General features: G+C 34.6%; 50 protein-coding genes and 1 pseudogene. 19 read left to right on the plus strand and 32 right to left on the minus strand.

The genetic code is table 11. The features are described from left to right. Nucleotides 1–48 precede the first annotated feature (48 nt). The 4 genes from HMPREF3239_RS03190 to HMPREF3239_RS03205 all read right to left on the minus strand — a co-directional run bounded on the left by HMPREF3239_RS03190 (nt 49) and on the right by HMPREF3239_RS03205 (nt 4,235). On the minus strand, nt 49–900 hold the full coding sequence (locus HMPREF3239_RS03190) for an NAD-dependent epimerase/dehydratase family protein (RefSeq protein ID WP_070854687.1): 852 nt from the start codon (nt 898–900) through the stop codon (nt 49–51). Between the two features lie 54 nt (nt 901–954). After that, on the minus strand, nt 955–1,428 hold the full coding sequence (locus tag HMPREF3239_RS03195; protein ID WP_070854688.1) for a DUF1440 domain-containing protein: 474 nt from the start codon (nt 1,426–1,428) through the stop codon (nt 955–957). A gap of 274 nt (nt 1,429–1,702) precedes the next feature. After that, complete coding sequence (locus HMPREF3239_RS03200; RefSeq protein WP_070854689.1) at nt 1,703–2,635, minus strand: 2-dehydropantoate 2-reductase; 933 nt, start codon at nt 2,633–2,635, stop codon at nt 1,703–1,705. Between the two features lie 205 nt (nt 2,636–2,840). Beyond that, nucleotides 2,841–4,235: an MFS transporter gene (locus tag HMPREF3239_RS03205; RefSeq protein WP_053028735.1), complete on the minus strand. Its 1,395-nt coding sequence runs from the start codon at nt 4,233–4,235 to the stop codon at nt 2,841–2,843. A 429-nt stretch (nt 4,236–4,664) separates the two neighbouring features. Between HMPREF3239_RS03205 and HMPREF3239_RS03210 the strand changes: the two genes are divergently transcribed. From HMPREF3239_RS03210 to lrgB, 4 genes are all read left to right on the plus strand, one after another. Continuing rightward, nucleotides 4,665–6,419 carry a sensor histidine kinase gene (locus tag HMPREF3239_RS03210; RefSeq protein ID WP_070854690.1) on the plus strand — a complete coding sequence of 585 codons (1,755 nt, stop codon included), beginning with the start codon at nt 4,665–4,667 and terminating at the stop codon, nt 6,417–6,419. Further along, complete coding sequence (locus HMPREF3239_RS03215) at nt 6,420–7,187, plus strand: response regulator transcription factor LytR (protein WP_070854691.1); 768 nt, start codon at nt 6,420–6,422, stop codon at nt 7,185–7,187. A gap of 275 nt (nt 7,188–7,462) precedes the next feature. Further along, nucleotides 7,463–7,918, plus strand: coding sequence for an antiholin-like murein hydrolase modulator LrgA (lrgA, locus tag HMPREF3239_RS03220; protein ID WP_053028738.1), 456 nt, complete (start codon nt 7,463–7,465; stop codon nt 7,916–7,918). Further along, a complete protein-coding gene (lrgB, locus tag HMPREF3239_RS03225) occupies nt 7,918–8,619 on the plus strand; it encodes an antiholin-like protein LrgB (protein WP_053028739.1) in 702 nt (233 codons plus the stop codon). The genes lrgA and lrgB overlap by 1 nt, the downstream gene beginning before the upstream one ends. A gap of 282 nt (nt 8,620–8,901) precedes the next feature. Here the strand turns inward: lrgB and HMPREF3239_RS03230 are convergent, their stop codons facing one another. The 4 genes from HMPREF3239_RS03230 to HMPREF3239_RS03245 are packed head-to-tail and all read right to left on the minus strand — an operon-like array spanning nt 8,902 to nt 12,502. Next, nucleotides 8,902–9,588 carry an ABC transporter permease gene (locus tag HMPREF3239_RS03230; protein WP_053028740.1) on the minus strand — a complete coding sequence of 229 codons (687 nt, stop codon included), beginning with the start codon at nt 9,586–9,588 and terminating at the stop codon, nt 8,902–8,904. Continuing rightward, the gene (locus tag HMPREF3239_RS03235; RefSeq protein WP_053028741.1) at nt 9,588–10,535 is read right to left on the minus strand and encodes an osmoprotectant ABC transporter substrate-binding protein; all 948 of its coding nucleotides are present in this window, start codon (nt 10,533–10,535) and stop codon (nt 9,588–9,590) included. Before HMPREF3239_RS03235 ends, HMPREF3239_RS03230 begins: the two co-directional genes overlap by 1 nt. 24 nt (nt 10,536–10,559) lie before the next feature. Further along, nucleotides 10,560–11,195 (minus strand): ABC transporter permease, encoded by a 636-nt coding sequence (locus HMPREF3239_RS03240; protein ID WP_037535693.1) that lies wholly within the window; start codon nt 11,193–11,195, stop codon nt 10,560–10,562. Then, on the minus strand, nt 11,195–12,502 hold the full coding sequence (locus HMPREF3239_RS03245; RefSeq protein WP_070854692.1) for a betaine/proline/choline family ABC transporter ATP-binding protein: 1,308 nt from the start codon (nt 12,500–12,502) through the stop codon (nt 11,195–11,197). The genes HMPREF3239_RS03240 and HMPREF3239_RS03245 overlap by 1 nt, the downstream gene beginning before the upstream one ends. Before the next feature lie 430 nt (nt 12,503–12,932). Here HMPREF3239_RS03245 and HMPREF3239_RS03250 point away from each other — a divergent pair, with 430 nt between their 5' ends. Next, nucleotides 12,933–13,976: a 2,3-butanediol dehydrogenase gene (locus HMPREF3239_RS03250; protein WP_053028744.1), complete on the plus strand. Its 1,044-nt coding sequence runs from the start codon at nt 12,933–12,935 to the stop codon at nt 13,974–13,976. A gap of 173 nt (nt 13,977–14,149) precedes the next feature. Here the strand turns inward: HMPREF3239_RS03250 and HMPREF3239_RS03255 are convergent, their stop codons facing one another. Next, nucleotides 14,150–14,749 carry a YdeI/OmpD-associated family protein gene (locus HMPREF3239_RS03255; RefSeq protein WP_070854693.1) on the minus strand — a complete coding sequence of 200 codons (600 nt, stop codon included), beginning with the start codon at nt 14,747–14,749 and terminating at the stop codon, nt 14,150–14,152. A 185-nt stretch (nt 14,750–14,934) separates the two neighbouring features. On the opposite strand from HMPREF3239_RS03255, the gene HMPREF3239_RS03260 reads away from it, so the two are divergent. After that, the gene (locus tag HMPREF3239_RS03260; protein ID WP_070854694.1) at nt 14,935–16,596 is read left to right on the plus strand and encodes an APC family permease; all 1,662 of its coding nucleotides are present in this window, start codon (nt 14,935–14,937) and stop codon (nt 16,594–16,596) included. Between the two features lie 145 nt (nt 16,597–16,741). Further along, on the plus strand, nt 16,742–18,094 hold the full coding sequence (locus HMPREF3239_RS03265) for a carboxylesterase family protein (RefSeq protein ID WP_070854695.1): 1,353 nt from the start codon (nt 16,742–16,744) through the stop codon (nt 18,092–18,094). 272 nt (nt 18,095–18,366) lie between these two features. On the opposite strand, the gene HMPREF3239_RS03270 is transcribed toward HMPREF3239_RS03265, so the two are convergent. Both HMPREF3239_RS03270 and HMPREF3239_RS03275 read right to left on the minus strand, forming a co-directional pair. Continuing rightward, complete coding sequence (locus HMPREF3239_RS03270) at nt 18,367–19,542, minus strand: MFS transporter (protein WP_053028747.1); 1,176 nt, start codon at nt 19,540–19,542, stop codon at nt 18,367–18,369. A 117-nt stretch (nt 19,543–19,659) separates the two neighbouring features. Further along, nucleotides 19,660–19,890 (minus strand): hypothetical protein, encoded by a 231-nt coding sequence (locus tag HMPREF3239_RS03275; RefSeq protein WP_070854696.1) that lies wholly within the window; start codon nt 19,888–19,890, stop codon nt 19,660–19,662. Between the two features lie 151 nt (nt 19,891–20,041). On the opposite strand from HMPREF3239_RS03275, the gene HMPREF3239_RS03280 reads away from it, so the two are divergent. Together HMPREF3239_RS03280 and HMPREF3239_RS03285 are read left to right on the plus strand one after the other, a co-directional pair. Beyond that, complete coding sequence (locus tag HMPREF3239_RS03280; protein ID WP_070854697.1) at nt 20,042–20,722, plus strand: response regulator transcription factor; 681 nt, start codon at nt 20,042–20,044, stop codon at nt 20,720–20,722. Next, entirely contained in the window at nt 20,712–22,178 is a 1,467-nt protein-coding gene (locus tag HMPREF3239_RS03285) for a sensor histidine kinase (protein WP_070854698.1), read from the plus strand. Before HMPREF3239_RS03280 ends, HMPREF3239_RS03285 begins: the two co-directional genes overlap by 11 nt. A 78-nt stretch (nt 22,179–22,256) precedes the next feature. Here the strand turns inward: HMPREF3239_RS03285 and fetB are convergent, their stop codons facing one another. The 4 genes from fetB to lnsB all read right to left on the minus strand — a co-directional run bounded on the left by fetB (nt 22,257) and on the right by lnsB (nt 25,696). Continuing rightward, on the minus strand, nt 22,257–23,042 hold the full coding sequence (fetB, locus tag HMPREF3239_RS03290; RefSeq protein WP_070854699.1) for an ABC transporter permease: 786 nt from the start codon (nt 23,040–23,042) through the stop codon (nt 22,257–22,259). Beyond that, entirely contained in the window at nt 23,035–23,697 is a 663-nt protein-coding gene (locus HMPREF3239_RS03295; protein ID WP_070854700.1) for an ABC transporter ATP-binding protein, read from the minus strand. The genes fetB and HMPREF3239_RS03295 overlap by 8 nt, the downstream gene beginning before the upstream one ends. A gap of 365 nt (nt 23,698–24,062) precedes the next feature. Next, the gene (locus HMPREF3239_RS03300; RefSeq protein ID WP_070854701.1) at nt 24,063–24,863 is read right to left on the minus strand and encodes a CPBP family intramembrane glutamic endopeptidase; all 801 of its coding nucleotides are present in this window, start codon (nt 24,861–24,863) and stop codon (nt 24,063–24,065) included. 50 nt (nt 24,864–24,913) lie between these two features. After that, entirely contained in the window at nt 24,914–25,696 is a 783-nt protein-coding gene (lnsB, locus tag HMPREF3239_RS03305; protein ID WP_070854702.1) for a CPBP family lipoprotein N-acylation protein LnsB, read from the minus strand. A 188-nt stretch (nt 25,697–25,884) separates the two neighbouring features. On the opposite strand from lnsB, the pseudogene HMPREF3239_RS03310 reads away from it, so the two are divergent. Both HMPREF3239_RS03310 and HMPREF3239_RS03315 read left to right on the plus strand, forming a co-directional pair. Then, a pseudogene (locus tag HMPREF3239_RS03310) lies at nt 25,885–27,462 on the plus strand (FMN-binding glutamate synthase family protein). A gap of 305 nt (nt 27,463–27,767) precedes the next feature. Beyond that, complete coding sequence (locus tag HMPREF3239_RS03315) at nt 27,768–29,054, plus strand: O-acetylhomoserine aminocarboxypropyltransferase/cysteine synthase family protein (RefSeq protein WP_070854703.1); 1,287 nt, start codon at nt 27,768–27,770, stop codon at nt 29,052–29,054. A gap of 60 nt (nt 29,055–29,114) precedes the next feature. Here HMPREF3239_RS03315 and HMPREF3239_RS03320 read toward each other — a convergent pair whose 3' ends face one another. Then, a complete protein-coding gene (locus HMPREF3239_RS03320) occupies nt 29,115–29,582 on the minus strand; it encodes a YehR family lipoprotein (RefSeq protein WP_256323733.1) in 468 nt (155 codons plus the stop codon). Nucleotides 29,583–29,742: 160 nt separating this feature from the next. On the opposite strand from HMPREF3239_RS03320, the gene HMPREF3239_RS03325 reads away from it, so the two are divergent. After that, nucleotides 29,743–30,819: a M42 family metallopeptidase gene (locus HMPREF3239_RS03325; RefSeq protein ID WP_053028757.1), complete on the plus strand. Its 1,077-nt coding sequence runs from the start codon at nt 29,743–29,745 to the stop codon at nt 30,817–30,819. Between the two features lie 78 nt (nt 30,820–30,897). Here HMPREF3239_RS03325 and HMPREF3239_RS03330 read toward each other — a convergent pair whose 3' ends face one another. Further along, the gene (locus tag HMPREF3239_RS03330; RefSeq protein WP_070854705.1) at nt 30,898–31,716 is read right to left on the minus strand and encodes an SDR family oxidoreductase; all 819 of its coding nucleotides are present in this window, start codon (nt 31,714–31,716) and stop codon (nt 30,898–30,900) included. A gap of 270 nt (nt 31,717–31,986) precedes the next feature. Between HMPREF3239_RS03330 and HMPREF3239_RS03335 the strand changes: the two genes are divergently transcribed. From HMPREF3239_RS03335 to HMPREF3239_RS03345, 3 genes are all read left to right on the plus strand, one after another. Further along, on the plus strand, nt 31,987–33,531 hold the full coding sequence (locus HMPREF3239_RS03335) for an AbgT family transporter (RefSeq protein ID WP_070854706.1): 1,545 nt from the start codon (nt 31,987–31,989) through the stop codon (nt 33,529–33,531). Between the two features lie 340 nt (nt 33,532–33,871). Continuing rightward, nucleotides 33,872–35,413 (plus strand): exopolyphosphatase, encoded by a 1,542-nt coding sequence (gene ppx / locus HMPREF3239_RS03340; protein WP_070854707.1) that lies wholly within the window; start codon nt 33,872–33,874, stop codon nt 35,411–35,413. A gap of 96 nt (nt 35,414–35,509) precedes the next feature. Beyond that, nucleotides 35,510–37,675: an RNA degradosome polyphosphate kinase gene (locus tag HMPREF3239_RS03345; protein WP_053028761.1), complete on the plus strand. Its 2,166-nt coding sequence runs from the start codon at nt 35,510–35,512 to the stop codon at nt 37,673–37,675. A 58-nt stretch (nt 37,676–37,733) separates the two neighbouring features. Here HMPREF3239_RS03345 and HMPREF3239_RS03350 read toward each other — a convergent pair whose 3' ends face one another. Beyond that, nucleotides 37,734–38,966, minus strand: coding sequence for an acetylornithine deacetylase (locus HMPREF3239_RS03350; RefSeq protein ID WP_070854708.1), 1,233 nt, complete (start codon nt 38,964–38,966; stop codon nt 37,734–37,736). A gap of 114 nt (nt 38,967–39,080) precedes the next feature. Then, nucleotides 39,081–39,776: an SDR family oxidoreductase gene (locus HMPREF3239_RS03355; protein ID WP_070854709.1), complete on the minus strand. Its 696-nt coding sequence runs from the start codon at nt 39,774–39,776 to the stop codon at nt 39,081–39,083. A gap of 189 nt (nt 39,777–39,965) precedes the next feature. Here HMPREF3239_RS03355 and HMPREF3239_RS03360 point away from each other — a divergent pair, with 189 nt between their 5' ends. Then, nucleotides 39,966–40,232, plus strand: coding sequence for a DUF1413 domain-containing protein (locus tag HMPREF3239_RS03360; protein ID WP_070854710.1), 267 nt, complete (start codon nt 39,966–39,968; stop codon nt 40,230–40,232). A gap of 151 nt (nt 40,233–40,383) precedes the next feature. Here HMPREF3239_RS03360 and HMPREF3239_RS03365 read toward each other — a convergent pair whose 3' ends face one another. Together HMPREF3239_RS03365 and HMPREF3239_RS03370 are read right to left on the minus strand one after the other, a co-directional pair. Then, entirely contained in the window at nt 40,384–40,575 is a 192-nt protein-coding gene (locus tag HMPREF3239_RS03365; protein ID WP_053028767.1) for a hypothetical protein, read from the minus strand. Nucleotides 40,576–40,784: 209 nt separating this feature from the next. After that, nucleotides 40,785–41,987 (minus strand): HNH endonuclease, encoded by a 1,203-nt coding sequence (locus tag HMPREF3239_RS03370; RefSeq protein ID WP_070854711.1) that lies wholly within the window; start codon nt 41,985–41,987, stop codon nt 40,785–40,787. 105 nt (nt 41,988–42,092) lie between these two features. Between HMPREF3239_RS03370 and dcm the strand changes: the two genes are divergently transcribed. Continuing rightward, on the plus strand, nt 42,093–43,892 hold the full coding sequence (gene dcm, locus HMPREF3239_RS03375; RefSeq protein ID WP_070854712.1) for a DNA cytosine methyltransferase: 1,800 nt from the start codon (nt 42,093–42,095) through the stop codon (nt 43,890–43,892). 166 nt (nt 43,893–44,058) lie between these two features. Here the strand turns inward: dcm and HMPREF3239_RS03380 are convergent, their stop codons facing one another. Both HMPREF3239_RS03380 and galU read right to left on the minus strand, forming a co-directional pair. Continuing rightward, nucleotides 44,059–44,484 (minus strand): YtxH domain-containing protein, encoded by a 426-nt coding sequence (locus tag HMPREF3239_RS03380; RefSeq protein WP_053030512.1) that lies wholly within the window; start codon nt 44,482–44,484, stop codon nt 44,059–44,061. 822 nt (nt 44,485–45,306) lie between these two features. Next, nucleotides 45,307–46,173 (minus strand): UTP--glucose-1-phosphate uridylyltransferase GalU, encoded by an 867-nt coding sequence (gene galU / locus HMPREF3239_RS03390; protein ID WP_053028771.1) that lies wholly within the window; start codon nt 46,171–46,173, stop codon nt 45,307–45,309. 184 nt (nt 46,174–46,357) lie between these two features. Here galU and HMPREF3239_RS12415 point away from each other — a divergent pair, with 184 nt between their 5' ends. After that, on the plus strand, nt 46,358–46,510 hold the full coding sequence (locus tag HMPREF3239_RS12415) for a hypothetical protein (RefSeq protein ID WP_176747939.1): 153 nt from the start codon (nt 46,358–46,360) through the stop codon (nt 46,508–46,510). Then, nucleotides 46,489–48,051 (plus strand): ATP-dependent nuclease, encoded by a 1,563-nt coding sequence (locus HMPREF3239_RS03395; RefSeq protein ID WP_070854714.1) that lies wholly within the window; start codon nt 46,489–46,491, stop codon nt 48,049–48,051. Before HMPREF3239_RS12415 ends, HMPREF3239_RS03395 begins: the two co-directional genes overlap by 22 nt. A gap of 61 nt (nt 48,052–48,112) precedes the next feature. Here the strand turns inward: HMPREF3239_RS03395 and HMPREF3239_RS03400 are convergent, their stop codons facing one another. From HMPREF3239_RS03400 to HMPREF3239_RS03440, 9 genes are all read right to left on the minus strand, one after another. Beyond that, on the minus strand, nt 48,113–49,471 hold the full coding sequence (locus tag HMPREF3239_RS03400; protein WP_053028772.1) for a gluconate:H+ symporter: 1,359 nt from the start codon (nt 49,469–49,471) through the stop codon (nt 48,113–48,115). 40 nt (nt 49,472–49,511) lie between these two features. After that, nucleotides 49,512–51,050 (minus strand): gluconokinase, encoded by a 1,539-nt coding sequence (gntK, locus tag HMPREF3239_RS03405; protein WP_070854715.1) that lies wholly within the window; start codon nt 51,048–51,050, stop codon nt 49,512–49,514. A 21-nt stretch (nt 51,051–51,071) separates the two neighbouring features. After that, nucleotides 51,072–51,716, minus strand: coding sequence for a GntR family transcriptional regulator (locus HMPREF3239_RS03410; protein WP_371106758.1), 645 nt, complete (start codon nt 51,714–51,716; stop codon nt 51,072–51,074). 173 nt (nt 51,717–51,889) lie between these two features. Then, a complete protein-coding gene (locus tag HMPREF3239_RS03415; RefSeq protein WP_070854717.1) occupies nt 51,890–52,612 on the minus strand; it encodes a MerR family transcriptional regulator in 723 nt (240 codons plus the stop codon). 92 nt (nt 52,613–52,704) lie between these two features. Then, nucleotides 52,705–53,580 (minus strand): alpha/beta fold hydrolase, encoded by an 876-nt coding sequence (locus tag HMPREF3239_RS03420; protein WP_070854718.1) that lies wholly within the window; start codon nt 53,578–53,580, stop codon nt 52,705–52,707. Nucleotides 53,581–53,721: 141 nt separating this feature from the next. Beyond that, nucleotides 53,722–54,423: a GTP pyrophosphokinase gene (locus HMPREF3239_RS03425; protein WP_070854719.1), complete on the minus strand. Its 702-nt coding sequence runs from the start codon at nt 54,421–54,423 to the stop codon at nt 53,722–53,724. A 168-nt stretch (nt 54,424–54,591) separates the two neighbouring features. Next, nucleotides 54,592–55,014 carry a DUF2188 domain-containing protein gene (locus HMPREF3239_RS03430; RefSeq protein WP_053028778.1) on the minus strand — a complete coding sequence of 141 codons (423 nt, stop codon included), beginning with the start codon at nt 55,012–55,014 and terminating at the stop codon, nt 54,592–54,594. 69 nt (nt 55,015–55,083) lie between these two features. Next, a complete protein-coding gene (locus tag HMPREF3239_RS03435; protein WP_070854720.1) occupies nt 55,084–57,021 on the minus strand; it encodes an FUSC family protein in 1,938 nt (645 codons plus the stop codon). Nucleotides 57,022–57,187: 166 nt separating this feature from the next. Then, nucleotides 57,188–57,472, minus strand: coding sequence for a putative quinol monooxygenase (locus HMPREF3239_RS03440; protein WP_053028780.1), 285 nt, complete (start codon nt 57,470–57,472; stop codon nt 57,188–57,190). Nucleotides 57,473–57,671: the final 199 nt, after the last annotated feature.

Consider the following 57,671-nt stretch of genomic DNA (forward strand, 5'->3'; position numbering starts at 1 on the left):
CGACGAATTCAAAAGAATTCTGTCCCACTCCCTTCTTTTACTCATCATTTATTTTAATGGGTGCATGCCATCTTTCCACGTATTATAGATTAATGTACCACCTTGTGCTTTAAACTTGTCATTTTTAATACCACGTTCAAATGATTGTGCTGGTTGGATAGTGACTTTAGGATCAACACCAACTTCTTTCGCATACCATTCTGCAAATTCTGATCCTTTTACTGGCGCGTCATCTGCAACGTTATAAATACCATTATCAAAATTCATCGCCTGAATAGATACTTCAACAGCATCATCTAAATGAATAAATGATGTAACACCATCTGATAATGTTACTTCACCGTTTTTAAATTGGTTATAAATCATACCGTCTTTACCGTACCATGTCCCTGGTCCGTATAACCATCCAAAGCGAAGTACAACATAGTGATCCATACGTGCCGTTTCTTTTTCTAGTCCAACCACACCGTCTACTGTAATTTTTCTATCTCCATCTGAATGATTATCTAGTGGTGTTTCTTCAGTCGCAAGACCTTCACCAGGTTCATACATAAAGCCGATACTTTGTGCCACCACTTTTTTGACATCATACTTCAACGCAGCGTCCGTTAGATTTTTACCACCTTCTACACGTACTTTCGTGTTTGCGGCCATGTCGACATTTTTTAAATCTGTAATTTGATTAATAATAATATCCGGTCGGAAGTCACCCACTGCTGCATCAATGGTATCTGCTTTTAAGATATCGCCAATATACGCTTTGGCACCTAATCCTTCTAATTTCGCTTTCCCCTTCTCAGATGTTGTAAATCCAGCTACTTCATAGCCTTCTTCAATCAAACGTTGTGTTAAACGTGTTCCAATTAATCCTGTGGCACCTGTAATAAATATTTTAGTCATTTTTATACGCACCTTTCTATTTCTCTTTTTTAAAAAATGAATAACTTAATGTTACTACTTACTTGAATCTCTAATCATATCGATTGTATTCATCCATACGATATGACCAAACAGCTCTGAAAGTCGTTCCTCATATGGTAAATCTTTAACCTGTGGCGTCAATGACAATTTAGGCAAAAGATATTCATGAAATGCAATATGAATCGCAATGCCAATTAACGAACCTTTTAAAGCTGTAATAGTTGGGAATCGTTCAGCTAATAAGCCATATGCAAACGCGTTTGCTACAGAGAAGCCATAATGAATCCCCATAACTGTTACTGGAATATCGTTGCCGTTATAATGATATGTTGCGTTCTTTATTGAGTCTGGTAATCCTAGCTGATTCAATAATGTCATTGGTGGCGTTTCTTGCTCACGTTCTGGTGTTCTAGGTGGGATAAGTGCTTCCCAACCAATTTTAACTGCACCACTGAGTAATCCACCTACAATCGTTGTAACGATAATACGTTGCGTTGAACGATTCATTCTAATAACAGCTCCTTCACATTCACTTAATCTTCTTCTACCCGTTTACGACTATTTTATAATCATTCATGTTTCAATAAGGGTTAAGCGTATCACTTTTTATGACAAAGATATAATGATTCGATTTAAAAAAGCGAGGTGTGGCACAGGACAATGCTTTAAATTTGTCGTCCTACGCTCGTAATCTCGCTTCAAAATATATCTATATTAAAATAACCTCATAACGTCGCCTTAATTGTTGACCTATTCATTATCAAACGTATATAACAACACACTATTCGGCATGGCGTTGTTGCTCTTTTGCATGGACCATATTGGCTACAAATTGGTTAACAGGAGCATCAATATGATGTTCTTTACCTAGTTGAGCTACCGCGCCGTTAATATAATCAATTTCTGTTAAACGATTATTATTAATCAAATCTTGATACATAGATGGATAATGAGGACCTACCTTCTCATTTAAATCGATAAGATAATGGTAAACTTCATCACCGTTTAAATGCACACCATCTACCGTTGCAACTTGTACAATTTCTTGCGTTATTTTATAAATAAGTTGTTTCGCATAATCACTCTCATTTAAATTAGATAAGCGACACTCTAAAATTGTACAAAGCGCATTCGCAGTTCCATTGACACAAATCTTCTTCCAAATAGATTGTTGTAAATGCTCACTTTTATGTGGGTTAAGACCTGATTGTGCTAAGAGGTCATATACCACGTCAACATTAGCTTGACCTTCAGGTACGAGTGCACCGATTTCAACTGGCCCTGCACCCATTAAATGTGTATGTCCTGGAGATTCTAGTCCGGCAGTCCATGTCGTAACGCCACGTACGATACGCGCTTCATTCACATATTGCTTAATTAAACGTTCGTGCTTCAAACCATTCATCGTACAAACCATAATCGTCTTGTCATGAATGTGTGCTTTAATGTGCGTCAACATATCTTGCAACTGCATCGCTTTAGTGAATAAAAAGATAACATCAAATTGTGCATCCTGTGGAATAGCATTATGTGGATACATCGTCATTTTAAGATGATGTGCTTCACCATTAATATCTATATGTAACCCATCTTGTTTGACTGCTGTCGCTTGTGGCTCCCATCCATCGATTAATGTTACATCATACCCTTGGCGATATAGCATCGCACCAAATCCGCTTCCTAATGCACCAGAACCTGCAATTGCTATTTTCATAAGTCATGACTCCTTTTTCTAATGATGTTTTTAAAATACTACTTTAGTGATTAAGCGTCAATATTATAAACACAATATTCATAATTTTTAGATAACTAATCGTGAATCACATTTCAATTAAAAAAAACATACCGAACTCAAATTGAGTTCGGTATCTTAATGAAGTATAAACGCTTTAATATATTGATAAAACGAACTGTCCCGATTAATTTGTACTAAGTTTCTTCGGTACTAATATCAAGATAACTATAAATGCGGTTAAGGCAATACCGGCATTAAATAACACACCAGCGGCGCCACCTAATTGTAAATTCATGAATGATGCGCCAAATCCAAAGATAGTACTAGACATCGCAACACCAAACGCGTTACCTAAAGATGATGCCATTTTATATAATCCCGATGCCACCCCTACTTTGTCGTCAGGTGCTTCCGCAACGGCAGTATCTGTAGAAGGTGTCGCATAAGTACCTAAACCAATACCAAATAATAAGTAACCTATAATACTTGAAATAATATAAGCAATATCTGGTAAGAATGTTAACGATAATAGTAATAGTCCTAAGAATGAGAAACCACTACCTACTAATAACGGCTTTTTAGCACCTAGTTTTTGTAATAATTTCTCACCGACACGAATCATGATAAGCACGGCTACAAGGTACGTGATTGAGATTAATCCTGCTTGTAATGAACTAAAACCTAATTGACTTTGATAATACGTATTAACAACAATAAGTGTACCACCAGCAACACCGTTTAACATGAAGTTTGATAATGTCGCACCACTATAGCCTTTATTTTTGAAAATATGAAAATCAACAAGTGGATTTTCCGTTTTCAATTCTCTTATGATAAATAGAATACCTGCAACAATAAATACAACGCCAAGTGATAAAATCATTGGTGAGAACAATCCACGATCTGCAGCTTGCGTAACCATTACGTTAACACTTAATAGTGTGATAACTAATAATATTAAACCAGTCACGTCAAATTTAGCTTTAGTTTCATTTTCACTAGGTTCAACTTTAGTCTCGGGTGTATGTTTAATTAAGAAAAAGGCTAAAATTGAAAGTGCAATTGAAACAATAAAAATCCACTGCCAACCAATGGTTGAGGCCATAAAACCACCAAATAATGAACAAATACCACTACCGCCCCAAGAACCTATAGACCAGTAACTTACAGCGCGTTGTCTTTCTTTTCCTATGTAATATTCATTAATGATCGCAAGTGTTGACGGCATAATTAAAGCACCAGATAAACCTTGTAACGCACGACCTACTAATAGTAACCATGCGACAGGTGCAATGATTAAACACAATGATCCAATAACATTTAATGCTAAGCCGATGTATGTCATTTTCACTCGACCTAATTTGTCTGCAATATCCCCTGCACCTACGATAAATAATCCAGAGAATAATGCTGTTAAACTAATGGCAATATTAATCGTACCCATGTCTGTATTAAATGATGATTGCAACGTTGGTACAACGTTAACTAATGATTGTGCAAATAACCAGAACGTAAGTACACCAATGATAATACCAATTAGTAATTTATTATCTCCCCTAAATTGTTTTGAAGACTCCATCTCGAAAAATTCCTCCTAAATTACCCTAAAACTAATCTACTCAAGTAGATTTACCTCATCGTAAATCATTTCTTTGAGTGTCATATATTTTATGTAGCACTATTTAATAAGTTCCCTATTTCTATAATTTATTAACATGCGTATCCTGCCTTACATCATCTGACGTTCGCTTATGAAAGATACAACACTCACTTAAGAAATTAGTTTATATTGAAAACCTTATCATAATTAAGAAGAAATGACTTAATAAAATACTCTAATTTTTTCAATAATTATTTTTCATAACATACTCAAAAGCGCAATAAACCAATTATTAGATACCTATAAATTATAACTTTTAATTTTAAACTATTAAGTTAAAATTATCCATATTATAATTAAAGAAAGAACAAGTATTTTAACTGAAACTACAATGAATAGGTGCTTACAATGTTTAATTTATTTATATTATTGCTTGAACGTGTAGGGTTAATTATTATTATTGCTTATATATTAATGAATATTAATCACTTTAAAACGATGATGGGCGAACGCGACAAATTACGTTCTCAATGGCAATTGACTATATTATTCGTCCTATTTGCTATCACTTCAAATTTCACTGGCATTGAAATTGAAAATGGACATATTGTATCTAGTAATATTTATTACCACCTTAACGACGATGCTTCTATGGCAAATACGCGTGTATTAACAATTGGGATGTCAGGTTTAATTGGTGGTCCTTTTGTAGCAATTATTGTCGGTATTGTATCAGGGCTATTTCGCCTTTATATCGGCGGTGCAAATGCGTATACTTACCTTATTTCATCTATAATTATCGCACTCATATCGGGATTTTATGGTTACCGTACGATGCGTCGTTATACTTATCCAACTGTTTTAATGGGTGCTTTAATTGGCGCATTAAACGAAGCCATTCAAATGGCATGTATTCTGATTTTTGCCAATGATACAACTGCTGCATGGTCACTTGTTCAATTTATTGCATTACCTATGATTTTGATTAACAGTATTGGGACAGCTATCTTCTTATCCATTATCCTTTCAACATTGAAACAAGAAGAGCAAACACGTGCGATTCAAACCCATGATGTCTTTGAAATAGCCAATAAAACTTTACCTTATTTCAGATCCGGTTTAACGGCACAGTCTGCACGTCCAGTTGCTGAAATTATTCTAAAGTTAATGAATGTATCGGCAGTCGCCATCACAAATAGAAAGGATATTTTAACACATGTTGGTGTCGCTAGTGACCATCACGTTGCTAAAAAGGCCATTATTACCGATTTATCTAAGGAAGTGATTCAAACGGGACAATTAAAAGAAGCCCATTCCAAAGAAGAAATCGGATGCCATAACCCGAATTGTGCTTTAGAATCTGCGATTGTTATCCCTTTAATGACCAACCAAGAAGTCGTTGGAACATTAAAATTTTATTTCACTAATGAATATGACAATACGACATCAACGAAACAACTGGCACGTGGTTTAGCTGACATCTTTTCAAGTCAATTAGAATTGGGACAAGCGGAAATGCAGAGTAAGCTATTAAAAGATGCTGAAATCAAGTCGCTACAAGCACAAGTTAATCCCCACTTCTTCTTTAATGCGATTAATACGATTTCAGCACTCGTACGTATTGATAGTGAAAAGGCTAGAAAGTTATTATTACAATTGAGTCAATTCTTTAGATCCAATCTACAAGGTGCTCGTAATAACACCATTACATTAGATAAAGAGTTACAACAAGTAGAGGCCTATTTAGCATTAGAACAAGCTCGATTCCCTGATCGCTTTACGATTAAATATCACATTGATGCCGCTTGTCATCATGTGCTCATCCCACCTTTCATTATTCAAATCTTGGTTGAAAATGCGATAAAGCATGCCTTTAAACATCGTCGAAAAGATAACATCATTGATGTGCATGCACACTATGATGACGACGTATTAACATTAATGGTTCGTGATAATGGAAATGGAATTGAGGATCATAAGTTACCATTAATCGGACAAATGAGTGTTGACTCAGAGACAGGAACAGGAAGTGCCTTAGAAAATTTAAACAGACGTTTAATTGGATTGTACGGTACAACAGCAGGATTACAGTTTGATTCAACCGAACTAGGAACGACGGTAAGTTGCCATATACCAACACATGTTATAAAGGAGGATATTTAAGTGAAGACGTTAATTGTTGATGATGAACCATTAGCTCGCAATGAGCTTCATTATTTACTCAATGAAATCTCAGGATTTAACGTTATTGATGAGGCAGAAAATATTGAAGAAACATTAGAAAAACTTTTATCTGAAACCTATGATTTAGTCTTTTTAGATATTAATCTTATGGATGAAAGTGGTATTGATTTAGCACAAAAAATCAAAAAAATGAAACATCCCCCACATATTATTTTCGCAACAGCACATGACACATTCGCAGTTAAAGCCTTTGAACTTGATGCAATAGATTATATCCTTAAACCGTTTGAACTCGAGCGTATCGAACAAGCAGTAAATAAAGTTAAGCAGGCGACGTCCAATAAGCAAGGATTTAGTCAAACAACGATTGAATCTCCAACGCCATCGTTGCAAACGGATGACAGTCATCATGGTGATCAGACGGTATTACCCATCGAAATGAACGAACGCATCTACGTGATTCGAATCGATGACATCACAGCCGTTTCTGTCAACAATGGTATCACAACCATTAATACAACACAGCGCACGTATCAAACAACTGAGCCACTAAATTACTATGAAAAGAAATTGCCAAGTCATCTATTTATTAAAATTCATCGTGCCACTATCATTAATAAAATGCATATTGATAGTGTTGAGCATTGGTTCAATTATACTTATCAAGTCACTATGTCATCAGGCGATAAATTTCAAGTCAGTCGTTCATTTATGAAGACCTTTAAACATGAAATTGGACTTGCCTAATATAAATTTAAAATATTCATTATTAAACATATTCATAGCATTAGTATTTAATCTGATGAAGTCAAGATGACGTTCTAGGTCTTACTTCATCCATGGTTAAATACTTTTTTATTGTTTGAATCACATACATTTATCGTTGATGCATTCTTTTGATTTTCAAGTTGAATATGATGCAACTCACATACGAATTTTTGCAAGTCACTGCCAAAAGACACAAAAGTAAACGTTTTCATAATATCCTGTTTGTAAGGGAAAGAGAAAGGGAGCGTTAAAATATGGCAAATGAACAATCACAAAGTAATGCACGCAAAAGTAATCATAAGTTGACGAAAACGTATAATTTCTTTCAGCAAGCATTAACCATTGCTATCGTATTATTTATTTCGAAAATCATTGAAAGTTTCATACCATTTCCAATGCCAGCATCAGTTATAGGACTTGTTTTACTATTCATCCTATTATGCACTGGTATTGTTAAACTAGGCCAAGTTGAAGATGTGGGTACAGCATTAACGAATAGCATTAGCTTCCTATTCGTGCCGGCTGGAATTTCTGTTATCAATTCTTTACCAATACTAAGCCAACATCCAATTTTAATATTATTATTAATCATTATTTCAACATTATTATTACTAATATGTATCGGATTTGTTTCACAATTATTCGTAACAAAAACATTGTTCCCATCTAAAGAACAAAACGAACAAACTAAACTTGGGGAGGGTAACTAATGGTAGAGCATTTAGGTATAACAACACCTTATTTTGGTATCTTAGTTTCATTAATACCATTTGTTATTGCACAATATTTTTATAAAAAAACGAATGGTTTCTTCTTATTAGCACCGCTATTCGTAGCTATGGTTGCGGGAATTGTATTCTTAAAAGTAACAGGCATTAGCTATGAACATTATAAAATTGGTGGGGATATTATTAACTTCTTCTTAGAACCAGCAACCATTAGTTTTGCTATCCCTTTATATAAAAAACGTGATGTCCTCAAAAAATATTGGTTACAAATTTTTGGTGGGATCGCAATTGGTACGTTAATCGCATTAATTTTAATATACTTAGTAGCTACTGTATTCCGTTTAGGAGATCAAATCAGTGCTTCAATGTTACCTCAGGCTGCTACAACAGCCATTGCCCTTCCAGTATCTGAAGGTATTGGTGGTGTCAAAGAGCTAACATCATTAGCAGTCATCCTTAATGCCGTTGTCATTTCTGCATTAGGTACTAAAATTGTTAAGTGGTTTAAAATATCAAATCCAATCGCACGTGGCTTAGCACTTGGTACAAGTGGTCACACATTGGGTGTAGCTGCAGCTAAAGAACTTGGTGAAACTGAAGAATCTATGGGCAGTATTGCCGTAGTTATCGTTGGTGTCATTATCGTTGTCATCGTTCCACCATTAGCGTCAATCTTATTCTAGATATAAAGAAAGCCTGGGACAAAAATTGATGTCTCAGGCTTTCTTTATATATTGGCAGTAGTTGACTGAATTAAAAATGCACTTGTAACAAGCTTTTTTTAATTCTAGTCAACCTTGCCGGGGTGGTACAACGAAATAAATTTTGAAAAATTTTATTTCTGTTCCACTCCCTTTTCTGTTTATTCCAAACTGCTATAGCCAAATCGTTCATTCCATTTCACACACTTACGTCAATACTTCTAATGATTGAAATCAAAGTATTACTGTATGTGGTGAGCATCATTAATTGATACTTTGTACTTGATTCTCGCGTTTTTTATTTTTATTCGTTGGATCAAGTTTCTTTTCTAAGAAACGTAATCCTAAATCGATAATAATCGCGATGAATGCTATTGGAATGGCACCTGCAAGGATATATACAGTACCGTCAGTAGAGTTCGTACCACGTATGATGATATCTCCTAATGTTGATGCCCCAATAAATGAGCCAATGGCCACAATACCTATCGCTACAACTAGCGCAATACGAATACCGCCGATAATAACGGATAAGGACAATGGCAACTCAATCATGCGCATAACCTGATTTTTAGTCATACCCATGCCTTTACCTGCATCTTTAATATTGTAGTCCACTTCAGTGATACCTGTGTACGTATTCTTAATAATCGGAAGTAACGCATATAAGAATACTGCAAACACTACAGTGTTAGGTCCTAATCCAAGCGCCAACATGAGTATTGCTAACATTGCAATTGCTGGTACGGTTTGAATAATATTCGCAATAGTAATGATAGGCCATGACAATTTCGTATATCTTGAAATTAAAATCCCTATCGGAATACCAATAATACAAGCAAATAAAACACCATAAATAGACATTAATAAATGCTTGAAAAAGAGTTCCATGAGATAGCCAAAGTTTAAGGTATAGTATTCATAAAGCGAGCTTAACAAGTTACCTTTCATTATTTTTGACCACCTTTCTTACTATCATCTTCAAAATAGTTATGTTTTTTCACATATTCTTCTGCAATAACGGCTGGTTCTTTCCCTTTGCCATCCGCTTCATAATTTAGTTTTTGCATTTCTTTCGTACTAATTTGTCCCTGTAATTTTTTCAATGCTTCATCAATTTCAGGATGATCTTTAATTAATTTTTCAGTTGCCAATGGACTTCCATCATAAGGTGGGAAGAATTTACGATCGTCTTTTAAAATTTTTAAATCATACGCAGCAATACGTCCATCAGTTGAATAACCAACTGCCACGTCTAATTTTTTATTTTTTAATGCATCGTACACTAAACCAATTTGCATTGGACGCGCACTCGCAAATTTGAATCCATATTCTTTTTGGAAAGCTGGGTAGCCATCACCTGCACGGTTCATCCATTGTGTATCCATACCTAGACGTAAGTCATCTTTATATTTTTCTAAGTCAGATACTTTTTCTAAATTGTATTTCTCAGCAACGTCTTTGGTCACCATAAATGCATACGTATTTTCAAATCCAAATGAGTCATAATATTTTTGATTGTATTTTTCTTTAAATAATCTTTGTGACTCTGACATTGCTTTTTTCGTATCTTTAGTTGGTGGTGCATCCAGTACACTTGTTAATTCAGTCCCTGTATATCGAACTGAAGACATATTCACATCTCCGCGTTGTAACGCATTATGTTGAATAATACTTGATCCTAAATTACCAACAATTGTAGGTTTAATTTTGCCGTTTGTATAATGTTCTATCATTAACTTTTCAATGTTTGCCATAATTTTCGTTTCACTTGTTTCTGTGGCAGTAATTTTCACACTATCTTTCCCGTCACCATCGCCTAATCCTGGTAAGCTACATCCAGATAATACGATGAGAGACATTGCAAGAAGTATGAAAGTCAATTTAAGCTTTTTCATAATTTTAAAATCCTCCCTTTGTATTTATCTAGATACTTTTAACCCTTTAGGCACAGCCCACTTTTCAATTAAAGAAAGTATGAAATCTACAAGTAATGCGAGACATGTTACTAGAATGGCAGCACTGATAATCATTGGCGGTTGATATAAATTCAAGCCGTTAAAGACTAAATCACCTAGTCCACCTGCACCAACATAACTTGCTAATGTTGCCCAACTAATAACGTAAACACTAGATAAACGTATTCCACTAATGATAAGTGGTAAGGCTAAAGGTAATTCAACATCTTTCATTAACTGCATCTTCGTCATACCCATACTTGTTCCAGCTTGTATGATATTCTTATCAATATTTTGTACACCTAGAACAGTGTTATTTAAAATGGGTAATAATACATAAATGAATAATGCGACAATCGCTGGCGTCTTACCTACACCAAAGATTGGAATCATAATGGCTAATACGGCTAACGTCGGTATCGTTTGAAGCACACCCGCAATCGTTAACACTACATTTGCAGTACGCTTAGTCTTAGATAATAGAATGCCTAGTGGTACCGCAACTACAATCGCAATTAACAGTGCGATAATAGATATGTAGAAGTGTTCAATCGTTTTTGATACGAGTTGGCTTCCATATTCTTGGAAAAATTGGCGCATTAGCGATCAACTCCTGATTGGTCAGAATCCTTTACATCTTGTGTGTCTAATCTGTCTGTGACATCTTGCTGTTTAGACGTCGCGTCATGAGGTCTTTCTTGTGCTTGTTCTTTTTTATTGATATGACCTAACTCATTTTCACGTTGAACGGCATTCATATGTGTATCAGATAAAATCATCTCATCATCTTGTTCACCCCAAATAGAGTCATAAACAATGTCAACAAGATTTGCACGTGTAATCAGACCAATGAGTGCATTATCATTATCTACAACCGGTACGTTTCTTACATTTCGTTTAAGTATCGTACGTACAGAGTCTTGTAATTTAGAATCAATATGTACTTTATAAACATCACGCTGCATCGTATCGATTAATTCTTTACGTTGGCGTAAACCTTGATTGATATCTTCAATATCTAAAAATCCGAGTAAATGTTGATGGTTATTTACAACAAAAATCGTATCTACACGTCTCTGTCTCATAATATTGACCGCGTCATTCAATGTGTCATTTGCGTTAACAGTGACCGGTTTAATCATTGCATCTTCAACAGTTCTCATATTTGGACGATCTTGAATTAATCTATTTTGACCAATAAATTCTTTTACGAAATCATTCGCTGGATTTCTAAGAATATTATCTGGTGTATCATACTGCACAACTTTCCCCTTAGACATAATACAAATTCGGTCTGCAAGTTTAATTGCTTCGTCCATATCATGTGTAACGAAGATAAATGTTTTGCCTAACTTTTTCTGAAGGTCTTTAACTAAATCTTGTAACGTATCTCTCGTAATCGGATCTAATGCACCAAAAGGCTCGTCCATTAAGATAATATCTTGTTCAGCCGCTAATGCACGCACAACACCAATACGTTGTTGTTGACCACCTGATAACTCAGATGGATAGCGATCTAAATAATCTTCAGGTAAATCTACAAGTTTAATTAACTCTTTCGCTTTAGCATCTTTCTTTTCTTTAGACCATTTAAGCAACTTTGGTACTAACACGATGTTTTCTCGTATAGTCATATGTGGCATCAATCCAATTTGTTGAATTACATACCCAATGCTACGGCGTAATTCAACTGGATTCATATTTCGAACATTCTTGCCATTCATTTCAATTGTCCCATCAGTAGCTTCAATCATTCTATTGATCATTCGTAAAGCAGTCGTTTTCCCACTACCACTTGTCCCAATAAACGCAATAAATTCACCTGATTCAATATCTAATGAAATATTATCTACAGCTTTTTTATTGCCAGCATAAATCTTTGTTAAGTTCTTAATACTTAGCGTCATTAGATTGCTCCTCCCTATTGTTGCAAGATAAAAAAGCTCAAAATACAAAAGGCCAGTAGTCCCATTGTTAAACAAATACGTAATAAGTTAAACAAGAGCCACACGGCCTTTGCTTCATAAAATTTTATTAAATTCAATTGGAATATCATTCGAGCGTTTTCCATCTTTAATTTTTATATACCCTATATAATTTTTTGAAACATTTTTTATATAAAATGATTAAAAATGTTCACAATTGCAATTTTTTAAGTTTTATTCAAGCATGATTGTGATAAAAAATATTTAAAAATAAAGTTGCCTACAATAAAATTCATCAAATTGTCATATTTATTCAAATAAATCATTTAAAGCTGGATTCAAAATTGCATTCTAATATCAATAGTATTAGTCTATAAGTGTAATAAGTATTTATTGAAGGGATGTTGTAATAATGAAAGCAGCAGTATGGTATGGTCAAAAAGATGTTCGCGTGGAAGATCGTGAACCTAAGCAATTAAAAGACAACGAAGTAAAAGTAAAAGTATCATGGGCCGGCATTTGCGGAACTGATTTACATGAATACTTAGAAGGACCAGTCTTCATCTCTACAGATAAACCTGATCCACTACTTGGACAAAAAGCACCTGTTACTTTAGGACATGAGTTCTCAGGCGTTGTTGAAGAAGTTGGTAAAGACGTTACAAAATATAAAAAAGGCGATCGCGTCGTTGTTAACCCAACTGTATCTAAACATGAGAAAGATGAAAGCGTTGATTTATATGATGGCTATTCATTTATCGGTTTAGGTTCTGACGGTGGCTTTGCTGAATTTACAAATGCACCAGAAGAGAATGTCTATGCATTACCTGAAAGCGTATCAGATAAAGAAGGTGCATTAGTTGAACCAACAGCCGTTGCGGTTCAAGCAGTTAAAGAAGGTAAATTATTATTTGGAGATACAGTTGCAGTATTTGGTGCTGGCCCAATTGGTTTATTAACAATTGTTGCGGCTAAAGCAGCTGGAGCAAGTAAAATCTTTGTATTTGATTTATCTGAAGAACGCCTAGCTAAAGCGAAAGAAGTCGGTGCGACTCACGTAGTCAATTCTGGTAACACAAATCCTGTAGACTTTATTAATGAACATACTGACAACGGTGTAGATGTAACATTTGAAGTTGCTGGTGTTGGTGTAACATTATCTCAATCAATTCAAGTAACACGTCCAAGAGGTACTGTTGTTATCGTATCTATCTTTGCACATGCAGTTGATTTCGACCCAATGTTATTAACTAACTCAGGTGTTCAATTGACATCTACAATTGCTTACTCACCTACTACATTCCAACAAACAATTGATTTAATTGCGAACGGAAGCTTAGACGTTAAGAGCGTCGTAACAGATGAAATCGAATTAGAACATATTGTTCAATCTGGATTCGAACAATTAGTAAATGATAAATCACAAGCTAAAATTTTAGTTAAATTAAATGGCTAATTGAAGAGAAATCGGGACATAAATGTTTAGGATTTAAGCAGAACCGAACGACGAGTAAAATTTTTTCAAATTTTGTCGAATCGTGAGTGGCTCTGCCGATGATCCTACTTTTAAGACGTCGTTTGACGGTCGTCTTAAAACACATTATGTCCCGATCTTTTTTTATTCTCTTTTTATTTATCGTACATGCCTTTACCTTCAAGAATATGGTCGATATACTTTTCAACTCTATTTTGTCTTGTTTGGCTACGTTTCGCTTGTGAAATGTGATACATGTACTGGTGCTGTCTGCCAGGCGTTAATTGATAAAATGCCTCTTCTAATTTTGGATCATCATTAAATGCTTGTTGTAATTCTTCAGGCATGTCATAGTCTTCTGTCTTCTTCATTTCAACTTTCTTGCCCGCTTTTTCTGTTTTAATGGCTTCATCAATATAATATAAAATTTCGTCTCGACGCAGTTTAATCTCATCTAATGTTTCAAAACGTAATTGTCTTGCTGCTTGAACACGCTCTGTTTGCTGAATTAACGATTTATATTTATCTTCTAAAATTGCACCTTTATGAAACAATAAGGCTACATAATGCTTAAAACCATGGATCGTAATAACATTTTTATCATTAATTGTATAAGTCGGATGCATCCATTTATATGTTTCTTCTAATTCTGACTCATTAAAGATTAAATTTCTTAAATATTGATAAGCTTCTTGCCACTGACTCTCCTTTTCAAGAAAAGTTAACACCTGTTTATCGGATTGTTTCTCTGACACCTTAGTCACCCCATATCGTTAGTTTGATAACAATACAATCATTATATTATTTAAGTCAACCAATAACTATTTATAACACAATCATTTGTAAATTTACAAAATCATAAATTGACTAATGAAATGATAAGCGTATAATTATAACGTATCATTTTTGATGAATATTAAAATAACATAAAGGAGTATTTATGGGACAAAATAATAACGAAGGTAAAATCAATCTGGTCCAACTTGTTTTGTTAGGATTAGGAAGTTTAATTGGTTCAGGCTGGTTATTTGGTGCATGGGAAGCTTCTTCTGCAGCTGGTCCTGCAGCCATATTATCTTGGATTATCGGGTTTATCGTTATAGGAACGATTTCTTATAACTATATCGAAATAGGAACAATGTTCCCTCAATCTGGTGGTATGAGTAACTATGCTCAATATTCACACGGTTCATTGCTAGGCTTTATTGCCGCTTGGGCAAACTGGGTATCATTAGTTACAATCATTCCTATTGAAGCTGTGTCTGCTGTTCAATATATCAGTTCATGGCCATGGGATTGGGCGAAACCAACTTCTGCATTAATGCATAATGGCTCAATTAGTACAACAGGTTTATTCGCTGTGTACGTCATTATCATTATTTTTTCATTATTAAACTATTGGTCTGTTAAATTATTAACATCATTCACAAGTTTAATTTCGTTCTTTAAATTAGGTGTACCGTTATTAACAATTATTATGTTAATGCTTTCAGGTTTCGACACAAGCAATTACGGTTCTTCTATAGGCGAATTTATGCCGTATGGTAGTGCACCTATCTTTGCGGCAACAACAACATCAGGGATTATCTTCTCATTTAATGCATTCCAAACCATCATTAATATGGGATCAGAAATTAAGAACCCTGAAAAGAATATTGCACGTGGTATTGCCATTTCTTTAACATTAAGTGCCATTTTGTACATCATACTACAAAGCACATTTATTACATCAATGCCACAATCAATGATTAGCGAACACGGTTGGAGTGGTATTAACTTCAATTCACCATTCGCAGATATGGCAATCCTATTAGGCATTAACTGGTTAGCTATCTTGCTATACATCGAAGCGGTTGTGTCACCATTCGGTACTGGCGTATCATTCGTTGCGATTACTGGTCGCGTATTAAACGCGATGGAACGTAATGGTCATATTCCTAAATTCTTAGGTAAAATTAACACAACGTATAATATCCCACGAGTAGCTATCGTATTTAATGCCATCATCAGTATGGTTATGGTTACATTATTCCGTGATTGGGGCGTACTTGCTGCCGTTATTTCAACAGCAACACTAGTCGCTTACTTAACAGGTCCAACAACCGTCATGTCATTACGTGAAATGGGACCTAAATTGCATCGTCCATTCCGAGGCGCTATGTTAAAAGTGATGGCACCATTATCCTTTGTACTTGCGTCATTAGCAATTTATTGGGCAATGTGGCCAACAACTGCCGAAGTTATTTTCATCATTATTTTAGGATTACCAATTTATTTCTTCTATGAATATAAAATGAATTGGAAAAACACTAAAAAGCAAATCGGCGGTAGTATGTGGATTATCGTATACTTAATCCTATTGGCTTGTATGTCATTTATCGGTAGTAAAGAGTTTAAAGGTATGAACTTTATTCATTATCCTTATGATTTCTTAGTTATTATCGTGTTAGCACTTGTCTTCTATAGAATTGGTATTACAAGCCACTTCAAGAGTGTTTATTATAAACGCGCTAAGAAAATCAATAAACAAATGAAAGAAGATACAATGGAAGCAGAACAACAAGAAGCTGATAGAAAAGAAGCTGAACAACAGAATAATTAATCTGACCATCCTAAGTATGCCTTTGCGCATACTTAGGTTTTTTAATATGATATAGCACAAATTTTAATTTCATTGTCCCAATCTATTTTTACATTCATACGTCATGGTATAGTTAAATTAATTCGTAAGTGTAGGTGATGATTTAGTGGTAACGATTAATACAACAGCTGGTTCCTTTCAAGGGGTAACACATCATAATATAGAACAATTTCTAGGTATACCTTATGCACAGCCGCCGATTGGTAATCGCCGTTTCAAACATGCTAGCCCACGATATAGCTATGATACGTTAGTTGATGCAACGCGCTTTAGAGCCATCCCACCACAACCGTACAATAAGTTAGAAACATTCTTTTCATCTAAACAACATACGTTCAAACAGGATGAAGATTGTTTATATTTAAATATTTGGCGTCAATCGTCTGGTAAATCTAAGAAGCCTGTTATCATTTATTTTTATGGTGGTGGCTTTGTGAATGGTCACGGTTCGGCCGAATTATATACACCAGAACATATTGTTGCCCAACATGATGTCATTGTAATTACATTTAACTATCGATTAGGTGCCTTAGGCTTTCTAGATTGGTCTTATTTTAATGCGCAGTATGATAAAAATAACGGCCTATCTGATCAGATTGCGTTATTAAAATGGGTTGCACACTTTATTGAATACTTTGATGGCGATCCTAACAATGTCACATTATGCGGACAATCCGCAGGCAGTATGAGTATTCAAGCTTTAATGCAGCAACCGCAACTGGATCACTATTACCACCAAGTCATGTTATTAAGTGGCGTATTACAGCTAGATTCCGTAGAAACAGGTGTGCACAAAGCTAAACACTTCGATGCCTTAATCCAACAGCACTTCTCCGGAAAAAGCATACACGATTTAGACACGCAAGCATTGCTACAGTTAATGGCATATGATGAACAAGCACGTGGCAAATCCAAAGGCTTAGAATTAATATATCAACCGATTAACGAGACAACGATGTGCCGTCCACTTGCTCACTTTAATAAACCTGTTGTGTTAGGCTACACAAAGGATGAAGGTGATTGTTATATCCGCAATGAATCACGTAAACTTGAGCCACAGCGTTTTGTTAATGTGATGAAATTGAATCATATCAACGTTGATTTTAATCATGTTCAAACGGGTCAACAACAAGCTGAAGCTGTGACAGCGTTATATTTTATAAGACCGACACTTAATTTGTTACACCAAATGCGTGAGAATCCGCGTCGTTGGCTAATACGATTTGATTGGGCTCGACCTGAGTATGTTGATTTCGCAAGCGCCTATCATATTTTAGACGTCGTCTTTTGGTTTGGTAAGATGGCTATACTTAAGGCGCATAACATCAAATTGCACACTTCCGATATTGAATTAAGCAAACGTATGATAAATGACATCGTTCATTATGCCACAACAGGTACCATGCCCTACGCACCCTATTCAATCGACCACACAGAACCACACATATACAATAATTAAAAAAAGGGAGCGGGACAGAATTCTTTTGAATTCGTCGTCCCACCCCCGCAAGGATGACTAGAACTGAGAAAAGCTTGATTTGAGCGCCTTCTCAGTTCAGTCAGCTACTGCGAATTTGCAAAATAGCTTCATTAGATTATTTTTGTCCCGGACTCGCTCCCAGCTTGTATTAAGCGCCTTCTTAGTTCAGTCAGCTACTGTGAATTCACAAAGTAGCACATTATCTTATTACTTATGTCTCAACCTCTTCTATATTCAATCATAAGATACACTTAGTTTTTAGCATAATGTACATTTTTCAATGTAAGTACGATGATAAGTCCTAGTAAGCCAATAAAGGCACTGACAAATGTGACCGCTTCAACATTCGTATTTGATACAACAAGGCCACCGATAATACCACCTATACCAATACCTGCATTCAGACAAGACATATTCCAACTCATCACTTGACTTGTGTCACCTTCAACATGTTCGATGATACCACTTTGTATTGCTGGATTAGTACTCCATTGTACGATATTCCAAATAAAGAGCGCTACGAGTAATAACACCGTTGTTGACAATACTAAATTAATTGCAAGCATAACTACAATAAACACAGTAAACGCAATGATTAACCAACGTTTACTTGTTAATTTATCAGCGAGTACACCACCCATTGATGTACCAACAACGCCGGCAACACCATTAACGAGTAGCGCTAATGATACATAGCCCATGGTATGACCATTTTCCAAAATAAGTGGATTGATAAATACAAATGTCACTGAATTGGCAATTAAAATAAGTAATGTAATCGCAAGAAACTTAACGATTTCAATTGGTCGAACAATATGAGATGTGACTTGATTATCTTCAGAAACGTTATTATACATTCGATTGGCTTGATTAAGTTCTGTCGTTGTAGGAAGATATTTCAACATTAATAAGCCGGCAATAAGACTGATAACAATAATAAACACGAACGTAAAACGCCAGCCAACCCAGTCACCAATCATCGTACCAATTGGCACACCAAAGACATTGGCCCCACTAAATCCAGTATAAACTACGCCAATCATCTTACCTCTATTCTTAGGTATTGTCAGCATAGCTGTTAATGCTAAGACTTTAACGATAATTAAAGATGCTGCAGCTGAAGATAATATTCGTCCAACGACTAGAATCGTAAAGTTAGGTGCAATGGCGATAATACCATTCCCTACGACAAAGGCCACTAAAGTCCATAAAAGAACGGGACGTGCAGGAAATCGATTCGTTAATTTAACCAGTATAGGTCCACATATGGCGAAGGTTAATGCGTAAAGTGTAACCAGTTGCCCGATAATCGCTTCTGAAACACCTAGGTCATCGCTCATTAAATTCATAATTCCAGCGACCATCATTTCAACCATGCCCACAATAAACACACTAATGATAAATGTCGCTATACGCATGACAGACATATTTCTTTCTCCTTTCATGTCATTATTTCTACATAAAAAAACAGTTACGCACTGTTCTTCAAATTTCGTAACTGTTCCATTATATAATATTCAATTATATTTTTCTTCCCCTATGTTTTAAAAGGTTTGTTCATTATTGTTGTATCGATGTTCGATAAGTTCTTGTAGAAAGGCACAAATGGCAAGTAATGCGAGCGCACCATAAATGACGTAACGATTATGTAGCACACCATCAATACCAAAATTCATATTAAAATACGATTCAACTAAGCTTGTTAAAACTCTGAGTATATTAAATAAAACAAGGATAAGTATGATAAACCCAAGCACATTGGAAATGACTTTCATTTCATTTGCTCCTTTGCTTATTGATTTACTTATATACTAAAATTTTTAAATTAAATGCTACTTAGTTTAATCTTAATTTTTCCTTAAATCATCATTATCAGAATAGTTAAATGTTAAAAGGTTGTATAAGATAGACAATGAGGTGGTATTCATGAACGACGACGTACTCATTATTGAAGATGATAAAGATATTAATGCGTTAATGACATTATCTTTAAGTACGAAAGGGATACAACGTATCAAGTCTGTCGATAATATTGAAGATGCAAAATATGAACTATTGAATTTCAGCTTTCAGGTTATATTATTGGATTTAAACTTAAGATCTGAAGACGGTTATCAATTACTTAAATATATTGATTTAAAGGATACTGCCGTTATCGTAGTGACTGCGAAGACAACAAATATCGATGTATATAAAGGATTTGAACATGGGGCTGTCGATTATATTAAAAAGCCATTTGATCCGATGGAGTTGTACTACAGAGTTTCTTTACATTTAAATGATACAGATCAATCGACGTACCATTATAAAGATTTAGCCATCAACTTCAACAGTATGGAAGTATTTGTTAATGACAAACCGATCAACCTGACAAATCGTGAATATAATTTATTAACTTATCTTATTAACAATAAAAACCAAGTACTGACTAAAGATCAGCTCTACGCTAAAGTCTGGGGATATGATACCGGCGTGGATGATAATACTTTAATGGTTCATATTAGAACATTACGGAAGAAGATTGAAGCCACGCCGAATGCACCTAAAATGATTAAAACTGTACGTAGTAAAGGTTACATGTTTAAGGAAGATCGCGATGATCAATAAATTCACATTAAAATTTCTTAAGTATATGACGATATTTGTCCTTCTAAACTTTACTATTACATGTATCTTAGTGATCATACTATTTTTTAAAGTATTGCCCAATATTTACTGGGATATTAATGAAATTGAACCTACATACTTAGAAACGTATGGCATCACTCAAGCACCCAATGATAATCTGAAATCACTTGCTGAAAAGCATCATGTTGACTTATATTTTGTGCGAAAAAATGGCGACATTCTCTATCCTGAGTCAAAGCGTCATACAAACATCAAATCAACACTGTTAAAAAATATCAATAATGCGAATTCAGTTATATCAAAAGAAGGAACCTATCTTGTTTATATTTATAAAGATAACATTGAACAACCTAAAATAACAAATGGTCATGAAATCAAGACGTCACAACTGCTTGATAGTATCGCTACACTTGATTTCAATCGTTACAACTATTCGATTTCAAACAACGAACTTCATTTTGTAAGAAATCCAGGACAAAGAACGATATTGTGGAATGATAATTTTGGCGAAGCATTCAATGATAGTAAAAGCACATATATTTTACTGTTCATCTCATTTATCATCGTTAACATCATCTTAATTGCTTTAACGGCAATGTTAATTTCGAAGCGACTCACAAGACCGTTATCTTTTTATATTGACTGGATTGGTAATTTATCGTTAGGCAAACTGCATCAGCCTACGTCGAAACGAAAGCGATTTAAGAATCGTCGTACTTATCCTGAATTGGATGCTTCTTTGTCACAATTAAATGAACAAATGTTGTCTGATAAGTTTTATCATAACCAAATTTCATATTACAAATCAAAATGGATTAGCCAAATTTCTCATGATTTGAAATCGCCACTAACAACTATTTATGGTTATTCTAAGCTCATCCAGGCCGATAAACAGACGCAATCCTATGTTCAACTTATTTCGGAGAAAGCAACATTTATGAGTGATTTGATTGATAGTTTGAACCAAACGTTTGATATGGAAACAAACCAGACAAAACAAGATAAAGAAGATTTTCCGATTCAATCCACGGTCAATCGAATCACACACATTATCGGTTACGATTCTATAACATGTCACTTTTATTTAGAAGATAACGCCACATTTTATGGTAATAAATTATATTTCGAGCGATTATTAATTAATTTAATCAACAATAGTATTGATCATAATGAAATCAATCCTAACATTCAAATGACTTTTTCTAAAATTGAAAATAAGTTAATGATTGATTACGTTGACGATGGTCAAGGCATACCACATTCAAATATAGATACATTATTTAAACAGTCGTATACATCGAAAGCGCATAAAGCACAACACGGTATTGGTTTATCGATTATTAAAGATGCTGTGAATTATCATCATGGCGCAATCACACTATTACCATCTAAACAAGGCGTTCATTTCCATATACTATTGGTGGATGACTCTTAAATATTATCTAAAAAAGTAAGGGCGTAGGACAACGAATTGAAATAAAATTCTGTCCTACGCCCTTACTTCTCATTTCGTCTATGCTTCTTCATCAGGTGCATTGAGTGCGCTATTGCGTGCAACGAGTTGATGACGAACGTTAAAGAATTGATTATAGCTTAAATAAGTTGCAATTAGGGCTGACATGATTGTCGCTGTTGTGTGAATAAACACGACAAGTAATTGGAATTTAATCGCTTGTAATGGTGGTACACCACCAATAATTAAACCTGTCATCATACCTGGTATCGAAACGAGACCGTATGTTTTAACCGAGTCTATTGTAGGTACGATTGCAAGACGTATACTCTCTCTAATCGATGCTTTAGATGCCAATTTAGGTGTCGCTGCTAATGTAAGCTTAGATTCAATATCGGTAATGTCTTTCACAAAGGCACGGTCTAAGTTTTGATACGCTAAATTAATCGCAATTAATCCATTATTCGCTAACATGCCTCCAATTGGAATGACTTCGTTGGCTTTAAAATCGATAGCCCCTGCCAACACAGTAGCCGTTAAAGGTAACGCTGTTCCAATAAAAATGGCGATAAACGAAATCCAAAAGACATGATGCATTACTGGCGAAGCACGATTAATCGTATTCCATGACGCATTAATAATAATCACTAATACCGCTAACATTAATATCCACGCTTGATCAATTTTGAAAATATAATGCAAGATAAATCCTAATATAATCAACTGTACAACTGCGCGTATGGAAGCTACAACTAAATCTTTAATAATATGTAATCCTTCTTTATATGAAATAAAGATGGGAATTAATAATAATAAAGCAGTTAAACAAAGAGCTGTATTACTCATTCTGATTTAAAGCCTCCTCTTTCGTGATTTCACCATCGCTAATTGTAATTCGTCTATGGAAATGTCTCATACTTTGATCATCACTATGTGTAATCCACAACACGGATACGCCTTCTTTTACCATGTCGAAAATCATATTTTCAATGGTCTGCTTATTTTGTGTATCGAGCGCACTTGTAGATTCATCTAATAATAATATATCTGGACGGTACATGAGTTGACGGGCAATCGTAATCCTCTGACGCTCGCCGCCTGAAAGATGTTCAATTTTAGAATTCAAATCATATTGACCTAAGTTCACTTTCTTTAGTAAATCCATTGCTTTGTCTTTATCAAAGCGGTCTTCTCGCGCTAACGCTGGAAATGACATGTTATCACCAATGGTTTCGCCAAAGAGCTGACTCTGTTGCATTAAATAACTGATCTTCATTCTTAATGTTTCAGGAGGATAATCGTTAAATGGCTTCCCTTTTAAATAGAGTTCCCCATCCGTCGGGCTAATTAAATTATTGATTTGCTTTAAAAATGTACTCTTACCACTACCAGAAGGACCAATAATAGCAACTGCTTCTCCCTCAGCTAATTGAAAGTTAATATTTTTTAGTATCATACGTCTATCCGCTTTATATGATAAATTTTTGACATCTAATAACATCCTTTTACCAACCTCCTCATAATAAACACTGTTATGATTAAAAATAAATTAAAATCAGTCTGGGACATAAATAATATAAACATGCTAATTAGCAAATTCGCAGTAGTTGACTGAACTGAGAAGGCGCTTAAATCAAGCTTTTCTCAGTTCTAGTCATCCTTGCGGGCGGGGCCCCAACAAAGAGAATTTCATCAAGAAATTCTACAAGCTAAACAAGCTGGGAGCGGACGACGAATTCAAAAGAATTCTGTCCCACTCCCATGAGTATTATTTATATCTATAATAACAAAAAAAGAAGTAAGATAAGTGTCTTCAAGTTGACATTTCTTGAAACACTGTATCTTACTTCTAATTTAATGCATCACTTACCAAATCAGCGGAATGATGATAGTAACATACGATATTAAGTTATTAATCATATGTAACGTAATCGTCGTTGCTAAATTCCATCCACTGTAGTGATACGCGATCACAAATCCAATTGCCATAATAAGATATGGACCAATTTCAAATGGAGATGATGCACTTAACACATGTAAACTAGCAAATAACACGACTGAAACAACGTACATTGCGCCGTATGTTAATTTCTTACCAAGTTCATGAATAATTAAATGTCTAAAGAGCAATTCTTCAACAATTGGCGTTACGATAACAATATCTAGGAACAATACGGGCCAAATCCACTTTGTCTTGAAGAGTTCTTCGATTTGTTTATTATTTTCAGTATTACTAAACTGATATTTCTCAGGTAATAATTCTATCAAGTTACCATATATATATTGTGCCAAATACATCGCAATGAGTACAACAACGATTAGTACGATATGTTTTTTCAAATCTTTAAAGCGCTGAATTGCTAATGGGATGAGCGACTTACGATGCATTAAATAAAACAATAGTAATAAGAGGCACTGCCCTAATAAAACAAAGATTTGATTAATTCCCATCACTTGCTTCATCATTGGCGCTTCGGAGGTCTGCCCTGTAATCGCCATAATCATGATCATTGTAACAATCGTTAATATCAACGGCAGTACAATATTAATGATTAAATATCCTGGTATTAGCCAAAAATCACGTTTCACAATTCGTTTCGATGCAAATTCATTTTTGAATGGTGCTTGCTTTGATGCTTCTTGCGCATGTTCATTTTCAAAAGTCATATGTCTCTCCTTATCTTTTTTAACGATGTATGTTTAATCATGCTCAATATTTAAAAGAATCTTTCTATCATTGTAATAATAAATAAGATGAATTGTACAGAGCTATGATACAGATATGATGCTGCTAAATTCTTGCCAGTTCTCAGATATATAATGATCGCCCCTAATGATAATATGAAATAAGGTATGACTTCCATAACGGATATAAAGTCATAAACCTGTACGCCTACTTCAATCACTATGCTCAACACAATGACGACACTAACGTTTAGCCTTTTCCCAAGTTCATGAATCATTAAATGTCGATAAATTAATTCATGGATCAATGGTTGTAACACAACCATAGTAATAAAGGTAAATACAATTGCACTCGGATGATTAAATAAGCCTTCTAAACGAAGTTGCGCCTGTGTAATATCATAACCTATAGGCTTTGGTAGATACTGCGCTACAACATTAATCACATAAAACAGTAGTAGTGCAAATAGTGTCACTGTAATGATTAACGGTATGTAATGACGTTTAGCTATACGATACTGTCTCAATGCGACATCAGCAATATCATATTTATGTAACGCAAAAAATGAAACGATAACGACAAATTGAGCAATGACAAAACTGATACTTAACGTTAAATTATATAAATAAAGTGGCGGTGGATCTTGCGTTATCATTGCATAGATACCTAAAACGCCAAACACAATAATAATAGGTACTAAAATCTGGAGCATGATGTAAATAGGAATCAATAAGAAATCTTTCTTCACTATTTGAGAACTCCCCCATTGATTTGTAGAAACCTCATGCGTGATTGCCTTTTTTCTTTTCTCCATAGGTCACCTCATACATCTTGTAAGTCATACTTTATCATCGAAATACATCTATGTCATATACCATTTGTTAACCTAACATATTAATAATTTTAAAAAATCGTAAATTTCTTCTTATTTTAAATTGTAAAAGATTTACATTGGTGTATGATTTAAATTGTAGAAGGTTTGAAGGGGGAGAAATAATAGTGATTTCTATACTTACAGTAATGCAGTTTATTGTGAACGTAATGATATTTATTGTCATACTTTCAATAATCGGCTTGGTACTTGTGTTGTTATTTAAAGATAAAGGACAAGATCAACACAGTGTCTTACGTAATTATCCTGTTCTAGGACGTGTACGTTACTTCGCAGAGAAGATTGGCCCGGAATTACGCCAATATTTGTTTGCGAATGATACAGAGGGGAAACCATTTTCAAGAATTCAGTACACAAATATCGTTCTAGCCGGTAAATACAATTCTCGAATGTCTAGTTTCGGGACACAACGCGCATATCAAGATGGATTTTACATACGTAACACCATGTTCCCATTACAACGTCATGAATTACAAATTGATAATCACGCTATGATTTCAACATTTGTCTATAAAGTAGATAGCGAGCGATTATTCAAACGTGATGAACATCGTGACCAAACAGACATTGATCCATACTACTTAACGGACGATAATGCCATCGTTCTAGGCGATGATTTGGAACATCCTTATAAAGTAAAACGACTGGTTGGTCAATCAGGCATGAGTTATGGTGCATTAGGTGGTCGTGCAATCACTGCATTATCATAAGGCTTAGCTCGTGCAGGCACGTGGATGAACACCGGTGAAGGTGGCTTGTCAGAATATCACCTTAAAGGTGGCGGCGACCTCATCTTTCAAATTGGGCCTGGTCTATTCGGTGTTCGTGATAAAGATGGTAACTTTAGTGACGAACAATTTCTAAAAACAGCACACCACAAAGAAGTTAAAGCCTTTGAAATTAAACTGGCGCAAGGTGCGAAAACACGTGGCGGTCATATGGAAGGCAATAAAGTTACAGAAGAAATTGCCAAAATTAGAAATATCGAACCGTATAAAACGATCAATTCACCAAACCGCTTCGACTTTATTGACTCACCTGAAGATTTATTACAATTTGTTGATAAACTTCGCCAATTAGGTCAGAAACCTGTAGGCTTTAAAATTGTTGTAAGTAAAGTGGAAGAAATTGAATCACTCGTGCAAACAATGATTAAAATGAACATTTATCCTGACTTTATTACCATTGATGGTGGTGAAGGTGGTACCGGTGCTACGTTCCAAGAATTACAAGATGGTGTCGGTCTTCCATTATTTACCGCGCTTCCAATCGTATCTGGAATGTTAGAACGCCACCAAATCAGAGATAAAATGAAAATCTTTGCCTCAGGAAAGTTAATTACACCAGATAAAGTAGCAATTGTCTTAGGATTAGGTGCTGATTTAGTTAATATCGCTCGCGGTATGATGATTAGTGTTGGCTGTATTATGAGTCAACAATGTCACTTGAACACATGTCCTGTCGGCGTTGCAACGACAGATCCTAAGAAAGAGAAAGCGTTAATTGTCAATGAGAAGCAATATCGTGTGACAAACTATATCACAAGTTTACATGAAGGCTTATTTAACATTGCCGCTGCCGTCGGTGTTCAAAGTCCGAATGACATTACGAGTGATCACATTGTAATTAAACGTTTAGATGGTTCAATTGAAGACATTGTCGATTACAAACTGAAATTAATAAGTTAACTTGTTTACAAATCGAGATGAGAACTAGATAGTGATAATAGTTAGAGACAACATTTAAATACTTAAAGAAGACAATTTCTATATTATTTAATTAGGAATTGTCTTTTTTACATATCCAAGAATTTTATGTCACAGCTTCTTTCTAAGTTATTTTTGAGTTTAGCTAATGCACTATATATAAGTCGTTCAAAATTCTACACCAACCCATCTTAATTCCTACTAATTCAGTTTGATTTCATTTTAAAGTGCTGTATAATAATTAAAAATAAATTATCAGAATATTCTATTAATTGGAGGTAATACTCATGACAGACAATCATCCAAATTGGAAATTTGAAACACAAACAATTCATGCCGGTCAAGTAATCGATGAATTCTCTAAATCGCGTGCTGTCCCTATTTATCAAACATCTAGTTATGTCTTTGATGACACACAACATGCTCAAGACTTATTCTCACTGGCTAAACCAGGTAATATTTATACTCGAATTATGAACCCAACTCAGAATGTCTTTGAAGCTCGTATCACCCAATTAGAGGGTGGTGTCGGTGCATTAGCGACCTCTTCAGGTCAAGCAGCTATCACACTTGCATTACTCAATATTGTGGAATCTGGTTCAGAAATCGTTGCATCATCTAACCTATACGGTGGTTCTTATAATTTATTAAACATTACATTTAAAAAGCTAGGCATTAAAGTTCACTTCGTTGACCCTAGTGATCCTAACAATTTTAATGAAGTAATTAATGATAAAACAAAAGCGATTTATGCCGAAACTATTGGCAACCCAGCCATTGATGTATTAGATATTGAAGCAGTAGCAAAAATTGCTCACGATAATGGTTTACCACTTGTCATTGATAATACATTTGCCTCTCCTTATTTATGTCGTCCATTCGAACACGGTGCTGATGTTGTAATCCATTCAGCTACTAAATTTATTGGTGGTCATGGTACGTCAATAGGAGGCATTATTGTAGATAGTGGTAAATTTAACTGGGATAACGGCAAATTCCCTGGATTAGTCGAACCTGACCTAAGTTATCATGGCATTTCATATACTAATGATGTCGGAGAAGCTGCATATATTACTAAAGCACGTGTTCAATTATTACGTGACTTAGGTTCAGCTGTATCACCTTACAATGTTCATGAATTTTTAATTGGTTTGGAAACACTACATTTACGTATGGAACGTCATTCTGAAAATGCTCTAAAAGTTGCTCAATTTTTAGAGCAACATCCTAAGGTTACTTGGGTTAACTATCCTGGCCTTAAAGATAACAAATATCATAGCTTAGCTAAAAAGTACCTACCTAAAGGACAAGGTGCTATTCTTACATTTGGAGTAGATGGTTCAATTGATGATATTGCTCGCTTCGTTGATAAATTACAACTATTCTCATTACTTGCAAATGTAGGTGACTCTAAATCACTCGTCATTCACCCGACAAGTACAACACATCAACAATTAACCGAAGCGGAACAACGACAATCCGGTGTACTTCCAGAAATGGTTCGCCTATCTATTGGTACTGAAAATGCTGATGATATTATTAACGACTTAAACGATGCACTTAGTATCATTTAAGTCATAAAAATAAGCTGTAACGACCTGAACATTCATCGTCGTTACAGCTTTTTTGATTCATTATTCATCTGTCATATTACTTTTTTGTTTAAAGCCCAGTTTTTTCAATTCTCTTACAGTGCCTTCCATATTGACTTTTTTGTCATTTTTAGACGTTGACATTAAAGAAAAATCATTTTTGACTGCTTTGATATCTGCTTTTTTATAGTTAATATCAATTGTTTCAACCCACTTTTCATGATTATGCTTTAAACTATAAGATACACCTTTTAAATCTTTCAGTTGACGGTGATCTTCAAACATCTTCTTAGCTTCTTTCTTAGACATACCGAAATCATTATATTTCAATGTCGTTACTGTTGATTGTTTAACTACTTTATTCTTTTTATAAGACAATGTAGTTAACACATGCTTACCATCCATGTCACCTTCATATGTCTTAGAACGCTCTTTACTACATGCGCCTAATATACTGACACTTAACACTAATAATATCGTTAACATAAAGCACTTTTTCATCATACTCATCTACTTCCCACTATGTCATTTTCAAATAAATTATAGCATTTACTTTATCTTATTATGTATATCATTACCAGATAATTCGTATTAGAAACACTTTTTTCAGAAAATCAAATGCCGACATGCTACAATATGAGTAAATAATGACGTGAGGAAGTGTGTGCATATGAAAGAATCAATCGAATTATTAAAATCATTGACCGATGTTAACGGCATTGCTGGTTATGAACACAATGTTAAAGCAAAGATGAAATCCTATTTAGAGCCAGTGAGTGATGAAATTGTTGAAGATGGCTTAGGTGGCATCTTTGGTAAAAAAGCGAGCGACAATGGTACAAAGTCACTTATGGTAGCGGGTCACTTAGATGAAATCGGCTTTATTGTAACCAAAATCGATAATAATGGATTTATTAAATTCCAACCGATTGGTGGTTGGTGGAACCAAGTCATGTTATCTCAAAAAGTAACTATCACAACCGATGATGGTACTGAGATTCGTGGTCTTATAGGCTCAAAACCACCACATGTCTTAGATCCTGAAGAACGTAAGAAACCAATCCAAATTAAAGACATGTTTATAGATATTGGTGTGAGAAGTAAAGAAGACGCTGAAAATCACGGTATCGAAGTGGGCAACATGATTACACCATACAGTGAATTTGAGCAACTTGCGAATGGTAAATATTTAACGGCTAAAGCCTTTGACAATCGTTATGGTTGTGCACTTGCTGTCGATGTATTAAAACGTCTCAAAGATGAACATATCGGCATAGATCTATATGCAGGCGCAACCGTACAGGAAGAAGTGGGATTACGCGGTGCTAAAGTAGCTGCCAATAAAATCAAACCTGATCTTGCAATTGCTGTAGATGTTGCAGTGGCCTATGATACACCGGGTATGAATCAACTTGGTAGTGATACGACTTTAGGTAATGGCCCTGTCGTTATTTTAATGGACGCATCAAATGTTGCCCACCAAGGCTTACGCCAACATATTAAAGAAGTAGCGAAGAGACATTACATTACTGTGCAATGGGATACCACTGCTGGTGGCGGTACTGATGCTGGTAGTATCCATGTAGCTAATGAAGGTATTCCTACCATTTCTATCGGTGTAGCGCTACGCTACATGCATTCAAATGTTTCTGTATTACACACAGATGATTATGAAAATTCAGTTCGCCTAGTAACTGAAATCGTTCGTTCACTTAACGATGATGCTTATAATAGAATAAAATGGTAATTTGCGATTGAAAGGGAGCGGGACAGAATTCTTTTGAATTCGTCGTCCCGCTCCCTTTTTTAATAAAATAATGTTTTTCTATTCTACTGAGTGCTTCCAGCTATCATCACTTAGCATTTCTCCAGGCCAAGTATAAGCCATGACACCACCATCAATTCGAACCGTTTCACCTGTAATAAATGAACTATCATCAGATGCTAGGAAAGCCACGAGTTTACCTACTTCTTCAGGTTTACCTAAACGACCAAGTGGAGTGACCCATTTCTGATTATCGCGGAATGTTTTATCCGCTTCATCTTCAGACGTTCCTGCTAAATTATCCACTAATGGTGTCTCAATAGTACCTGGTGCAATGGCATTTGCACGAATATTTTCACGGCCGTATTCAATCGCAATCGATTTAGTAAAGTTAATCACTGCCCCTTTAGCCGCATTGTAACCTGAACGGTATAAGTCTGCAGCTTGACCAGAGAATGATGCCGTATTAATAATTGAACCACCTTGATCCATCATTAATGGTAGTAAGAATTTAGTTACTAAGAATGTCCCACGCATATCCACTGCCATGATTTTGTCGAACACTTCTACAGGATATTCATGAATACGACCTGCACCATTATCCACACCTGCGTTATTAAAGATAATATCTACACGTCCATATGTCGCTTTAGCTTTATCCGCAAAATCTTGAACTTGTTGATCATCTGAAATATCTACTTTATACGCAGTCGCTTTGCCACCATCGTTATTGATTGCTTCAACAGTCTTTTCTAATTCATCTGAAATATCCAGCGCTAATACATGAGCACCTTCATTAGCTAATGCTTTTGCTGATGCTTGCCCTATACCTGTACTTGCACCTGTAATCACTGCAATTTTATTTTCTAAACGTTTCATAAAGGCCTTCACTCCTATTTTTCCAATCTTATTAATGAAACTAAATGTATCTATTCAATATCTATTTTCCACACTTCAAATGCACTCAAACCCTATTCCGAAAATGATACCGCTTACCCTTAAAAACATGATTTAATTCTATATACATAAGCTAATATTATTGTACTTATCTTATACATAACCAATTCTTATATTTAAATTTCTGAAAATTGCTATATTTTAAAAAACATTTTGTTATACTTTGTGTTAACGAACAAAGGGGGCCATTTTATGACCACTAAAACAAATAAAAAAACATCTATCGTTAATAAATTACTTAATGGCGTAGAAAAAGCTGGTAACAAATTACCAGACCCTGCCATGCTCTTTTTCTTAATGTGTATTGGTTTAGCCGTTATTACTTGGATCGTTTCTCTGTTTGATGTATCGGTTAAGCATCCAGGAAATGGAGATACCATACATATAAAGAGTATTCTGAGTACTGAAGGTATCGCCATGATTATGAATGATGCCATTAAGAACTTCTCAGAGTTCCCTGCACTTGGTCTTGTATTAGCTGTAATGATTGGTGTCGGTGCTGCTGAGAAATCAGGTTACTTTGATAAATTAATGATTTCAGTTGTGAATCGCGCATCAAAACGCATTATTGTACCAACTATTATTTTAATTGGTATATTAGGCAGCTTAGCTGGCGATGCAGCAACAGTCATCTTGCCGCCACTTGCTGCAATGATTTTTATTAAGATTGGCTATCATCCCATCGCTGGTCTTGCAATGGCCTATGCGTCATCACTAGGTGGATTTGGTGCCAACTTCTTAATTGGTATGCAGGATGCACTTGTTTATGCATTTACAGAACCTGCAACGAAGATTGTTTCAGATAGTGTCAAGATTAATGTTGCAATGAACTGGTACTTTATTGCAGCGAGTGTGATCTTGGTACTTCCTGTGATTTATTTCACTACAACAAAGGTTGTTATTCCACGTTTAGGCGACTATGATGCGAGTAAAGCAGATTACGATGAAGATGAGGAAACATCATCACATATTACGCCAACAGAGAAAAAAGCGTTGTTCTGGGCAAACATGTCTTTCGTAATACTCATCGTAGCGTTAATCATTTGTTGCTTACCAGAAAGTAGTTGGTTAAGAAACGCAAAAACTGGAAGTCTTATTGATGATTCTCCATTAATTAATGGTGTAGGATTAGTCATCCTCGTTATTTTCTTAATTCCTGGGATTGTTTACGGGATTTTAAGTAAACAAATTCAGAATTCCAAAGATTTAGGTAGCATGATTAGTGACTCACTTGGTTCTATGGGATCATTTATATTAATCGTCTTCTTTGCCGCTCAATTACTCGCCTTTTTACAATGGAGTAATCTAGGGATTATTGTGTCAGTCTATGGCGCTAAATTATTACAACATCAAAATGGGATTGTGCTCATCATCGGCATTATCATATTGAGTAGTTTAATTAACTTAATTATTGGAAGCGCATCTGCTAAATGGGGTATTCTTGCGCCAATCTTTGTACCAATGATGATTCTACTCGGTTATCATCCAGCGTTTACACAAATGATTTATCGTGTCGGTGATTCAATTACAAACCCTATTACACCAATGATGCCTTATATGCCACTGGTGCTATCTTATGCGCAAAAGTATGATAAAAATATGAAACTAGGTTCTCTACTTTCGAGTTTAATGCCATACACCTTCGCATTAGGTATTGTGTGGACCTTATTCGTCATTGCGTGGTACCTTCTTGGCATTCCACTCGGACCAGGTGGCCCTGTCAAAATCCCACACTAATTCGCAATACATCGTGATAATTGAAACGCAAATCTTTGTAAAACAGTCTGGGACATAAATAATATAATAATGCTATTTAGCAAATTCGCAGTAGCTGACTGAACTGAGAAGACGCTTAAATCGAGCTTTTCTCAGTTCTAGTCATCCTTGCGGGGGTGGGACAACGAATTTAAAAGAATTCTGTCCCGCTCCCTTTTTTATATGTAATCCCTTACAAAATTTTTTACTTATTACCAATAATTATGTCACTCTCTCTTTTTCAAAGCGTGATATTACGGTAAAATAAAGGTATAGAAGTGTATTCATTATTAACATTATTTTAGGCATTTAGGAGGACACGATGGAAGAACGAATAGGTTTAGTAGATATTGGATCCAACACAATCAGATTAGTTATTTTCAACTTTAATAAAGCGACAGGCATTAATGAATTGCTCAACATTAAGACCCCTGCACGTCTAAGCCAATATCTCACTAAAGATAATAAGATGAGTAAAGACGGCATAAAAGTACTCATTGACGCACTACACAGTTTCAAATCTGTGTCAGATAAATTCAATGTAACCGAGTTACATCCGATTGCTACAGCAGCAATTCGTCAGTCTAAAAACAATGACGAAATCGTCAAGGAAGTTAAAAAGGAAGTAGGCATCGATATTAAAATCGTACCTGAATCGGACGAAGCCTACTACGGTTACTATGCAATCACACATACGACGGAAATCGAAAATGGTGTATCCGTTGATATCGGCGGTGGTTCGACTGAAGTAACATTATTTAAAGATAAAGAACTTTTTGAATCCCACAGCTTCCCTTTCGGTGTCGTGACACTCAAAAGAAAATTCTTCAATGACAAAGCGCACAATGACAAAGGTGCTATTAAAGATATGGAGAAATTCTTATCACAACAATTTGAATCGTTAGAATGGCTTAAAGATCAAAAGGTTGCGCTTGTGGGTGTTGGTGGTTCCGCTCGAAATGTTGCGCGTATTCATCAAGCCGAGCATTCATATCCTATTGGCGGTGTCCACAACTACACAATGACGAATAAAGATATCGATGAAGTCTTTGATATCATTCGTAAAAACGATCGTGATGATTTAACCAACCTTGATGGTTTAAGTCGTGATCGTGCAGATATTATCCTTCCAGCGGTATCCGTATTCAAAACATTATATAAAATTGTAGACGCAAAGCAGTTTACATTCTCAAGAAACGGTCTACGTGAAGGCTATGTCATGAAACAAGTTCGTGAACGCTACCCTGACGTCTTTGATAAACATAACGTCCGTAAAGAGTCCATCCATTTCTTAGCACGTGAATACAAGATTGAAGATGTTAGTTCACAAGCGCGTCTCAAACTAGCTAAATCGTTATTATCACAACTCATTGATATCGCAGATTTAGATATTAGCGACAATGAGCAACGTCTCTTTGAAGAAGGCGCTTATATATACTATCTTGGTAGTTTCATCGATTCTGATTCAAGTTCTCCACACACGTATTACATCATTGCTAACTCAATGATAAATGGCTATACACATAAGGACCGAGTTAAATTGGCGTTACTTGCCAGCTTTAAAAATAAATCACTATTGAAATTCTATTGCCAAGAAACGGATTGGTTCAGCAATAAGGAAATAGATTCAATCCAAACATTAGGTGGCATTATTAAATTCATTAACGCATTAAACATTTCACAAACAAGCTTTGTTGTCGATGTCGAATTGAAGAAAAAGAAAAAAGGCGACGACGACTATCAACTAACTGTATTTTATACAGAAGGCGAGCCTATTGCCGAAGAATATCAAGCAAATAGACAGAAAAAACATATTGAAAAGATACTTAAAGGAAATGTTTCTATCATCTTTACAAAATCTTAAAACAAGTATGCTATCTTAAAGTTAGGACGTTATGCCTTTTACTTACTAATTGAAAAGAACAACGCATATTTGAGGAAATGACGAGGTGTATTTGGAATGCAAACTCAATTGGGAGAAAATGATATTAGCTTACCGCAATACTATAACAATCGCGAATTAAGTTGGCTTGATTTCAACTATCGCGTACTTCAAGAAGCATATGATAAAAACAACCCGCTACTTGAAAAATTAAACTTTATATCTATTTTTAGTTCAAACTTAGATGAATTCTTCATGGTTCGTGTTGCTGGTTTAAAAGACCAAGTTAAAATGGGATATGATAAGCCTGAAAACAAAGCACAAATGACACCACAAGAACAAGTTGATGCTATCCAAGAAAAAGCTAAAAAATATGTAGATAAGCAATATGAACGCTACAATGAATTAATGACTGAACTTCGAGATTACGAAATTGTGATGTGTGAACCAAACGAATTATCTGAACCAATATTAGATAAATTAGAAAGAGATTTCAAATTAACTATCTTGCCAACCTTAACACCACTCGGCATAGATGCTTACCATCCGTTTCCTAAGCTTAATAATAAAAGTTTAAACATCTTCGTTGATATTGACACTGAAGATGCCATCAATTCAGCTATCGTTCAAATACCATCACTTATTCCAAGATTTCTAACTTACAATGAAGGTGCTAAACAGTATGTTGTGATGGTTGAGGACGTTATTACTTACTTTATCAATTATTTATTTACTGGTTATGAAGTCTTAAATACATTTACTTTCAGAATTACAAGAAATGCTGATTTAACGATTCATGAAGATGGCGCAGAAGACTTACTTATCGAAATTGAACGTTTCCTTAAAGAACGTAAGAGTGGTTCAGCAGTACGTCTAGAAGTTGATGGTCGTACCGCTAATCCAGATGATCTAGATTGGCTTATCGAGACATTAGAAGTGGATCATCAAGATGTTTATTTCCTTAATGGACCACTAGATTTAACATTTATCTTTGGTTTAGTCGATCATTTATCTCATAAATTAAACTATCTCACTTATGAGAAATATTCACCACAAATTCCACGTTCACTAGGAAACAACAATTTATACGAACTTGCATTGAAACGTGACATCTTCTTCCACCATCCGTACGAATCTTTCGAACCGATCGTTGATTTTATCCGTGAAGCGGCAGATGACCCTAATACGATTGCAATTAAACAAACATTGTATCGTGTAAGTAAAGACTCACCTATCATTAAGAGTTTGAAAGAAGCCGCAGAAAAAGGAAAACAAGTAACCGTACTTGTGGAATTGAAAGCACGCTTCGATGAAGAAAACAATGTCCATTGGGCACGTATGTTAGAAGACGCAGGGTGTCACGTGATATACGGTATGACACACCTGAAAACACATAGTAAAATCGCATTAGTAGTTAAGCGTGTCGGTGGCGAATTAACGTCATTCGTTCACTTGGGCACAGGTAACTATAATGACAAAACTGCGAAATTATATACAGATATGGGTATTATCACTACAAATAAACAAATTGCAGAAGATGCAATTAACTTCTTCAATTATTTAAGTGGTTACTCTGTCAAACCAGAATACAATAAATTAATCGTTGCACCGTTTGATATTCGTGACGTCTTTATCGACCGAATCGACAAAGAGATTAGCAGTCACCTTCAACATGGTAACGGTAAAATTATGATGAAAATGAACTCATTAACAGACAAAACAATCATCGAAAAATTATTCGAAGCATCACAAGCCGGTGTGAAGATTCAACTCATTATTCGTGGTATTTGTTGCTTAAAACCTGGTATCCCAGGCATTAGTGAGAACATTGAAGTTGTAAGTATCGTTGGTCGATTATTAGAACATTCTCGTATTTATTACTTCCATAATAATGGCGATGAACGTATCTACTTATCATCAGCTGACGTAATGACACGTAATATGATTAAACGTGTAGAAATCCTATTCCCAGTTGAAGATAAAGAGATTGGTAAACGTTTAGTTGACTTTATGGATTTACAATTATCTGATAACCAAAAAGGACGTTTCCAAGACGAACATGGTCATTACCATTATGTAGAAAATAACTTGTCACCATTAAATTCACAAGTTTATTTAATGCAAGAAGCGATTAAATATGGACAAGAACTTAAAAAACGTTCAGCTCAACCTTCAGGCATGCCCGTCGTATCGAAACGTCGTGCAAATTGGATGAACCGTATTCGTCGTTCATTAAAAAAATAATCTTTGAAATAGCTAAAAAGGCAATGGTCGCACATGACCATTGCCTTTGTTCTATTGTTTACTTCTCTGGATGATCGTACCAATGATTTAAGAAATGATATAGCACATCGCTGTAAGTTTGAAGTTCTGATGCTTCAATCTTCTCATCTACGCTATGTGCTTCTTCTAGACTACCAGGTCCATATAAAATCGTAGGAATACCAAAGTGCGCAGTCCAACCACCATCTGTGACGGTCGTACTCATACCATGTTTTAAGTCTGTGCCATGAACATGATGATGTGCTGATTGTAATTGTTTAAAACCAGGATGATTGAGCGGAATAGTGAAGCTTGGGAAGATTTCACCTTTATCTTCAATCATTGATTCACCGCCCCATTCAAATTGTAATGGGTTCTCACGTAGCCAAATATCCGCTTCAGCTACACGATTCAAATAATCTTCTATCTCTGCGACAACATCTTCATAACGTTCATTTGGTAAATAGTGAACGGTTATCCATAAACGGCACTCATCTGCAATAAAGGCAGGATGGCGTCCACCTTCAATGACTGCTGGATTAATCGTATTGGCACCAGGTGGCATACCAGGACTATGTTTCATCACTGCCCAATGTTGTTCTAAGTCATTTAGAGCGTGTATAATCTTTGTCATTTTCTCAATGGCACTCGCACCAAATAACCCACCACCTGCATGAATGGTTTGACTACGTGCACCATCATGAATGGTATTCTTACTCTTCACAGTAATCCAACCCGTAATGACACCACCTTGACCAAGTGCCATATTCTCGCTTGTATCAAGCACGAGTGCTAAGTCTGCTTGAGGACCAATTTCACAGGCACGCTTTGTACCTGCTTCGCCAACTTCTTCGCCTACAACAGACTGTACAATGATATCGCCTTTCGGTTGGCGTCCTTCTTGATGTAACTGTTCAAGTACATAGAATAACGATGCCATACCACCTTTCATATCACTGACACCACGTCCATATAACCAGCCCTCATTTTCAGTTAATTGAAAAGGCGGATACTGCCAGTTCGAATCATCATCGACTGACGCTACATCAACATGTCCATTTAATATGAGTTTCGGTGCTTCAGGGTCCTCACCCTTTAACGTTGCGACAATAATACTATCATTCTTATACAGTTGTTCTCGTTGAATGCTAAAGCCATAACGTGTTAATAATGTTTCTATCTCATCTTGTAATGGGTCGGTATTACGTCCCGGTGGACTCTCCGTATTGTAACTAACTAGCAATTCCAACAAGTTATAAAGACGTTCCTCCATCTTCGTCACTCCTTTAAATCATAATCCCCCACTACGTCCTTCATTACCAGTGTATCACGATAAAGATTACAAAAAAGGTGTTTCTTGTCAAATGACAAGAAACACCTATGACTATTATACCGGTCTCACAGTTACTTCGTTTACATTGACATGTGCTGGTTGCGTTAGTGCATAAACAATCGCATCTGCTATGTTTTCAGGATCTAGTTTCTTACGACCACCAAAGTCACTATGTTCTGTCATTGGTGTATCCACCATACCTGGTAAGATGCTTGTCGTTTTAATACCTGTTTTAGCTAATTCCTTTTCTAAGCCATTAAAAATCATCAGTACGGCAGATTTCGTTGCACTATATAAGGCACTGGCTTTAGAAACTTCATTCGCAGATATTGAAGCTAAATTCACAACATGTCCTGATCCTTGTGCCTCGAATTTAGGTAATATCGCATTCAGACTATATAGAAGGCCTTTAATATTTGTATCTACCATTGCATCCCATGCATCAACTTGATAGTCTGTGATTTTAGAAGAGCGCATAAGGCCTGCACAGTTAACAAAGATATCGACCTGTCCAAATGTATCGATGGCTTGCGCGACTAATGCATCAACGTCTGTTTGAATGGTTACATCTGTAGGTACAATGTGTACGGCCTCTTCATTTAATGTTTGTGCGACTTGGTTTAATTTATCTTCACTGCGTCCTGCTAATACGACTTTAACACCTTGTGTCGCAAGTGCTTTCGCTGTTGCTGCACCAATACCGCTACTTGCGCCAGTAATAATTGCTACACGTCCATTTAATTCTGTCATTTTACTTCATCCTTTACTATAGATTCATTGAATACATTACCTTATTTCATATACATTAAACCTTCATGATTGTTCCCGGGAAATATTATCATGAAAATACTGAGAAGAATTGTAATCTTTATGAAAACGTATTAAAGTTAATGTATATACGTAAATCATTGGGCATATAGAAAGATAGGAGGAGACGCAATGACATTTGAAGAACGTATTCAAGCGTTACGCGCTGAAAAGAGTAGAACAAGTTTCTCATTCCATTTCATCGATTTATATAGTGAGGACGAATGGATGAATATGAGTGTGAAACAACGCACACGCCAAGAAAGAGAATTTATCGCACAATTGGACGAAATACCACGTGTAAGAATGCCATTCTCTAGTCAAGAAGGGTATAAATTCAAGTTATATAATCAAGAATACCAATACAATGAAGTTAAGAAGAATTTCAAAGACTTATAATACACTGAAGCCCGTATCTCTATGGTAAGATACGGGCTTTCAACACATTATTCCAGAATGATTAGGGGTATATTTATGGTATGCCTTCGACTGCTCACCAACGAAGGCATATAAGGTTCTTGAATGTTAATAGGAGGCCATTCAATTTGAATTAATTTGTAACGAGTGTTTTACGTTCGAGTCCATAGTAATATAGTCGTTCTGCATCAATGTACGGAATAGAATCGATAGTCAAGTAGCCATCTTTAATATCACCGATCATTCCTTGATTAACACCAGTTTTTAAATAAATTTCGTAACTGCCTTCATCAGAAAAAACAACTTCTTCAATTACTTTTCTCATCAGTATCACTTCCCATTACTTATTCCTTACAATTCTTATCATACACCCTTTTAAAAATTTTTAAAGCCTTTTGTGATACTTTTCACAAATAGTTCACTTTTTTGAAAATTAAAGTAATCAAAGGGATTTATGTATGTGGAATATACATGCTCACCTAAAATGAATAATGAATCAAATTTAACTACTAAAGCCGCTTTATCATAAATGAATTATTTTAAATTACTATAGACATACTCTATTTTCATATCTAAATTATCAGGCTCTTTGATAAAATTACCTACATAATCATTTGCTTCATTACTATTTAGCAAAATATTTTTTATAATTTCTTTTTGATAATCTTCTTCAGCTCTGTTAGGAGTTAAAGCTCTATGACAGGCTGGACATAATTTAACTAAATTTTCAAGGATGTCACCTGACTGTTTTGCTCCAAATGAAATAACATGATGCAATTCAAAATAGTGCTTATCGGAATTTCGTTTTTTAAATGTTCTATCTGACTTAGAATAGTAATCTTTACAAGCAACACATTCATCTGGTAATATTGCATCAGCCGTTAAAACAATTTGCTTATTTCTTCTGGATCCTTTTTCCTCAACATGCTCTTTATCGAAATTAAGTTGGTCACGCAACTCTTTAATTTTATTTTTTAATTCATTTTCCGACAAATTATCAAATGAAAAGCTGGAATTAACTATTCTCTCTCTATAGAATATTATTCTCTCTAGAAAACTATTATTACTCTTAAAATAATTTTTTTGTAAAATAATCTGACTTCTATTTTTTAAAATATCAGCTTTATATTTATTGACTTTTTCTAATTCATCTAAACAATTATCGTAAAACCATCTTATATTAACTCTAACTTGAGTGTTTCTTTTGTTTTTGTTTTCTACATATTGTTTTTGTAGATTTCTGAAATTTAAATTTAGTTGACTTACTGCCTCTGTATTTAATAATAATGTTGTTAAGAGTTGTATGTAATCTTCAGATAGTATTCGATCATAAATGTCTAAAGCCATAAGCCCCCTATTCATATCAATACTACCTCTCAATGCATATGCACAATTTATTACTTTTTTATCGAATATTTCACTCTCATAATCAAATCTTTTCTGTTGAATTAAAGAAAACAACTTTTTAAATAATTGAGAATAATCATAATTCAAATCATTTTTTAAATAAGCAACGTGCCCACCATTACCTTTTATTGCAAAGTCTAATTCTGTATACTCATTTAGTAAATAATTATTATATTCAACATCGCTAAATTCTAAATCTTTAGGGGCATGTACCGACTTACGGTAACCACTTCTAACTTCAAAATCTCCATCAATTTGATCAGTAGTATTAAAAAAAATTATTAATAAACTCTCTAATTTTAAATTTTCCAATTCACTAACTAAATTCAAAACTTATCACCTCTATATGAATATTTTAACATAAACTAATTGAATAATTTGTTATTATATGAGATGATATGAGGAACTGATTTTTTATACCTCAAGGAGTATGTTATGGAATTTAAAATATTAGATTTATTTTCAGGTGCTGGCGGCTTTTCCTGCGGTTTAGATTTTTTAGATAATTATAAAACCGTTTTGGCAGTAGACAACAATAAACATGCAATAGAAACATTTTCTCACAATTTTCCAAATGCTAAAACAATTGTTGGAGATATATTATTAGATGACGTAAAAAAAGAAATTATAAATAGCGCACAAAATCTAAACGTTAATATGATTATAGGTGGTCCCCCTTGCCAAGGTTTCAGTAATAAAGGAAAAAAATTAGGTTTAGATGATCCTAGAAATTTTTTGTTTTTGGAATATTTGGAAGTAGTTGAACAATTAAAACCAGACATTTTTATAATTGAAAATGTAAAAAGTATGGTTACAGCAGCAAATGGATACTTTATGAATGAAATTCAAAATAAAATTGAAAGCTTAGGGTACTATATGACGTGTAGTGTTTTAAACAGTAAAAATTATGGTGTACCCCAAAGTAGGGAAAGAGCATTCATTTTAGCGTATAAGCATAAAACTTTGTCCCTTCCATTTCCTGAAACAGATAAGCAAGTTACTGTTAGACAAGCAATATCTGATCTTAGTTATTTAAATTCAGGCGAAGGAAGTGTAATTTCTGAATATAAAAATTCATGTCAAAGTGATTATCAATATAATCTTAGAAAGAATAGTCATGTGTTATATAATCACATTGCATCAAACCATTCAGAAATAGCCCTTAAAAAACTCTCTTTGATTCCCGCTGAACGTGGAAAAGAATGTCTCCCACCAGACATGATAGGAAATCAAAAATTTAAAACTACATGGGGAAGACTAGTATGGGATGATGTAAGCCCTACTATTGACACTAGATTTGATACGCCATCGAATGGAAAAAATTCTCACCCTTACCTTAATCGAGCAATAACTCCAAGAGAAGCAGCAAGAATTCAGAGTTTTCCAGATACTTTTGAATTTTTAGGTAAAAAGACCGAAATTTGTAAGCAAATTGGAAATGCGGTCCCCCCATTACTATCTAAGAAATTAGGAGAAAGTATAAACATGCAAATAAATAAAACAACACGTATCTTAACTGATAATTATAAGTTATTTAATGATGATGCTTATGATATTGTAACTGAAATTGAAAATTCCAATATGCAGATTGATCACATAATAACAGATCCACCTTATAACATCTCTAAAAACAATAATTTTTCAACTATGAAGAATCCAAGAAAAGGCGTAGACTTTGGTGATTGGGATAAAGAATTTGATTTATATGGTTGGATAAAACCATATACCGATTTATTATCCAAAAATGGATCTATAATAATCTTTTGCTCTTACCGATATTTAAGTCACTTCGTTGATGAATTGGAAAAAAATGAATTAGTTGTAAAAGATATCATTAAATGGGAAAAATCTAATCCAATGCCTAGAAATATAAATAGAAGATATGTTCAGGATACAGAATTTGCGCTATGGGCTGTGAAAAAGAAAAGTAAGTGGGTTTTTAATAAACCAGAAAATGTTAGCTATTTAAGAGCTAATTATAGAACAGGGGTAGTTTCTGGTAGAGAAAGAACTAAACATCCAACACAAAAAAGTTTAAAACTAATGAAAGAAATAATCCAAGTTCATACAAATCCCAATGATACAATATTAGATTTATTTATGGGAAGTGGTACAACTGGTGTTGCTGCTTTAGAATTAAAACGAAAGTTTATTGGTATTGAAATTAATGAAGAATATTTTAAAATAGCAAGCTCTAGAATTGAACCAATTACTAACTTAGAGTTCGATATTTAATTCATCACCACCCTAATAAGGGTGGTATTATTTTCCAAACGTGTTTTTCTTTAACTATCAAATATATGAATGTTTAATACTAATATTTTCTGACCAAAAATATAATTTGATTTTATTATAATTAATAAGAGCTATGAAAATTACATAGCTCTTAATTCCTATCACTCTAATCTTTATCTTCTAACGCATTTTTGTTTTTCTTTAAATCTTCTTCAGTGACTACTCTTAAATTATTATTAACAGTAGCGCCACCTTCATCATCAAATTTACCTTCTTCTAGTGCATCTTCTTTGTTTGCATCTAAATTAGTAAATTTTGATTTTTCTTCTTCTAAGAATGATTTTGGATCATTTTTCAAGCGATTAGCGTATTCTTGAGGGTTATTTCTAACCTCTTGAATTGTTTCATTAGCTTTTGAACCTAATTGACTCGCTAAACCTTTTGCATTTTCTTTATAACTTTCTGGATCTTCTTTATATTTATTATATTGCTCTTTTAATTTATCTCTACTTTCTTTTCGAGATAATACAACTGCTGCAGTTGCAGCACCGACACCAGCAATAATTCTAAATAAGCCTGTAGTTTTAGACATAGCAATTCCCTCCTCATGATATATACATTATATTACCCGTTTTATTAAGCTGATAACATTAGAATTTCTTATGTATGCTTTTCAAACAATAGTCATCATATTCCTAATTACATACAATTTATTGATACTTTCAGTCCATTTTTTGATAACTTATACCTTAATGTTTGGTTTATAATTAACTTACATTAGATCGATCTGATGTACGAGGATATGAGATCCTCAATTGATAAAATTCGTTAGAGGTTCATCTTAACTGGAGAGTAAGATGGGTCTCTTTCTTTTTTTCTATAATTTTTTGAATGAAGTAAAAAGTTTGATATTTTTAGCTAAAGTTTTGATATTGGGAGAGGTATTCTATCCAAATAATATGTTGTACAATTTAAGTGTATTAGATTTATATCTAATACACACAGGTTTTGAAGAGGCTGGGAAATATAACCATTACATATTGTATTTCCCGACAGCTCATCTTAGCGGAAACTGGGATGAGTTGGTTTTATAGTTTTTGAAATATTTGTTCATAATACGTTTGACAAGTCAGTCAACTCAACATGAATCAACAGCCTAGATTACGTAATCTAAAGAAGAACCCATAATTCTTTATTCAATGTCAAGATGTATTATGATCGGTGTTTCGAGGAATACGCAATTACATGATGTTAATTAATACTTACTCTCTGATGCTTTATCTAAGTATTAATTAAAGCGGAATCGCTTTTAGAGAAATATGAGCGTGATGTATGGGGATACATCAAAGTTGAACCCCATAAACATTTAAGCTGATCACTTAAATGTTTATGGGGTCTTCTTTTGCATTTACGGCTATAATCCTAATTCTTTAATAAACTGAACCAGTTCATCTTTCATCTTTGGATCTTTCAGGGCATACTCGATTGTTGTTTTAACGAATCCTAATTTCTCGCCAACATCATAACGATCACCGTCGAAGTCATATGCATATACAGGAATATCACTATTCATACGTTCAATCGCATCTGTGAGTTGAATTTCGTTTCCTGCGCCTTCTTTTTGTGTTTCGAGGTAATCAAATATTTCTGGTGTTAAGATGTAACGACCCATGATGGCAAGGTTCGATGGTGCTGTACCTTGTTTCGGTTTCTCAACAAATTGTTTGACTTCGTAACGGCGTCCTTCTTTTCCTAGTGGATCGATAATACCATATCGATGTGTAACACTCTCTGGCACTTCTTGAACACCAATGACTGAATGGCCTGTTTCTTCATAAACGTTCATCAATTGTTTAATTGCAGGTGTTTCTGATTCAACGATGTCATCACCTAATAAGACTGCGAAGGGTTCATTCCCTATGAATTGACGAGCGGTATGTATTGCATGGCCTAATCCTTTTTGTTCTTTTTGTCGAACGTAGAAGATGTTTGCTAAGTCTGTTGAATATTGTACTTTCTCTAGTAACTCATCTTTACCTTTGGCTTCAAGAACCATTTCTAATTCTTTTTGGTTGTCAAAGTGATCTTCAATTGCGCGTTTATGTTTACCAGTTACGATGATAATATCTTCAATTCCTGCACGTGAAGCCTCTTCCACTATGTATTGAATTGTTGGTTTATCTAAGATTGGAAGCATTTCTTTCGGCATCGCTTTAGTGGCTGGTAAGAATCGCGTCCCTAAACCAGCAGCAGGTATGATTGCTTTTTTTATCTGTTTCAAACTCAAGTAACTCCTTTGCACATTGTGTCTTTTATATCATTTTTTAGTTTATCACGCTTTGGAAGTCTTTCCTAGTGATAGCAAATATATTATTAATAAATAAAGTTATGGTTACAAGATTAAATTGATTTATTTAATATATTTGCTCATAATTAATATATAAAGATAAAATGGAGGGGAACTCATGAAACTAAAGCGTTTCTCAGTTGAAAATTACAAAGTTTTTAAGAAAGAATTCACTGTAGAATTTATAAAAGATGGTAAAGACAATCATTGTTTACAAAATTCCTTTAATATATTAACTGGAAAAATAATATGGGGAAGTCAACATTTTTAGAAGCTATAAGTGAATTTTTTAAAAGTTCATCTCTTTCAAACAAAATTTCAAACGAGTGCTTTAATAATTCAAACAAAAACATTGTTTTTAAAGCTGAATTTATACTTAATGAAAATGATGACATTTTGAAATATTTAAATGAAAACTATTTTGAAGAAGAGCAAAGTACTTTTAACATTACAATTGTTAAAGAATATCGACTAGAAAAAAAACCTGAATATTACATTTTAAATTTTAAAAAAGAATTAACCAAAACCCAAATTAAAGAAATAGCTAAACTAATAAATAATAAAGAACCATATTACATACGCCCTCACATGACTACCGAAGAAATTGATAAAATAATAAGTAACATATATACAGATGCTATTACTTCTACTGAATACGCGAAAGAAGATTTAAATAACGTTAACAAAGAGGTTAAATCCTTTATTCAAAAATTAAAAAAAGAAACAGACGATGCATTGAGTACAATTGAGAAAAACGTCTCTGAAATATTAAATATGTTATTTGCTGACCAAAATCTTAAAATCAAAATTTCCGGGGGAGACCCAAACGGCTTTTCAGTTAAAGACTTGTTAAAGAATACTGATACAAAGATTACTGTAAGCTCTAATCAAAATAACGAAATGTTATTATCTGAACAAGGTACTGGTGTACAAAGAATGAGCCTAATTTATACTATTCAAAATATTATCGGTGATAAAGTTGGAAATTTAGGAAATAGGATGCTTTTAGTGGATGAGCCAGAAGCTTTTTTACACCCTGAAGCCACAAGAGGATTAAGTAATTCTTTATATGAGATAGGTAATAAAATGCCTATTATTATAACAACTCATTCTCCAATTTTAATAAATTTAGAACAAAATCATACTGTTATAGATATTTTTAAAATTGATAATTCTAACTCTAACGCAATTATTTTATATAATTCAAAATCAAATAAGTTCGATGAAAATGATTTACAAAATATGAAAATTTTAAATTACGTTGATCCTTATGTTAATGAATTTTTCTTTTCTACCAAAAATATAATCGTTGAAGGTGATACAGAAAAAATGATATTAGGCTACATAAGAAAAAGATTTAATGCTAATTTCCATATTATAAATGCCCGTGGTAAATCTACAATTCAAACAATAATGAAAATATTAAATCAATTCGATTCAGAATATTACGTTTTACATGATTTAGATAATGTTAATATTAACTCAAGCGAGTTAAAAAAACAGCGCACAAACTGTTATAATATTTTAAAGCTAAAAAGTGATGATTCTAAAATTTTTGCTATCAAACACACTTTTGAAGCTGCTTTTTATGGAAAAACACTTAGTAACAATCATAAAACAGAAGCATTATTTAAAATTTTATATGAGGAAAACAATCACGATGACCCAATAAGAAAAACAATTCTATCAACGTTTAATAAAATTTTCTCATTAGGAATAGATGAACTAAGCTTTAATGAAGAGTTTATATCAAAAAATGTTTTAAATATACAAAAACAAGAAGATATTGATAGTCAATTTAATATAGATTAAATATTAAGAACATACTCTAATAAAAATTATATTACATTTAAATTAGAGTATGTGTTATAAGTTACACAAATAAACTAATGAATAATATAAAGATGATACCTGATACAGAAATAATGGTTTCAAGTAATGACCATGTTAGGAATGTTTCTTTTACGGTTAAACCGAAGTATTCTTTAAACATCCAGAAGCCTGCGTCGTTAACATGAGATAAGATAACACTTCCGGCGCCTATTGCGAGCACAACGAGTGCAACGTTTACGTCAGAGTGTTGCAATAATGGTAAAACGATACCTGTGGTAGAAATGGCAGCTACTGTAGCTGAACCTAATGCGATACGTAATACAGCTGCTACAATCCAAGCAAGTAGTATTGGTGACATGGTTGAACCTTCGAACATTTTCGCGATGGTATCGCCTACGCCGCCATCAATCAGTACTTGTTTGAATGTACCACCACCGCCAATGATTAAAATCATCATACCTATTGGATAGATGGCGTTGGTAACTGACTTCATAATGTCGTCCATTTTTCTGCCACGATTTAAGCCCATAGAGAAGATCGCAAAGATAACTGAAATTAACATTGCTGTACCTGCAGTACCAATGAAGTAAACAATTTGTTCAAATAAATTTGTAGCTGCTTCATGGCCTGTGATTAATTGTACAATAGTTGAAATTAACATTAAGATAACTGGCAACACAGCTGTAAATAAACTTAATCCGAAGCTTGGCATTTCAGATTCTTTGAATTCTCTTTGAGATCCTAATGCTGAGATATCACCTTCACGCGTATAGGCAGAAGGAATGATTTTTTGTGCGATTTTATTAAATATTGGTCCAGCGATAATGGTTACTGGAATGGCAATGATAATACCAAATAGCAATACTTGACCAACGTTCGCTTTTAATTCTTTTGCAATAACGACGGGGCCAGGGTGTGGTGGTAAGAAACCGTGTGTTACTGATAAAGCCGTCACCATTGGTAAACCTAATTTAAGTGGTGAGACTTTCGCACGTTTAGCAATTGTAAATACTAATGGAATTAATAGAACTAACCCTACCTCGAAGAATAGTGCGATACCTACAATAAAGGCTGCGATTAGCATTGCCCATTGCACGTGTTTCGGTCCAAATTTAGCAATCAATGTGTCGGCAATTCGATTGGCACCGCCACCATCAGCAAGTAATTTACCAAGCATGGCACCTAATCCAAAGATTAGCGCAATGTGACCGAGCGTACTTCCCATGCCCGCTTCTATGGTTTCCATAATTTTATTTAATGGCATACCTAGTAATATCGCAGTGACAACAGAAGTGATGATTAATGAAATAAACGTGTTCAATTTTAAGAAAATAATTAATGACAAAAGTAATAAAATCCCAATAACAACACTGATAATTGGCCAAATATCTCCAAACATCGTAAACCCTCCTAATGTTTTCTTTTTCTAATTTAATGATTTACTCCATGTGTTTACGTTGAAAGTCTGCAATTTCTGCATAACGTTCTTCTAATGAACGACTTAAGTTGATAAAGATGGATACTAACTGTTGATACACTTGAACTGTGTCTGGATCAGGTTGATGCGCATTTGTTGTCCCGACCATTTGTTCAATAATTGAGTAGTCTTCAATGTCGCCTAATGCTTTCAAACCTAATACACATGCGCCTAAACAAGAGCTTTCATAGCTTTCAGGTACAATGAGATCAGTGTCGAAGATATCTGCCATCATTTGACGCCACACTTCACTCTTAGCAAAGCCGCCTGTTGCTTTGATTGTGCTTGGTGTTTCATTCATGACTTCCACAAGCGCAAGATAGACTGTATACAGGTTATAAAGTACACCCTCTAATGCGGCACGTATCATATGTTCCTTTTGATGAGAGAGCGTTAATCCGAAGAATGACCCACGCGCATCTGCGTTCCATAATGGTGCACGTTCCCCTGCAAGGTAAGGATGGAAAATAAGTCCTTCTGCACCTGGTTTAACTCGGCTAGCGATTTTAGTTAGTACATCATATGGGTCAACGCCTAAACGTTTCGCCGTTTCCACTTCACTTGCGAGTAATTCATCTCTCAACCATCTTAGTACGACACCGCCGTTATTTACGGGTCCACCAATGACATAATGATCTTCGTCCAATACATAACAAAAGATACGACCTTTATAATCTGTGCGTGGTTTATTAATTACTGTACGAATAGCACCAGATGTACCAATCGTGACAGCCACTTCGCCCTTTTTGTAGCTGTTTACACCTAAGTTTGATAGTACACCATCACTTGCACCTACAATAATAGGCGTATCCTCATCAATGCCCATTAGGGTGGCGTAGCGTTTTTTCATGCCTTTAAGTATGTGTGTGGTAGGTACTAATTGTGGTAATTGTGCCTCAGTGATACCAAGTAATTCGAGTGCTTCTGCATCCCAATGGCGTGTTTCTAAATTAAACATACCTGTCGCGGATGCCATTGAATGGTCAATAACGTATGTTTCAAATAGTTGATAAAATATGTATGTTTTAATATCAGCGAACATCGCCGTTTGTTTATAAATATCAGGTTGTTCATGTTTCATCCAGAAGATTTTAGATAATGGTGACATTGGATGAATTGGTGTTCCTGTGCGTTGATATATGTCTGAGCCATGATGTTCCTTATTAATTAGTTCTGCGTATTTACTCGCGCGATTGTCTGCCCATGTAATACTTTCAGTCAAACGATGATGTTGCGCATCGAGTGCAATCAAGCTATGCATTTGTGCGCTAAATGCAATGAGTTTGATGTCTTCTTTTTTAATATTTGCTTCTCTTACAACATATTTCACAGTCATAAGAACGGCATCAAACAATTCATCAGGATTCTCTTCAGATACATCAACATTGGGCGTATGTAAGGGGTAGCCAATGCTATGTTTCATGATAAATTGTCCATTTTCATCGTATAATACGGATTTCGTACTTGTTGTCCCTATGTCAACACCAATCATGTAGTTCATAGTATTCCTTCTTTCTTCTATTTATCTTAGCCAGAAGCTTTCAATGTCTTCGCCAACATCATCGAAATTTAAGTGGAAGGCTTCTCTTAATTTTGTAGAGTCATATTGTTCTACCGCTTCAACAAACACATTATGATTGTGATGAATGCGTTCAAAATCTGCTTTATCCTGGTCCATACGTTGTCGCATGGATAACAATACGAGTGTTTCGATCACGGGTTTCAAATGTTTCCAGAATGTTTGTAAATATTGGTGATTTGATGCATGTATCATTGCTTCATGAAATTGAATATCATGTTGTGTAAATGCTTCAGCATCTTCGAATTTAACTGCTACTTTCATCATTTCAAGATGTTTACGCATCTCTTTGATAATCGGTTCTCTATCTATATGTTTTATCTTTGCGAATGCAAACGACTCTAGCATTAATCGTAAATCATACAGTTCTTTCTTCTCTTGCTCACCAAATTGCAATACTTTAGCGCCCATGCGTTCTAATTGAATGAGTTGATCTGTTTGTAATAATTTAAAGGCATCTCTAACTGGCGAACGGCTAACGTCAAATTGTTTAGCCACTTGATTCTCTGTAAGTAGTGTGCCCGCTTCAATCTCACCACTTACAATTTGTAAACGTATTTCTGCTGCGACACCTTCACCTTTAGACATACCTCCAAACCATTGTGTTGGATAACTTTCTTTCACATGCATCACTCCTATTCATTCAATTACAACTTGTATACAAGTATATTAATATATCGCATCCATTTTTGCAAACGCTTTCTTTTTATAAATTTAAAAATCCCGGCCACAGATGGACCGGGAAAACCATGATTAAAATTCTATTTCTTCTTATCTGAAACTTCGATGCAGTAATGTGTTTCGTGACACTTAGGGCATTCTAATTTACGTGTTTGCATAGTATGTCGTGCCACTATAAATTGTTTCACAGATGGTTTAAACGTATGTTGGCAATTGGGACACAGATATGAAATATTTTTATAATAATATGTTGTTAATCCTATGGCATAGGTTACTAAGATAGGCAAGATTGAAACGAAAGGCTTACTCGAACTTCTTAGCAAACTTGCAATTAGTCCTGTGTATTGAATCATGCCAATGATACCTGCGCTAATCCATACTTTACTTTTAAACGATTTCAATGTAGTCGATTGTTTCATTGCTTTATCTATGTCAGATAAATGATTTATTGGAGCGCTTGAGTAATTTGAAATATATTGGTCAACGTTGTTCAAATGGTTTAGTGTTTTTGTTTGGTCATGTATGCTTGTCTCTAATTCTTTCTTATGCAGTTGCAACATTGCTTTAAGCGTCTGCATATCGCTATCTTCATACAACAATATTTTAATTTCATCTAACGTACAACCAAATTGCTTCAACAAAACTATCAACTGTAGTTGTTGTATATGATCATCATTGTAATATCTACGATTTGATTCTGATGCACGTTTAGCTGTTAATAGACCTTTACGATCATAATATTGTAGTGTTCGAACTGTAACTCCTAAATGATTGGCTAGCTCTCCAACTGTATAATGTGACATAGTGTACACCTCCTACATTGAATCTACCTCATGACGCTACGTCACGAGCAAGACATTTTTACATATAATTTAAAGTAAGTCTGAAGGATGTCTTATTTGTCTTCTATCCAATCTTTAATATGATCTACGATGCCTACCGTACCATTAGGTAATTGTTCAAGGACAGATGGAAAGTCCATGTGCCCAATACCAGGATAGACGATTTCTTTCGTTTCTCCACCATAGCGTTTATACTGCTCCATAGTGGCTTGTGAATCTGTATACGGGATAATTTCATCATCTTGACCAGAGATAAATAGTAACTTTGGAAATTGTTCAATTTCTTCAATATCTGGAAGATAATCTGCTTTAATTGTATATAATAAATCAGTGATGATCGTCTTAATCGGGGCGACAAAGGATAAGATATCTAGTCCGTTTTCTTTTCGTGCGTAAACTGTTTTCTTTAAGATGTATTGTGGCAAGTTTTTGATGGCAGTAATTTCATCTTTGAAATGATCACGCTTACTATCTGTTGAGAATAACCGTGCAAGCATACTTGTGTTTGGCGTAATTTTAGCTGCGCTACTTAAATACACAAGATGAGATATCGGTAGTTTATTAAATTTCAATAGACGTGTGCCAATCATCCCTCCCATTGAATACCCAATAATCATGACCTTTTCAAGGTGTTGTGTGGCAACGATTTGTTCCAAAACATCTTCAATTCGTTCAGAGTAATCATCTAAAGTATGGTTATTACGATCAATCTTTGAACTTTTGCCACGACTAGGACAATTAATAAAAATCATTTTATACTCTCTGAAGTAGGGTTCGAACATGGTCATAATACGGTATGTCATGATAGCACCATGTATAAATACGATTGCTCTATTTGATGTTAGATTGCCCGCGAAAGCGACTTCTACTTGTTCGTTATGATAATTTTTTAATTGATAAATTTGTGTTTTAAAATGTTTTCTGTTCATAATCAACCTCAAAAATCTCTATATTACTAAATTATTATTTTATCATAAAATTATCAAAACAGAGACAAATTAAAAAAGCATAACTTATAAAATTGTTACAAGTTACGCACAATTCAATAAGTTACGCTATATCGTTTAATGTTATTCATTATTATCTGAAATTGCAGAATGAATGGATTGCATTTTAGATTCTACATCTGAAATTTCAAGGGCACAGTCTTTTAACATATCGCTATAATCTTCTGTATTAGCGTTATTTTTATAACGAATTTTATGTTCTAAACTTGCCCACATATCCATGCCAATGGTTCTAATTTGAATCTCTACAGGTAATGTTTCCACTTTATTGGATAAGAATACGGGAATTGTCACAACGATATGTAAACTACGATACCCATTTTCTTTCGGATTTTTAATATAATCTTTACGTTTGAGAAGTTTAACGTCTTCTTGTTTTAGGAGCATCTTCTCAATGACATATATATCTTCTAAATAGTTACAAACGACACGAATTCCCGCAATATCAAGAATATGTTTACGCGCACTTTTTGCACTAATTTCGACTTGCTTACGATGTAGTTTTTTAATTAGACTATTCATTTCTTTTACACGTCGTTCCATATGATGAATCGGATTATGTTTATAAACATAGTTAAAGTTGTCATCAAGAATATCTAATTTGGTACTGATTTCTTTTAAAGCTGAGGCGTATAAATGATCGAGTTCTACGAAACCAATTAATCTATCAAAGGCTTCATCTCCATCTTTGAAATGATGTAAGTTATCTTTAAATTCACTTCGTAATTCTTCTATATACAATGATGGTTTTCTTTCTACATACATAGTATTTCCTCCTTAATCATCACTGTTTATTATATCGAATTACAAAATAAACTAAAAATAATACTCTTTTATTGCAGATTATTTTAGAACTTTCAATTGTTAATGAAAACGCACGACGTTGAAACAGCATTCTGTTTGAACGCATTGTTTCAGCCTCGTGCATTGATTTTATTGCGATGATTCACTTTTTTTATGTTCAATGACTGTCGTACCACGATTATCAGCAATAGCTTGCGCGCGTTTCGTGGCGTCTGCTTTCTTCTCAAAAGTATCGGACGCTTGTTTCGCCCCTTCTGTTTTCACTTTCCATTCGTCCTCTTCAAAATATACATGTACATTTTTGTCATTGAGTTTTGGATTCGCTGATTGATCCTTTTGGTGTTGTGTGACATGCTTGTGCTTTAATTCATCAAGCTCTGCTTTCGATGCATCTTTATACCAATCTTTAGCTTGTTGTGTTGCAATCGGTATAACATCGCCTTCTTTATAGCCATCTTTCAACATTGCATTACCAATATCGATGGCTTTTTTTCGTTCTAATTCATCAAAGTGCTTCCACGTATTCGGATAATCGTCCATTGTCCAAGGCATGGTATCAATCTCCTTTTCATTGATAGTTAGCTTTACCACTATCACCAGAAGTGAAACTCGATGATGGTATTATGCTTTAATTGCCGCTCCATCTTCAACTTCATTAATATCTTTACGTGTATGCACACAATTATTTTGCAGTCGCATTAATGCCGATTTAATGTAATTATATTGCGGTAAATCGGAAAGTTCATTAATTTCAAGTCTGCTTTGAAGTTCGAAATGTTTCGCTAAGTTCTCAAAGGTAACAAGGTATTCTCCCATTTGATGATCAGAAATACGTTGACGTTGATGATCTTGCATTGCACGCATTAACATAAAGTTAATTTCTTCCAATGCGAAGATGCTTGGATAATAATAACGAATCACTTCTTGATTTGAGAATAATTCACCACTTGCTGAATTATTAATTTGTGTCATGTTACTCATTTTCACTGATAAAGCTAAGCTTTCATCTCTTTCACGTAAATCATCTTGGTAATGATTTTCTGAGAATAAATATTGGAAGATAACGGCTTCTTTACGAACCACTTCTGCAATCGTACGTGGTAACATGGCGGATGCTGTTTGTCGATTAATAAGTAAGATCCCAACAACTGCGATGGCAATACCAATCAATACATCAAAGATACGTGTATAGGCAATTGAAATGGACAGGTTATCTGACGCTAAACCATTTAATAATATAACTTGGATTGTAATAAAGATTACCGCAAAGGCATAGTTAGAACCTACAAATGTTTCAGTAACCATTGCCGCAAGACCCATAATGATGACTGCGATAATCAAGTGTGGATTGAAATATAGTATTGCTGATAATACGAGTGTACCTAAGATGGTACCTAGGCCACGGGCTACAGAACGGTCTAACATGCGTCGTGTTGTCATACCTAATAAGACGGTATGCGCCGTTAATGGAATCCAGTAAGATTTTTGGATATTAAATGCTAATGAAATAAAAATGGCCACTGCCATAATTACGGCATAAATCAAAGTATTTCGAAATACGATAGAATCTAACGTTAAATTATGAATGATACGTTGACTGTAAAGTGGCTTACGAACACTCGCTTCATGTTCAATTTGGTTAGAATCTAAATTTGTAATTTCATCGATTTTCAAGATATATTGCCATAAATCGTCAAACGCTTCATCAACATTGACTTCTTTTGTCCATTTTTCTCGTGCTACTGATGTGCGATATGCATTGCGTATTGCAACGTCCATCATTTCAACTAATTCATTTGGAATTGGGCGTATACCTTTTTCATGTAATTCCAATAGCTCTGAATACAAACCTTGTGCTGAGGTATGTAGCAATAACAATCTTTGGAAGCGAGGACTTAATTTTTGATCAGCCCCAGCTGTTGCAGTGATTAACAATTCATCAGAGTTCTTGAATTGTGTTACTGCTGCTTTGGCACTCTCTTTAAACTTATCAACATCGTTATAATTGTGCATTAATTCTTTAATCATGTTAAAGTCAGCATTAATTGCTCTATTTTCAATCTTTTGCTTTTGGAAAAGGATTGTCAAAATAACTACAAATGTAGCAATCGCACCACCAATAAGAATGGCAACACCGCGGTACAGTGCTTCATTTGGTGCTACTGGCAAGTTGCTCGGTAAACAAAATGTTACAAGGAAGAAAGTTGAAGACGGTCCAGCAATCTTCAATGCACTGAAGATATAGTAAGGAATGACCGTAACTAATAATAATGTCACACCATATAGAATCGGTTCAGTAACCGTAAGTGTTCCCAGTATCATACATACCGCAAATGAGAGCGAACATAAGATAACTGTTCTAATCATTGAGCGTGGTGAGCTTTTGAACACATAAATATGTGCCAATGTCCCAGTTGACACGAGCAATCCTAGTGCGAAATTACCTAGGAAATAACCTAATAGTGCTGGGATTATTAATAACAAGCCCTGTCTGATACCTTTCATCGGGTCAACTTTGCTTGTATCAAATGTGATAAGTGATTTTAAAACATTTCCCAATGTTATCTTTCCTTTCTATAAAACATACATATTCAATGATAACACTTTTTATTCGTTCATATGATAGTGATTGTTTAAATAATAAAAAGGTAGGATTGAAATCATCGCTTCGCAATTGACTTCTTATCCTACCTTAGTACTGTTTATATTATGAAATTAACTTTAATTATTTTACTTCAGCTACGTCGATCACTGGTTTTTCTGTAATATAGTTGCCGATATTTTCACTAAACACTTTAAAATGATCTGAATGATTGTGTGCTTCAACAGCAGCTTGATCTTTATAGTTCTCTACAACTACGAACGTATTACGTTCACTTACATCTTCATAGTGACTATAAAATGTATTACCTTCTTCTTCACGTGCATGTTTGACTAAATTCGTCATTAAATCTAAATAGGCATCACGATGTTCTTCGCTTACTTTAAGTTTTGCATTAATAATAATCATACATTTCACCCTCAATTTGTGATTTATTCACTATCATCTTACCACTTCCACATAGATAAAACAGGGAGTGGGACAGAATTCTTTTTAAATTCGTCGTCCCTCTCCCAACTTGCTTTGCTTGTAGAATTTCTTGATGAAGTTCTCTTTGCTGGGGCCCCGCCCGCAAGGATGACTAGAACTGAGAAAAGCTCGATTTAAG

The sequence above is a fragment of the Staphylococcus sp. HMSC34C02 genome (assembly GCF_001838705.1).
Lineage (GTDB): Bacteria > Bacillota > Bacilli > Staphylococcales > Staphylococcaceae > Staphylococcus > Staphylococcus borealis.

Coding starts and splice junctions, on each gene's coding strand:
- HMPREF3239_RS03190 (WP_070854687.1), bottom strand. CDS start 900: ATGACTAAAATATTTATTACAGGTGCCACAGGATTAATTGGAACACGT.
- HMPREF3239_RS03195 (WP_070854688.1), bottom strand. CDS start 1,428: ATGAATCGTTCAACGCAACGTATTATCGTTACAACGATTGTAGGTGGA.
- HMPREF3239_RS03200 (WP_070854689.1), bottom strand. CDS start 2,635: ATGAAAATAGCAATTGCAGGTTCTGGTGCATTAGGAAGCGGATTTGGT.
- HMPREF3239_RS03205 (WP_053028735.1), bottom strand. CDS start 4,235: ATGGAGTCTTCAAAACAATTTAGGGGAGATAATAAATTACTAATTGGT.
- HMPREF3239_RS03210 (WP_070854690.1), top strand. CDS start 4,665: ATGTTTAATTTATTTATATTATTGCTTGAACGTGTAGGGTTAATTATT.
- lrgA (WP_053028738.1), top strand. CDS start 7,463: ATGGCAAATGAACAATCACAAAGTAATGCACGCAAAAGTAATCATAAG.
- lrgB (WP_053028739.1), top strand. CDS start 7,918: ATGGTAGAGCATTTAGGTATAACAACACCTTATTTTGGTATCTTAGTT.
- HMPREF3239_RS03230 (WP_053028740.1), bottom strand. CDS start 9,588: ATGAAAGGTAACTTGTTAAGCTCGCTTTATGAATACTATACCTTAAAC.
- HMPREF3239_RS03235 (WP_053028741.1), bottom strand. CDS start 10,535: ATGAAAAAGCTTAAATTGACTTTCATACTTCTTGCAATGTCTCTCATC.
- HMPREF3239_RS03240 (WP_037535693.1), bottom strand. CDS start 11,195: ATGCGCCAATTTTTCCAAGAATATGGAAGCCAACTCGTATCAAAAACG.
- HMPREF3239_RS03245 (WP_070854692.1), bottom strand. CDS start 12,502: ATGACGCTAAGTATTAAGAACTTAACAAAGATTTATGCTGGCAATAAA.
- HMPREF3239_RS03250 (WP_053028744.1), top strand. CDS start 12,933: ATGAAAGCAGCAGTATGGTATGGTCAAAAAGATGTTCGCGTGGAAGAT.
- HMPREF3239_RS03260 (WP_070854694.1), top strand. CDS start 14,935: ATGGGACAAAATAATAACGAAGGTAAAATCAATCTGGTCCAACTTGTT.
- HMPREF3239_RS03270 (WP_053028747.1), bottom strand. CDS start 19,542: ATGTCTGTCATGCGTATAGCGACATTTATCATTAGTGTGTTTATTGTG.
- HMPREF3239_RS03275 (WP_070854696.1), bottom strand. CDS start 19,890: ATGAAAGTCATTTCCAATGTGCTTGGGTTTATCATACTTATCCTTGTT.
- HMPREF3239_RS03280 (WP_070854697.1), top strand. CDS start 20,042: ATGAACGACGACGTACTCATTATTGAAGATGATAAAGATATTAATGCG.
- HMPREF3239_RS03285 (WP_070854698.1), top strand. CDS start 20,712: ATGATCAATAAATTCACATTAAAATTTCTTAAGTATATGACGATATTT.
- fetB (WP_070854699.1), bottom strand. CDS start 23,042: ATGAGTAATACAGCTCTTTGTTTAACTGCTTTATTATTATTAATTCCC.
- HMPREF3239_RS03295 (WP_070854700.1), bottom strand. CDS start 23,697: ATGTTATTAGATGTCAAAAATTTATCATATAAAGCGGATAGACGTATG.
- HMPREF3239_RS03300 (WP_070854701.1), bottom strand. CDS start 24,863: ATGACTTTTGAAAATGAACATGCGCAAGAAGCATCAAAGCAAGCACCA.
- lnsB (WP_070854702.1), bottom strand. CDS start 25,696: ATGGAGAAAAGAAAAAAGGCAATCACGCATGAGGTTTCTACAAATCAA.
- HMPREF3239_RS03315 (WP_070854703.1), top strand. CDS start 27,768: ATGACAGACAATCATCCAAATTGGAAATTTGAAACACAAACAATTCAT.
- HMPREF3239_RS03320 (WP_256323733.1), bottom strand. CDS start 29,582: ATGAGTATGATGAAAAAGTGCTTTATGTTAACGATATTATTAGTGTTA.
- HMPREF3239_RS03325 (WP_053028757.1), top strand. CDS start 29,743: ATGAAAGAATCAATCGAATTATTAAAATCATTGACCGATGTTAACGGC.
- HMPREF3239_RS03330 (WP_070854705.1), bottom strand. CDS start 31,716: ATGAAACGTTTAGAAAATAAAATTGCAGTGATTACAGGTGCAAGTACA.
- HMPREF3239_RS03335 (WP_070854706.1), top strand. CDS start 31,987: ATGACCACTAAAACAAATAAAAAAACATCTATCGTTAATAAATTACTT.
- ppx (WP_070854707.1), top strand. CDS start 33,872: ATGGAAGAACGAATAGGTTTAGTAGATATTGGATCCAACACAATCAGA.
- HMPREF3239_RS03345 (WP_053028761.1), top strand. CDS start 35,510: ATGCAAACTCAATTGGGAGAAAATGATATTAGCTTACCGCAATACTAT.
- HMPREF3239_RS03350 (WP_070854708.1), bottom strand. CDS start 38,966: ATGGAGGAACGTCTTTATAACTTGTTGGAATTGCTAGTTAGTTACAAT.
- HMPREF3239_RS03355 (WP_070854709.1), bottom strand. CDS start 39,776: ATGACAGAATTAAATGGACGTGTAGCAATTATTACTGGCGCAAGTAGC.
- HMPREF3239_RS03360 (WP_070854710.1), top strand. CDS start 39,966: ATGACATTTGAAGAACGTATTCAAGCGTTACGCGCTGAAAAGAGTAGA.
- HMPREF3239_RS03365 (WP_053028767.1), bottom strand. CDS start 40,575: ATGAGAAAAGTAATTGAAGAAGTTGTTTTTTCTGATGAAGGCAGTTAC.
- dcm (WP_070854712.1), top strand. CDS start 42,093: ATGGAATTTAAAATATTAGATTTATTTTCAGGTGCTGGCGGCTTTTCC.
- HMPREF3239_RS03380 (WP_053030512.1), bottom strand. CDS start 44,484: ATGTCTAAAACTACAGGCTTATTTAGAATTATTGCTGGTGTCGGTGCT.
- HMPREF3239_RS12415 (WP_176747939.1), top strand. CDS start 46,358: ATGAAACTAAAGCGTTTCTCAGTTGAAAATTACAAAGTTTTTAAGAAA.
- HMPREF3239_RS03395 (WP_070854714.1), top strand. CDS start 46,489: ATGGGGAAGTCAACATTTTTAGAAGCTATAAGTGAATTTTTTAAAAGT.
- HMPREF3239_RS03400 (WP_053028772.1), bottom strand. CDS start 49,471: ATGTTTGGAGATATTTGGCCAATTATCAGTGTTGTTATTGGGATTTTA.
- gntK (WP_070854715.1), bottom strand. CDS start 51,050: ATGAACTACATGATTGGTGTTGACATAGGGACAACAAGTACGAAATCC.
- HMPREF3239_RS03410 (WP_371106758.1), bottom strand. CDS start 51,716: ATGTCTAAAGGTGAAGGTGTCGCAGCAGAAATACGTTTACAAATTGTA.
- HMPREF3239_RS03415 (WP_070854717.1), bottom strand. CDS start 52,612: ATGTCACATTATACAGTTGGAGAGCTAGCCAATCATTTAGGAGTTACA.
- HMPREF3239_RS03420 (WP_070854718.1), bottom strand. CDS start 53,580: ATGAACAGAAAACATTTTAAAACACAAATTTATCAATTAAAAAATTAT.
- HMPREF3239_RS03425 (WP_070854719.1), bottom strand. CDS start 54,423: ATGTATGTAGAAAGAAAACCATCATTGTATATAGAAGAATTACGAAGT.
- HMPREF3239_RS03430 (WP_053028778.1), bottom strand. CDS start 55,014: ATGCCTTGGACAATGGACGATTATCCGAATACGTGGAAGCACTTTGAT.
- HMPREF3239_RS03440 (WP_053028780.1), bottom strand. CDS start 57,472: ATGATTATTATTAATGCAAAACTTAAAGTAAGCGAAGAACATCGTGAT.